This is a genomic window from Patescibacteria group bacterium (assembly GCA_041665585.1).
In the GTDB taxonomy this organism is placed as follows: domain Bacteria; phylum Patescibacteriota; class Gracilibacteria; order JAHISY01; family JAHISY01; genus JAHISY01.
Window position 1 is genome coordinate 1 of sequence record JBAYIN010000001.1, and the last position, 56155, is coordinate 56155.

59 protein-coding genes, 5 tRNA genes and 1 other RNA gene (1 of these 65 cut by a window edge) are annotated in these 56155 nt (G+C 49.6%); 33 read left to right on the forward strand and 32 right to left on the reverse strand.

Annotated features, from left to right (window positions below; genetic code table 11):
- Positions 1 to 132: 132 nt before the first annotated feature.
- Positions 133 to 590, reverse strand: a transfer-messenger RNA (tmRNA) gene (gene ssrA, locus WCV72_00005).
- 285 nt (positions 591 to 875) lie between these two features.
- Here ssrA and WCV72_00010 point away from each other — a divergent pair.
- Positions 876 to 2084, forward strand: coding sequence for an aminotransferase class III-fold pyridoxal phosphate-dependent enzyme (locus WCV72_00010; GenBank protein MFA6457761.1), 1209 nt, complete (start codon positions 876 to 878; stop codon positions 2082 to 2084).
- A 16-nt stretch (positions 2085 to 2100) separates the two neighbouring features.
- Here WCV72_00010 and WCV72_00015 read toward each other — a convergent pair whose 3' ends face one another.
- A complete protein-coding gene (locus WCV72_00015) occupies positions 2101 to 2340 on the reverse strand; it encodes a hypothetical protein (GenBank protein ID MFA6457762.1) in 240 nt (79 codons plus the stop codon).
- Between the two features lie 22 nt (positions 2341 to 2362).
- Positions 2363 to 2902: a hypothetical protein gene (locus tag WCV72_00020; GenBank protein MFA6457763.1), complete on the reverse strand. Its 540-nt coding sequence runs from the start codon at positions 2900 to 2902 to the stop codon at positions 2363 to 2365.
- Positions 2903 to 2975: 73 nt separating this feature from the next.
- Here WCV72_00020 and WCV72_00025 point away from each other — a divergent pair, with 73 nt between their 5' ends.
- The 10 genes from WCV72_00025 to WCV72_00070 all read left to right on the forward strand — a co-directional run bounded on the left by WCV72_00025 (position 2976) and on the right by WCV72_00070 (position 11356).
- Positions 2976 to 4046, forward strand: coding sequence for a M20/M25/M40 family metallo-hydrolase (locus WCV72_00025; GenBank protein MFA6457764.1), 1071 nt, complete (start codon positions 2976 to 2978; stop codon positions 4044 to 4046).
- Between the two features lie 366 nt (positions 4047 to 4412).
- Positions 4413 to 5276, forward strand: a complete 864-nt coding sequence (hisG, locus tag WCV72_00030; GenBank protein MFA6457765.1) for an ATP phosphoribosyltransferase — start codon at positions 4413 to 4415, stop codon at positions 5274 to 5276.
- Positions 5277 to 5286: 10 nt separating this feature from the next.
- Positions 5287 to 5496 carry a hypothetical protein gene (locus WCV72_00035; GenBank protein MFA6457766.1) on the forward strand — a complete coding sequence of 70 codons (210 nt, stop codon included), beginning with the start codon at positions 5287 to 5289 and terminating at the stop codon, positions 5494 to 5496.
- A gap of 6 nt (positions 5497 to 5502) precedes the next feature.
- Positions 5503 to 6783, forward strand: coding sequence for a histidinol dehydrogenase (hisD, locus tag WCV72_00040; protein MFA6457767.1), 1281 nt, complete (start codon positions 5503 to 5505; stop codon positions 6781 to 6783).
- Complete coding sequence (gene hisC, locus WCV72_00045; GenBank protein ID MFA6457768.1) at positions 6770 to 7846, forward strand: histidinol-phosphate transaminase; 1077 nt, start codon at positions 6770 to 6772, stop codon at positions 7844 to 7846. The genes hisD and hisC overlap by 14 nt, the downstream gene beginning before the upstream one ends.
- Positions 7843 to 8253, forward strand: coding sequence for a four helix bundle protein (locus WCV72_00050; protein ID MFA6457769.1), 411 nt, complete (start codon positions 7843 to 7845; stop codon positions 8251 to 8253). Before hisC ends, WCV72_00050 begins: the two co-directional genes overlap by 4 nt.
- Complete coding sequence (locus WCV72_00055) at positions 8250 to 9080, forward strand: histidinol-phosphatase (GenBank protein MFA6457770.1); 831 nt, start codon at positions 8250 to 8252, stop codon at positions 9078 to 9080. Before WCV72_00050 ends, WCV72_00055 begins: the two co-directional genes overlap by 4 nt.
- A 100-nt stretch (positions 9081 to 9180) precedes the next feature.
- Positions 9181 to 9768 carry a riboflavin synthase gene (locus WCV72_00060; protein ID MFA6457771.1) on the forward strand — a complete coding sequence of 196 codons (588 nt, stop codon included), beginning with the start codon at positions 9181 to 9183 and terminating at the stop codon, positions 9766 to 9768.
- Entirely contained in the window at positions 9765 to 10181 is a 417-nt protein-coding gene (gene ribH / locus WCV72_00065; GenBank protein ID MFA6457772.1) for a 6,7-dimethyl-8-ribityllumazine synthase, read from the forward strand. Before WCV72_00060 ends, ribH begins: the two co-directional genes overlap by 4 nt.
- On the forward strand, positions 10178 to 11356 hold the full coding sequence (locus WCV72_00070) for a phosphoglycerate kinase (GenBank protein ID MFA6457773.1): 1179 nt from the start codon (positions 10178 to 10180) through the stop codon (positions 11354 to 11356). The genes ribH and WCV72_00070 overlap by 4 nt, the downstream gene beginning before the upstream one ends.
- A gap of 8 nt (positions 11357 to 11364) precedes the next feature.
- Here the strand turns inward: WCV72_00070 and WCV72_00075 are convergent, their stop codons facing one another.
- From WCV72_00075 to WCV72_00085, 3 genes are read right to left on the reverse strand one after another with little or no spacing between them, the layout of a single operon-like run.
- Complete coding sequence (locus tag WCV72_00075) at positions 11365 to 11640, reverse strand: HU family DNA-binding protein (protein ID MFA6457774.1); 276 nt, start codon at positions 11638 to 11640, stop codon at positions 11365 to 11367.
- Positions 11641 to 11691: 51 nt separating this feature from the next.
- On the reverse strand, positions 11692 to 12444 hold the full coding sequence (locus WCV72_00080) for a hypothetical protein (GenBank protein ID MFA6457775.1): 753 nt from the start codon (positions 12442 to 12444) through the stop codon (positions 11692 to 11694).
- A 46-nt stretch (positions 12445 to 12490) separates the two neighbouring features.
- Positions 12491 to 14194, reverse strand: coding sequence for an S-layer homology domain-containing protein (locus WCV72_00085; GenBank protein ID MFA6457776.1), 1704 nt, complete (start codon positions 14192 to 14194; stop codon positions 12491 to 12493).
- A gap of 61 nt (positions 14195 to 14255) precedes the next feature.
- On the opposite strand from WCV72_00085, the gene tsaE reads away from it, so the two are divergent.
- Positions 14256 to 14684, forward strand: coding sequence for a tRNA (adenosine(37)-N6)-threonylcarbamoyltransferase complex ATPase subunit type 1 TsaE (gene tsaE / locus WCV72_00090; protein ID MFA6457777.1), 429 nt, complete (start codon positions 14256 to 14258; stop codon positions 14682 to 14684).
- A 14-nt stretch (positions 14685 to 14698) separates the two neighbouring features.
- Here the strand turns inward: tsaE and WCV72_00095 are convergent, their stop codons facing one another.
- The gene (locus tag WCV72_00095; GenBank protein MFA6457778.1) at positions 14699 to 15697 is read right to left on the reverse strand and encodes a nucleotidyl transferase AbiEii/AbiGii toxin family protein; all 999 of its coding nucleotides are present in this window, start codon (positions 15695 to 15697) and stop codon (positions 14699 to 14701) included.
- 129 nt (positions 15698 to 15826) lie between these two features.
- On the reverse strand, positions 15827 to 18100 hold the full coding sequence (purL, locus tag WCV72_00100; protein ID MFA6457779.1) for a phosphoribosylformylglycinamidine synthase subunit PurL: 2274 nt from the start codon (positions 18098 to 18100) through the stop codon (positions 15827 to 15829).
- Between the two features lie 32 nt (positions 18101 to 18132).
- Here purL and WCV72_00105 point away from each other — a divergent pair, with 32 nt between their 5' ends.
- From WCV72_00105 to WCV72_00120, 4 genes are all read left to right on the forward strand, one after another.
- Positions 18133 to 18696, forward strand: a complete 564-nt coding sequence (locus tag WCV72_00105; GenBank protein MFA6457780.1) for a DUF4112 domain-containing protein — start codon at positions 18133 to 18135, stop codon at positions 18694 to 18696.
- A gap of 73 nt (positions 18697 to 18769) precedes the next feature.
- On the forward strand, positions 18770 to 19381 hold the full coding sequence (locus WCV72_00110) for a hypothetical protein (protein MFA6457781.1): 612 nt from the start codon (positions 18770 to 18772) through the stop codon (positions 19379 to 19381).
- Complete coding sequence (locus tag WCV72_00115) at positions 19374 to 20639, forward strand: replication-associated recombination protein A (GenBank protein MFA6457782.1); 1266 nt, start codon at positions 19374 to 19376, stop codon at positions 20637 to 20639. Before WCV72_00110 ends, WCV72_00115 begins: the two co-directional genes overlap by 8 nt.
- Before the next feature lie 25 nt (positions 20640 to 20664).
- Positions 20665 to 21192 carry a hypothetical protein gene (locus tag WCV72_00120; GenBank protein MFA6457783.1) on the forward strand — a complete coding sequence of 176 codons (528 nt, stop codon included), beginning with the start codon at positions 20665 to 20667 and terminating at the stop codon, positions 21190 to 21192.
- A 126-nt stretch (positions 21193 to 21318) separates the two neighbouring features.
- On the opposite strand, the gene WCV72_00125 is transcribed toward WCV72_00120, so the two are convergent.
- Positions 21319 to 21786, reverse strand: coding sequence for a hypothetical protein (locus WCV72_00125; protein ID MFA6457784.1), 468 nt, complete (start codon positions 21784 to 21786; stop codon positions 21319 to 21321).
- 188 nt (positions 21787 to 21974) lie between these two features.
- Here WCV72_00125 and efp point away from each other — a divergent pair, with 188 nt between their 5' ends.
- The 5 genes from efp (at position 21975) to WCV72_00150 (ending at position 26481) form a co-directional block, all read left to right on the forward strand.
- Positions 21975 to 22535, forward strand: a complete 561-nt coding sequence (gene efp / locus WCV72_00130) for an elongation factor P (protein MFA6457785.1) — start codon at positions 21975 to 21977, stop codon at positions 22533 to 22535.
- A 49-nt stretch (positions 22536 to 22584) separates the two neighbouring features.
- Complete coding sequence (locus WCV72_00135) at positions 22585 to 23436, forward strand: lysophospholipid acyltransferase family protein (protein MFA6457786.1); 852 nt, start codon at positions 22585 to 22587, stop codon at positions 23434 to 23436.
- A gap of 33 nt (positions 23437 to 23469) precedes the next feature.
- On the forward strand, positions 23470 to 24066 hold the full coding sequence (locus tag WCV72_00140; protein ID MFA6457787.1) for a transposase: 597 nt from the start codon (positions 23470 to 23472) through the stop codon (positions 24064 to 24066).
- Positions 24063 to 26057 (forward strand): excinuclease ABC subunit UvrB, encoded by a 1995-nt coding sequence (gene uvrB, locus WCV72_00145; protein MFA6457788.1) that lies wholly within the window; start codon positions 24063 to 24065, stop codon positions 26055 to 26057. The genes WCV72_00140 and uvrB overlap by 4 nt, the downstream gene beginning before the upstream one ends.
- A gap of 64 nt (positions 26058 to 26121) precedes the next feature.
- A complete protein-coding gene (locus tag WCV72_00150; protein MFA6457789.1) occupies positions 26122 to 26481 on the forward strand; it encodes a hypothetical protein in 360 nt (119 codons plus the stop codon).
- A gap of 152 nt (positions 26482 to 26633) precedes the next feature.
- Here WCV72_00150 and WCV72_00155 read toward each other — a convergent pair.
- Positions 26634 to 26710, reverse strand: a tRNA-Ile gene (locus WCV72_00155).
- Positions 26711 to 26920: 210 nt separating this feature from the next.
- Between WCV72_00155 and queA the strand changes: the two genes are divergently transcribed.
- The 5 genes from queA to WCV72_00180 all read left to right on the forward strand — a co-directional run bounded on the left by queA (position 26921) and on the right by WCV72_00180 (position 28901).
- Positions 26921 to 27958: a tRNA preQ1(34) S-adenosylmethionine ribosyltransferase-isomerase QueA gene (gene queA / locus WCV72_00160; protein ID MFA6457790.1), complete on the forward strand. Its 1038-nt coding sequence runs from the start codon at positions 26921 to 26923 to the stop codon at positions 27956 to 27958.
- 93 nt (positions 27959 to 28051) lie between these two features.
- Positions 28052 to 28141 (forward strand) — tRNA-Ser (locus WCV72_00165).
- Between the two features lie 58 nt (positions 28142 to 28199).
- Complete coding sequence (locus WCV72_00170; GenBank protein MFA6457791.1) at positions 28200 to 28700, forward strand: Gmad2 immunoglobulin-like domain-containing protein; 501 nt, start codon at positions 28200 to 28202, stop codon at positions 28698 to 28700.
- Positions 28701 to 28725: 25 nt separating this feature from the next.
- Positions 28726 to 28801: transfer RNA gene (locus WCV72_00175), tRNA-Thr, on the forward strand.
- 15 nt (positions 28802 to 28816) lie between these two features.
- Positions 28817 to 28901 (forward strand) — tRNA-Tyr (locus WCV72_00180).
- Here WCV72_00180 and WCV72_00185 read toward each other — a convergent pair.
- From WCV72_00185 to WCV72_00225, 9 genes are all read right to left on the reverse strand, one after another.
- Positions 28902 to 29048 (reverse strand): hypothetical protein, encoded by a 147-nt coding sequence (locus WCV72_00185; protein ID MFA6457792.1) that lies wholly within the window; start codon positions 29046 to 29048, stop codon positions 28902 to 28904.
- Complete coding sequence (locus WCV72_00190; protein ID MFA6457793.1) at positions 29048 to 30133, reverse strand: DNA replication/repair protein RecF; 1086 nt, start codon at positions 30131 to 30133, stop codon at positions 29048 to 29050. The genes WCV72_00185 and WCV72_00190 overlap by 1 nt, the downstream gene beginning before the upstream one ends.
- Positions 30134 to 30142: 9 nt before the next feature.
- Positions 30143 to 30355 (reverse strand): hypothetical protein, encoded by a 213-nt coding sequence (locus WCV72_00195; GenBank protein ID MFA6457794.1) that lies wholly within the window; start codon positions 30353 to 30355, stop codon positions 30143 to 30145.
- On the reverse strand, positions 30345 to 30776 hold the full coding sequence (locus tag WCV72_00200; protein MFA6457795.1) for an NUDIX domain-containing protein: 432 nt from the start codon (positions 30774 to 30776) through the stop codon (positions 30345 to 30347). The genes WCV72_00195 and WCV72_00200 overlap by 11 nt, the downstream gene beginning before the upstream one ends.
- Positions 30773 to 31108 (reverse strand): hypothetical protein, encoded by a 336-nt coding sequence (locus WCV72_00205; protein MFA6457796.1) that lies wholly within the window; start codon positions 31106 to 31108, stop codon positions 30773 to 30775. The genes WCV72_00200 and WCV72_00205 overlap by 4 nt, the downstream gene beginning before the upstream one ends.
- Complete coding sequence (locus WCV72_00210) at positions 31105 to 32631, reverse strand: glycosyltransferase family 39 protein (protein MFA6457797.1); 1527 nt, start codon at positions 32629 to 32631, stop codon at positions 31105 to 31107. Before WCV72_00210 ends, WCV72_00205 begins: the two co-directional genes overlap by 4 nt.
- Positions 32628 to 33473, reverse strand: a complete 846-nt coding sequence (locus tag WCV72_00215; GenBank protein MFA6457798.1) for a decaprenyl-phosphate phosphoribosyltransferase — start codon at positions 33471 to 33473, stop codon at positions 32628 to 32630. The genes WCV72_00210 and WCV72_00215 overlap by 4 nt, the downstream gene beginning before the upstream one ends.
- A gap of 10 nt (positions 33474 to 33483) precedes the next feature.
- Positions 33484 to 33735 carry a GIY-YIG nuclease family protein gene (locus WCV72_00220; GenBank protein ID MFA6457799.1) on the reverse strand — a complete coding sequence of 84 codons (252 nt, stop codon included), beginning with the start codon at positions 33733 to 33735 and terminating at the stop codon, positions 33484 to 33486.
- A gap of 111 nt (positions 33736 to 33846) precedes the next feature.
- Positions 33847 to 33923, reverse strand: a tRNA-Met gene (locus tag WCV72_00225).
- 174 nt (positions 33924 to 34097) lie between these two features.
- On the opposite strand from WCV72_00225, the gene WCV72_00230 reads away from it, so the two are divergent.
- A complete protein-coding gene (locus WCV72_00230) occupies positions 34098 to 35597 on the forward strand; it encodes a ComEC/Rec2 family competence protein (protein ID MFA6457800.1) in 1500 nt (499 codons plus the stop codon).
- A gap of 45 nt (positions 35598 to 35642) precedes the next feature.
- Entirely contained in the window at positions 35643 to 36227 is a 585-nt protein-coding gene (locus WCV72_00235) for a hypothetical protein (GenBank protein MFA6457801.1), read from the forward strand.
- Positions 36228 to 36308: 81 nt separating this feature from the next.
- Here WCV72_00235 and WCV72_00240 read toward each other — a convergent pair whose 3' ends face one another.
- The 8 genes from WCV72_00240 to WCV72_00275 form a co-directional block, all read right to left on the reverse strand.
- A complete protein-coding gene (locus tag WCV72_00240; protein ID MFA6457802.1) occupies positions 36309 to 37466 on the reverse strand; it encodes an NADP-dependent malic enzyme in 1158 nt (385 codons plus the stop codon).
- 34 nt (positions 37467 to 37500) lie between these two features.
- Positions 37501 to 38391 (reverse strand): FAD-dependent oxidoreductase, encoded by an 891-nt coding sequence (locus WCV72_00245; GenBank protein MFA6457803.1) that lies wholly within the window; start codon positions 38389 to 38391, stop codon positions 37501 to 37503.
- Positions 38392 to 38404: 13 nt separating this feature from the next.
- Positions 38405 to 39511, reverse strand: coding sequence for a site-2 protease family protein (locus WCV72_00250; GenBank protein ID MFA6457804.1), 1107 nt, complete (start codon positions 39509 to 39511; stop codon positions 38405 to 38407).
- A 174-nt stretch (positions 39512 to 39685) separates the two neighbouring features.
- Positions 39686 to 40246 (reverse strand): ribosome recycling factor, encoded by a 561-nt coding sequence (gene frr, locus WCV72_00255; GenBank protein MFA6457805.1) that lies wholly within the window; start codon positions 40244 to 40246, stop codon positions 39686 to 39688.
- A gap of 31 nt (positions 40247 to 40277) precedes the next feature.
- Positions 40278 to 40976, reverse strand: a complete 699-nt coding sequence (locus tag WCV72_00260) for a UMP kinase (GenBank protein MFA6457806.1) — start codon at positions 40974 to 40976, stop codon at positions 40278 to 40280.
- Positions 40973 to 42274, reverse strand: coding sequence for a diaminopimelate decarboxylase (gene lysA / locus WCV72_00265; GenBank protein MFA6457807.1), 1302 nt, complete (start codon positions 42272 to 42274; stop codon positions 40973 to 40975). The genes WCV72_00260 and lysA overlap by 4 nt, the downstream gene beginning before the upstream one ends.
- Positions 42258 to 43745 carry a tetratricopeptide repeat protein gene (locus WCV72_00270; GenBank protein MFA6457808.1) on the reverse strand — a complete coding sequence of 496 codons (1488 nt, stop codon included), beginning with the start codon at positions 43743 to 43745 and terminating at the stop codon, positions 42258 to 42260. Before WCV72_00270 ends, lysA begins: the two co-directional genes overlap by 17 nt.
- 17 nt (positions 43746 to 43762) lie before the next feature.
- Positions 43763 to 45709, reverse strand: a complete 1947-nt coding sequence (locus WCV72_00275) for a hypothetical protein (protein ID MFA6457809.1) — start codon at positions 45707 to 45709, stop codon at positions 43763 to 43765.
- A 351-nt stretch (positions 45710 to 46060) separates the two neighbouring features.
- Between WCV72_00275 and WCV72_00280 the strand changes: the two genes are divergently transcribed.
- Positions 46061 to 46648 carry an aminodeoxychorismate/anthranilate synthase component II gene (locus WCV72_00280; GenBank protein ID MFA6457810.1) on the forward strand — a complete coding sequence of 196 codons (588 nt, stop codon included), beginning with the start codon at positions 46061 to 46063 and terminating at the stop codon, positions 46646 to 46648.
- 281 nt (positions 46649 to 46929) lie between these two features.
- Here WCV72_00280 and WCV72_00285 read toward each other — a convergent pair whose 3' ends face one another.
- Positions 46930 to 49773, reverse strand: a complete 2844-nt coding sequence (locus WCV72_00285) for a hypothetical protein (GenBank protein ID MFA6457811.1) — start codon at positions 49771 to 49773, stop codon at positions 46930 to 46932.
- The gene (locus WCV72_00290) at positions 49757 to 50356 is read right to left on the reverse strand and encodes a hypothetical protein (protein ID MFA6457812.1); all 600 of its coding nucleotides are present in this window, start codon (positions 50354 to 50356) and stop codon (positions 49757 to 49759) included. The genes WCV72_00285 and WCV72_00290 overlap by 17 nt, the downstream gene beginning before the upstream one ends.
- 121 nt (positions 50357 to 50477) lie before the next feature.
- On the opposite strand from WCV72_00290, the gene serA reads away from it, so the two are divergent.
- Together serA and WCV72_00300 are read left to right on the forward strand one after the other, a co-directional pair.
- Positions 50478 to 52073, forward strand: a complete 1596-nt coding sequence (serA, locus tag WCV72_00295) for a phosphoglycerate dehydrogenase (GenBank protein ID MFA6457813.1) — start codon at positions 50478 to 50480, stop codon at positions 52071 to 52073.
- 15 nt (positions 52074 to 52088) lie between these two features.
- Positions 52089 to 52292: a hypothetical protein gene (locus WCV72_00300; protein MFA6457814.1), complete on the forward strand. Its 204-nt coding sequence runs from the start codon at positions 52089 to 52091 to the stop codon at positions 52290 to 52292.
- A gap of 5 nt (positions 52293 to 52297) precedes the next feature.
- Here the strand turns inward: WCV72_00300 and WCV72_00305 are convergent, their stop codons facing one another.
- Both WCV72_00305 and WCV72_00310 read right to left on the reverse strand, forming a co-directional pair.
- Positions 52298 to 53167: a hypothetical protein gene (locus tag WCV72_00305; GenBank protein MFA6457815.1), complete on the reverse strand. Its 870-nt coding sequence runs from the start codon at positions 53165 to 53167 to the stop codon at positions 52298 to 52300.
- An 18-nt stretch (positions 53168 to 53185) separates the two neighbouring features.
- Positions 53186 to 53320, reverse strand: a complete 135-nt coding sequence (locus WCV72_00310; protein ID MFA6457816.1) for a hypothetical protein — start codon at positions 53318 to 53320, stop codon at positions 53186 to 53188.
- 72 nt (positions 53321 to 53392) lie between these two features.
- Here WCV72_00310 and dnaG point away from each other — a divergent pair, with 72 nt between their 5' ends.
- The gene (gene dnaG / locus WCV72_00315) at positions 53393 to 55030 is read left to right on the forward strand and encodes a DNA primase (GenBank protein MFA6457817.1); all 1638 of its coding nucleotides are present in this window, start codon (positions 53393 to 53395) and stop codon (positions 55028 to 55030) included.
- A 90-nt stretch (positions 55031 to 55120) separates the two neighbouring features.
- Positions 55121 to 55678 carry a transposase gene (locus tag WCV72_00320; protein ID MFA6457818.1) on the forward strand — a complete coding sequence of 186 codons (558 nt, stop codon included), beginning with the start codon at positions 55121 to 55123 and terminating at the stop codon, positions 55676 to 55678.
- Between the two features lie 2 nt (positions 55679 to 55680).
- Here WCV72_00320 and WCV72_00325 read toward each other — a convergent pair whose 3' ends face one another.
- Positions 55681 to 56155: the 3' portion of a YebC/PmpR family DNA-binding transcriptional regulator gene (locus WCV72_00325; GenBank protein MFA6457819.1), read on the reverse strand. Its footprint extends 260 nt past the window's final position; the window shows 475 of its 735 coding nt (coding positions 261-735); the start codon falls outside the window, past its right edge — the gene reads right to left on this strand; its stop codon occupies positions 55681 to 55683.

Below are 56155 nucleotides of genomic sequence, written 5' to 3' on the forward strand. Positions count from 1 at the left end.
ATAGTTCAAATTTTACTTTGCTAAAACTGGCGAAGCCAGCCGAAGCTTGCGAACGAATTTTCAGCAGGCAATTGCGCGGGAACGAGTCCGCCTTCGCTGAAGCTACGGCGGACAGCCTTCGCAAGCGAAGGCTGGTGGAGGTGGCGAGAATTGAACTCGCGTCCAAAAAGTTGTCAGCGAAACATCTACAAACTTAGTACGCTTTAATTAAAATTTGAGAATAGAAAGCGAACGAAAAGCCCCGAAGGGGACCCATTGGGTCTCTCAAATTTTTTGCCCTAAATTTTCGCTAGTCCGACGGGCGGACGGATTCGCTATCCCGCTGAAGACGCTTGGCGAAACTCGCAGGAGAAATTTCGTAAGCGACGGCGAGCCGAAGCTCAAGCCGATTTACGCATAAGCTGGAATTCTGACCGGAGCAGCAAAAGCTGTTCGGACGGTTTTCGCGGCTGTGCGGACGCTGCGTTGAAAGCGGCGTGCAAGAAGATTATCTTTGGCAGATAAAGTTTGCGTCCCGGATATGACGGGAGAAACGCATCCCGTGATTGCAGTTTCGGCAACAAAGCCTTTTGTCGAAGCCTGGCACCCCCGATTCAGTTTTTAGTTCATAGCCCCGAAGGGGTCCCTTTGGGATTGATAGTTTTTAGACTACGAATTTAGAACTGAGCTTTCAAAGAGCAGATGCTTAGTTTAAGATATTTTTATCTAATTTTCAACCATATTTTTGGTGTCTCGGCTTGTTTGTTTTTGCTCGCGCGTTGCGGCTAAAGAATGATTGTAAAATTATTAAGAGCCGAAAGACTAATCAAGATTTAATTTTCAGCAGTTAGTCCTTATAATCCTTAAAGCTCCTTATAAACCTTATTTTCCTTCCCATGACAGAATCGGATTTCACAGCTGGCTTTTATGCCGACGACGCGCTTGCGATCATCGGCGGCGAAGGCGCGTTCGTTTTCGACACGACTGGCAAAAAATACATCGACTGCGTGGGCGGACACGGTGTCGCGAATCTCGGTCACGCGAATAAAAAAATCGCGACCGCAGTTCAGGCCGCCTGGGAAAATTTCGCCTTCACGACGGCGCGGCACCCGCACCCGCTTCGCGCCAAGTTTTTCGCAGCGCTCGCGGCCAAGATGCCTTTCAAGAAATCGAAATTTTTTCTCTGCAATTCCGGTGCGGAATCAGTCGAGGCGGCGCTCAAGATGGCGCGACTCGCGACTGGTCGTTCCAAAATTCTCGCCGCGAAACGCTCATTCCACGGGCGGACTTTCGGCGCGCTGTCCGCGACTTGGCGCCCCGAATTTCGCCAGCCTTTCGAGCCGCTCGTGCCAGACTTTGACTTCTTCGCTTTCAATAAAATCGAAACCCTGAAAGAGAAAATTGATGCCAAGACGGCGGCGGTGATTCTCGAAGTCGTGCAGGGTGAGGGTGGGATTTACCCAATCGATTCAGAATTTCTCGCGGGCGTGCGCAAGCTCTGTGATGAAAATGGCGCGCTGCTGATTCTCGACGAAGTGCAATCAGGCATTTGTCGTACGGGTAAATTTCTCGCGCTCGAAAACTTCGGCGGTCAGCCGGACATCGTTTGTATGGCGAAATCTTTGGGCGGTGGTTATCCGCTTGGTGCGACAGCTTTTCGTGCGGATCTCTTCGGCGATCAGAGCGTGCGCGGTCGTCACAATTCCACTTTCGGCGGATCGGTGCCGGCGTGTGCGGCTGGACTCGCGGCACTCGAATTTTGCGATGAGGAAAATTTGTGCGAGCAGGCGGCAGAGAAGGGCGCGTTTTTCAAAACTGAATTAGAAAAGCTTGTCCCCGCGAAGGCGGGGAACAATCCAGCAGTTAACCCCCGAGTTAACTCGGGGGTTAACGCCACCTCGAAGATCGCCGAAGTGCGGGGCATCGGTCTGATGCTCGCCGTCGAATTCAAAATTCCAGCGGGCGAAATTGTCGCGCAGATGGAGGAGGCGGGAGTTTTGGTGCTGCCGACTGGTCCGAAAGTAATTCGTTTTTTACCGCCGCTCGTTATTTCGAAAGAAGAGATTTCTGAAGTGGTCGCGGCACTGGCGAAAGTTTTGGCGTAAAAAATTTACGCAGAGGTTATTCGAGGGTGTTGCCGAATTTACCTGACAAGATTGAATGAATTTCGACTCTGCTTTCGTTAAAAATGCCCAATTTCCCAGGCTCGATTTCGAAAACCTGCCAGTCGTCAAGAGGATCATTGAGCACGGTTCCAATTTTTTCTCCGTCGAAATAAACATCAACAAGATTGAGCGTCTCGCCGCCAGTTTCTTTTTGATAGATGTAACCGAGAACTAGACTTGAGGTTTTTTTGTTCACAATTGCAGGTTAAAAATTCAACCTAAAAATTCTCAGCGATTGCCAAATAGTCTTTTAGTGCTTCTAGGCTGAGTTTTACCATGGTTGGAAATTGTTGGTTGAACTTGATGCCCATTGTTCCAAGCTGAAGATGTATTAGGGCATGATGTTCTTTTGCTGAGACAGATCCGTTGTGGTCACCATGCGAAGGAACAGCATTTGCGGTGAAGCGGCTAAGTCCTTCTATTTTTTCGTTGACCTTGACCATGTCGGGCTCGACACCTTCTTTGGGCTCAACAAGTGCGATAATCTCTTTCACAAGTGGAACAATCTGCGTGTGAACAGAGAGCGCTCTTTCGACACTCGTCTTTATTTCTCCGGCTAAAATTTCGGCATCCATGTTTTTGCAAAGGAGCGCGCTATCCAGACCCTCAACCACTTTTAGGTTTTCTTCTTTTTCTGCTAAAGCAATTGCGTCATCACAAAACTTAAGCCATTTTCCCAAAGCAGTCCTATCTCTTTGAATTATTTTTCGCTCGGGGAGTTGTTCGTCGGGGAGGTTTTTACTTGCGTCGGCGTTCATTAGTTCAGGGTTAAATTTTTTGAGTTGAGACTTTATCGTGGTAAAATTGTTTTGTCAACCCTACTGCATTCCCATGAATCCTGCCGAATTTCTCGAAAAAATCGTCTCGATTTACTCGCCCTCTGAGCGCGAGGATGAGCTCGCGAAATTTATCGCCGCGACCGCGCAAGACTTGGGTTTCGCGAAAACTTCAGTCGATCACTTCAGCAATGTCGTGCTCGAGATCGGTGCGCCGACTGCGCAGAAAACCATTCTTCTGCTCGGGCACATCGACACGGTGCGACCATTTTTGTCAGTCAAAATTAAAGACGGAAAATTATTCGGTCGTGGTGCGGTCGATGCGAAAGGTCCCTTCGCGACTTTCGTTTTCGCGGCGCTGGCGGCTGCTCCGCAACTCAAAAATACGAAAATTATCGTCGCGGGTGCGAGCCAGGAAGAGCAGCACGGCACGGGCGCGCGCGTGCTTGCCGAGAAATTTACCGCTCCTGATTTCATCGTGGTTGGCGAGCCGTCAGGCTTCACGGGCATCACGCTCGGCTACAAGGGCACTTTTTCGATGGAATTTTTCAAGCGCAAAAATTCAGCGCACTCCGCCAACGATTCCGAAAAAAACGCGATTGAGGAGGCGATTGATTTCACCCAAAAAATTAAAAAGTTTTGCGACGAATTCAATTCCGGCAAATCGATCTGGGAAGGCCTGCAACAGCGTGTCGTCAAATTCGTCTTTGACGAAGTGAATGGTGTTGAGCAGGTGAAGGTGCGTGTGAAATTTCGCACGCCAATCGGCTTCGACATCGCCGCGCTGAAAAAAGTCGTCGGCAAAAATTCGAAAGGTGGCGAGATTTCCTACCTGCAGAGCTGGGGCAGCGAGGAGGCTTGTCTCTCGCCCAAAAATTCGCCACTCGTCAAAGCTTTTCTCGCGGCGATTCGGGCGGAGGGCGGCGAGCCGGTTTTCAAAGTCAAAACCGGAACGGCGGATATGAATACACTGGTCAAAGCTTTTCCGGGCGTGCCGATTGTTTCCTATGGTCCGGGTGACAGCAATCTCGATCACACGCCGCAGGAACATATCGAGCTCGCCGAATTCGAAAAGGCGATTAAGATTTTGGAAAAAGTTTTGCTGAGGCTTGATGAGCGAGCATGAAAGGAGTTGAGTCTTAGCTAGCGAGATGAAAAAACGAACCTTTGGTTTTTTTAGACCAACTATTTTTTAGCAGCGAAAAATTTGGGGCGTAGGGAACGGACATGTCCGTTCCCTACAAACAGGATGGAGCCAAAATATATAGTTTGCCTTCAGGTTCTCGTGGGAATTTTAGTTGCGGGCTGGTAGAGATGTTGCATGCAATGTCTATACGACCACGACCTACGGTCGCGAAATTCGATTCCATATGACCAGCCCTTTTGACCTTTTACCTAAAAAATGCCAAAATTAAAGCCTCTCGCTTAGTTATATAATTAACAAGCGGGATTGCTTCTTCCGACATTTTCCGGAATCGCAATGACAAATACCATGACCACTCGTCTCAAAATCGCGCTCCAAAAAAAAGGTCGCCTCGCCGATGAGTCTTTCGCTCTGCTGCGCAAAATCGGACTCACTTTCGTCGCGAACGGACACTATTTAGTTTTGAAATGCACCGATTTTCCGGCGGATATTTTGCTTTTGCGTGATGACGACATTCCGGCTTTCGTCGCGCGCGGCTCGGCGGATCTCGGCATCGTCGGTCAAAATGTCGTGCGGGAGTCCGGCAAAAAAGTCCGCGAGATTGCGCCGCTCGGTTTCGGCGCGTGTCGGCTCGCCATCGCTGTTCCGAGAAATTCAAAATTCAAAAAAATCGCCGACCTCAAAAATTCCACGATCGCGACGGAATATCCCAACTCCACAAAAAAGTTTTTCCGCGAGCTCAAAATTCCGGTCAGTCTCGCTGAGCTTTCCGGCTCGGCTGAAATCGCGCCGGAGATGGGCGTCGCCGATGCGATTGCCGACATCGTCGATACGGGCACGACGCTCGAAGCGCACAATCTGATTCCGCTGGAGCCGCCGATTTTTCGCAGTGAAGCGATTCTCGTCGCCGATCCGAAACTCTCGTCTGCCAAAAAGAAATTGCTCGAAGACTTGATTGCGCGCATCGAAGCCGTCCAAAAAGCCAGCGACAAAAAATATGTCGTGCTGAATTGTTCCGAAAAAAACTTGGCGAAAATCGAAAAACTTTTGCCGGCACTCGAAGCGCCGACCATTCTCCCGCTCGCGAAAAAAGGCGAGTTCGCGCTCCAATCAGTCGCGACCGAAAAAGAATTTTGGGCGGCGCTGCCGCGGCTCAAAGCCGCTGGTGCGAAAGACATTCTGCTGCTCAATGTCGAGAAAATTGTTCTTTAATTTTTTTCCAATGCCAGCCAAAAAGTCTTCCGCCGAAAAAAGAGTCGCCGTCATCTTCAGCCTCTCGACCAAAATCCGGAATGAGCTGAACAAGAAAATTCCGACGGGCTATCGCAGCCAATTCGTCGAAAAATTACTCGAACGAGAATTCAGCAAAGTTTCGACTGAGAAAAAAGCGGTCACGAAAAAAACTCTGCTCGCCCGACTTTTCCAAAAATAATTCGCGATGCAAATCCAAAAACTGGCTTCGCTCTCGACCAAGGAGCGCGCCGCGATTCTCGCGCGCGGCGGCGCGGCTGCGCCTGCAATCAAAAAAACAGTTGGCGCGATTTTGCAAAAAATTCGGCAAGACGGGGAAGCGGCAGTACTCGCTTTCACCAAAAAATTTGATGGCATCGAATTAAAAGGCCTCGCAGTTTCGGCGAAAGAATTAAAGGCAGTTGACGAGAAGTCCGCCAAGTTCGATTTTCTGCGCGCGGCTGCGGTGAACATTCAGAAGTTCCACGAGAATCAGCTCGCCAATATTCGCGCTGAAAAAAAAGTTCAAACGGCGCCAGGAGTCCAAATTTGGCGCGAGTGGCGACCGATTGCGCGAGTCGGGATTTATGCGCCGGGCGGACTCGCGACTTATCCGAGCTCGGTTTTGATGCAGGCGATTCCAGCGCGGATCGCGGGCTGTACGGAAATTATTCTCGCGACTCCTCCGCGGAAAGACGGTTCGATTTCCGAAGTGGTCATCGCGGCGGCGAAGCTAGCGGGTGTGACGAAAATTCTCAAGGTCGGCGGAGCGCAGGCAATCGGCGCACTCGCTTTCCTCGAGAAGGTTGAGAAAATTACCGGACCAGGTAATCCCTGGGTGACCGAGGCGAAGTCCCAAATTTCATCCGAGATTCCGATCGACATGCCGGCGGGTCCGAGCGAGATTCTCATCTTGGCGGACGACTCGGCGGTGCCGCGATTTGTCGCGGCAGATTTGTTGAGTCAGGCGGAGCACGCCAGCGACTCGACCGCGTTACTCGTGACGACTTCCACCAAGCTTGCCAAGGCAGTTGCCCGCGAGCTTGTCTTACAAATTAAAAAATTGTCGCGTCGAGCAATCGCGCAAAAGAGTCTCGATTCGCGCGGTCGGATTCTCGTCGCGAAAAATCTGCCCAGCGCGCTCACTTTCGTGAACGAGTTCGCCGCAGAGCACCTCGAAATTTGTCTCACCGATTCAGAAAAAATTCTGCCGCAAATTCAAAACGCCGGTTCGATTTTTCTCGGCAATTTTTCCTCCGAGCCGGCGGGAGATTTTGCCACCGGCACGAATCATGTCTTGCCGACGGCCGGCTTCGCCCGCAATTTCGCGCCGCTGTCGGTCGAATCGTTTGGCAAAAAAATTCAGATTCAGAAAATTTCCAAGACCGGACTCGCCGCGATTCGCGCGACCTGCGAAAAATTCGGTGCAGTCGAAGGTCTCGACGCGCACGCGCGTTCAATTTCAATTCGTTTCGATGCCAAAAATTAATTTCACCAAGCTCGCCAAAAAATCCGTGCGCAGCAGCGCGGCTTATTCTTCAGCGCGTTCGCTCGTGCGCGAGGCTTCGATTTTTCTTGACGCGAATGAAAACGCTTTCGGTTCGGTTCTGCCCAAAATTTCGAATGTTGAGCTGTCGCGCTATCCGGATCCACTGGCAAAAAAATTGCGTGAGCAATTTGGCAAATTTGTCGGCGTTTCCGCAGACCAAGTTTTGGTCGGCAATGGTTCGGATGAAATTATTTGGCTTCTGCTTTTGGCTTTCGTCGAGGCAGGCCAAGAAATTCTGACTTTCGCGCCGACTTTCTCGATGTACCGCGTTTTCGCCGAGCTGCTCGGACTGCGCGTGCGTGAGGTCGCGCTCGAAGCGGATTACTCGCTTGATACCGCGAAACTCTTGAGGCAGATTTCCGCGAAGACCAAACTCATTTTTCTCTGCTCGCCTAATAATCCAACCGGGCAAGTTTTGCCGCGGGCGCAGCTGGAGCAAATTATCCGGACGGGTAAATTGGTGGTGCTCGATGAAGCGTACATCGAATTCGCGCCGGAGAAGTCAGCGGTCGCTTTGCTCCGCAAATTTCCGAATTTAATTATCCTGCGGACTTTCTCGAAAGCCTGGGGTTTGGCGGGACTCCGCGTCGGCTGCGGCTTGATGGATGCGGCGGCGATTGCCATTCTCCAAAAAGTTCGCGCGCCTTATTCAGTCGACGCGCTTTCCCAAAAACTCGCGCTTGACGCTTTGGCGAATTCTAAAAAAATGCAGGCAATGGTTAAAAAGATTTTGGCAGAGAAAGAAAAACTTGCCGCCAAACTTTGGGAACTGGGCTTGATTGTTTTCCCGAGTGATGCGAATTTTCTACTCGTGCGTTTTCCGGCGGAAGTCTCTGCTTCGCGCGTCCAGAAAAACTTGCTCGAAAAATTCGGCATCGTCGTACGAGATTTCTCACACAAAAAATTCCTCGAAAATTGTGTTCGCATTACAGTCGGCAATCCTAATGAGAATGAAGAGTTGTTAAGAGCCTTGAGGAGCTTTAAGGATTTGAGTTCAAAGTGAAATATGAGAATTCTTTTCGCAAGCTTATTGTTTGGCAGAGTGCCAAAAAATTGGTCATGCTTGTTTACCAAATCACTAAAAAATTTCCACGCGAAGAAATTTTTGGCATGACGAATCAAATAAGGAGAGCCGCAGTTTCAGTTTGCGCAAATATTGCGGAAGGAAATGCGCGCTCTGGCGAAAAAGAGAGAATTCAGTTTTTCAATTTTGCCAAAGCTTCTTTAGTAGAAGTGGACTGTTTGGGAGAATTGGCGTTCGAACAAAATTATTTTAGCCAAAAAGATTTTGATGAATTGCTTGAACTAATTAACAAGACTGCTTATCTATTGATAAGATTAAAAAACTCAAAGATCAATAATCTTGATAATCCTAAAAGCTCACAATTATCTTTAAAATCACACGAATGATCTTTGACTTTCACACACACACTCGACAACAAGACGGCGCGAATTCTGCGCGCGAAATGATTGAGACGGCGATTGCACAGGGAGTCGCGATTCTCGGAATTTCCGAGCACTCGCCGCGCTTGCCGGGATTCCGCTACGCCGATGATCCAGTCGGCGAAGTGCGCGGACTGGAAGGGTGGTCAGAATTTCTCGCGGAAATCGATCAGCTCAAAATCGAATACACCGACCGAATCGAAATTCTGAAGGGCTGTGAGGTGGACTGGCTCGGCGAGGAGAATTTGGACTGGGTGAAAAAACTACTCGCCGCTGGTAGCTTCGACTACACGATTGGTTCGGTGCATTTCCTCGGTCGCTGGGGTTTCGATTATTTGAAAGACTGGGAAAGTGGCTACAAAAAATTCGAAAACATTGAGGCAATTTACCGCGAGTATTTTCTCGAATACGCGCGCATGGTGCGCTCGGGCTTGTTCGACATCGCGGGTCATCTCGACCTTATTAAAAAATTTAACGACCAATTTCCGCTGTCCGAAAATTCCAACATTTTAGAATTGGCTGAGCCAGCTTTCGCCGCTTTAGAAAATTCTAAAATGGTGCTCGAAATTTCTTCCGCTGGTCTGACGAAGCCTTGCCAGGAATGGTATCCGTCGCTCGAATTGTTGCAGGCGGCAAACAGTCGCGGAATTCCAATTACCTTTAATTCCGACGCGCACTCTGTGAATCGGATTGCCGAAAACTTCGCGGCTGCTAAGGAGTTCGCGAAGTCAGCAGGGTATTCTGAAGTTGTGATTTTTCACGCGAGTGGTCGGCGCGAGGAGCTTAAAATTTAGATTGTCTAGAAGAAGATAAGCCTTTTAGGATGTTTGACGGTGTTAAAATAAAACTCCTTAATAATCCCTCAAGCTCTTAATTATCCTCATAGTCTCACCAATGTTCACAGGCATTATTACCGAACTCGGCGAAGTCAAAAAAATTTTTCGTGATGGCGAAAACACAGCCTTCACGATTGCTGCGCCGAAGACAGCGCGCACTTTGAAAATAGGTGATTCCATCGCGATCAATGGCGCGTGCCACACGGTCGTTCAGAAAATTAAAAATACTTTTGTCGTCGAGTCGATGCCGGAGACTTTGCGCCGGACGAATTTCGGCGATTTCGAAATTGGCTCGCAGGTAAATTTGGAGCGACCGGTCGGCGTGTCTGGTAGTTTCGACGGTCACTTCGTCTCGGGTCACATCGACGGTGTCGCGAAGATTCTCACAATTAAAAAGGACAAGAATTCCAAAATTTTCACGCTCGCGTTGCCGAAAAATCTGACGAAGTTCGTGGTCGAAAAGGGTTCCATTTCGCTCGACGGCATTTCGCTCACAGTCATCTCGATTCATGGCAATAAAATTGAGGTTGGGATTATTCCGCACACTTTGCAGGAAACCAATTTGGGAATCAGAAAAGTTGGTGAGCGGGTGAATGTTGAGGCGGACTTACTTGCGAAGCATGTCGCGAAATTAATTCGAAAATGAAATTTGCCATCATCACATCGCGATTCGCCGAGAAGGCCGGTGATGCGCTCGATATTTTGAACGCGAGCTGCGCGCAGAAATTGCGCGAACTGAAAGTTGATTTCGAAAAGTTCACCGTCCCGGGTGCGTTCGAGATTCCCACACTCGCTAAGCAAATTTTGCTTACCAAAAAGTTCGACGGCGTCATCGCGCTCGGCGTCGTCGTGCGTGGCGAGACAGCACACTTCGATTTCGTCGCGGGGAATTGCGCTCGCAAATTAGCTGACCTCGGAGTCGAATTCGCGCAGCCGGTAATCTTCGGTGTGCTGACGACCGAGACGACCGCACAGGCTTCAGCGCGCGCGGCGCGCGGCGCGGAGTTTGCGACGGCAGCTTTTGAGCTCGCACACGAACTTGCTAAAATCCGCGCGTGAACCTGAGAACACTGCGCGACGCCGAAAATTTGTCCGGAAAAAGAGTTTTGGTGCGCGCTGATTTCGATGTTCCGATTGAAAATGGTGTGGTCACAAATGCTTCACGCATTCAGGCGGCGCTGCCGACGCTCGAATTTCTCCGTTCTGTCAGCGCAAAAATAATTCTCCTTGCACATCTCGGTCGTCCCAAAAGCGCTACTGATGAAAACTTACGACTTGATCCGATCGCAGTGAGCTTGTCCGAGCTGCTCGGAATTCCAGTCAAAAAACTAGACGACTGCGTTGGTGTTTCAGTCGAGGCTGAAATTGCAAAAATGCAGCCAGGCGAAATAATCTTGCTTGAGAATACGCGCTTCCATGCAGGCGAAGAAGAAAATAGCTCTGAGTTTGTTGCTGAACTTGCGCGTCTCGGCGAAGTCTTCGTGAATGACGCTTTTGCCACCGCGCATCGTGCGCACGCTTCCAATTTTGGCATCGCGCAAATTTTGCCGAGTTACGCCGGTCTCTCGCTCGAAAAAGAAATTCAAAGCTTGTCGTCAGTTTTATTAAGTCCGAAAAAACCGCTCGTCTTGATTTTGGGTGGTGCGAAGATTGACACGAAGATTGGCGTCCTGCGCCAATTCGTCACGCTCGCCGATACGATTCTCCTCGGCGGTGGTCTCGCGAATACTTTTCTCGCGGCACAAAATTTCGCAGTCGGTGCGAGTCTGTACGAGCCGGAAAAATTAGAAACGGCGCGCGAGATTCTGGCGCTGGCTGCTAAATTTAACTGTGCAATCGTGCTGCCGAGTGACGCCGTTTGTGCGCCGGACTTCGACTCGCCGAGCCAAACATTCGAGACGACGGCAATTCCCGCAGAGCAAAAAATGCTCGACCTCGGGGCGGAGTCGATTGGTCAATTTTCCGAAATTATTCAAAACGCTGGAACGGTCGTCTGGAATGGACCGGTCGGAGTTTTCGAACAGGCGGCTTTCGCTGCGGGCACGCACGCGATTATTACCGCCTGTGCCGCGACCTCGGCGGACACGATTTTGGGTGGCGGCGACACGCTCGCTGCGCTCGCGCAATTCGCAATCCCGCTCACCAAATTCACGCATGTCTCGACGGGCGGGGGAGCGATGCTCGAATTACTCGAAAACAAAAAACTGCCTGCACTCGCAATTCTCGAAAAATAATTCGAAAACTAACGGATGGAATCTTTCAAAGTTTTGCCAGCGCGAAAGGCGGGCACTTTGAGTGCCGGGATTTCGATCCGCTGAGTCGGATCGCGCGGACTGACTCCGGAACGCGCGGCGCGTTTGCTCACGCGAAAAGTTCCGAAACCGGTGACAGTCACATTGTTGCCCTTCTTGAGCTCGACGGTAATCGTCGCGACGAGACCTTCCAAAACTTCGGCGACGAGCCGTTTACTCAAACCGAGCCGCTCGGCGAGCGCGTCGATGAGTTCTTGACGATTCATCGAAGGAGGTTAATTGTCCCAATTTTGGGCGACAAAAATTCAAAATGCAAATTAGGCGACCTGCCAATTCGTGATTGTGTCACCGCCGCGGATTTCCGTGTCCGGGAAGAGTGGCGCGACTTTTCCCCAGATCGCGCTCGCGACTTCTTTGATGGGCTGATTGGCGTTCACTTTTTCCCAGTCATATTTTTTCGCTAATTTCAAAAAACTGGCGCGCGCTTTCGCAATCAGTCGGTCGCTGGATTCGTGCAAGTGGACTTTTTCTTTGCCAATCAAGAAACGCTCGCCGTCAATCAAAACTTCGAGGTCGGGTTTTTGCAAAAATTTATTCACGCTTTCGAGCCAGTCGAGATCGGCACCTTTGGCAGCGCCCCAGGCGAGTCCGGTGCCGGTGTAGTCTTCGGCGACAATCGAAATTCCGCTCGCGAGCTTGCGACGAATCTGCGGGTCGAATTGGTAGCGATTCAGCGAATACCACATTTGCAGCTCTTCCTCGCTGACTTTTTGCCTGAGCTCCGGAGTCGAGATGGGTTGCCGCCGAAAGGAAATCGCGGGTTTGCGTTTCGGATTCGGTCGGCGCACTTTCGTACCCTCGAAAAACTCAATCATCGATTGGACGCTGTGCCGTTGTTTGCCGCGCAGAATTTCATTCAGCATTTTGCCGGTCGGATCGAGGTCGTAGAGCGGATATTTGAAATACTCGACGCGCACGCCGCGCCCAATCAGTCGCTGTACCAAGAGCGAAGTTTGGGTGCTTTTGCCAATGTTATTAATTCCGTAAACGGCGATAAATTTTCCACGCATCGGACACCCATTTTACTCGAAAAATTTGGTGCGCGGAAAATTAAATTTAAAGACTATCCGAATAGGCACTTGCTCCCGTCACGCGCAACATGAGCACACGGTAAATCGTCTCGGCGACTTCAGCGCGCGTCACGCCACTCGTTCCTTCAAACAAGTTCGAAGGGAGCGGGAAGATATTTTTGAGCTTCGAATAATTCGCGAAAGCTGAATACCAGTCATCCGCCGGGACATCCGGGTAGGGATTTTCGCTCACGCTATCGGGCGAGATGCCAGCCGCGAAGAGCAGAATTTTCAAATACTCGGCGCGATTGATCGTGTTGCTCGGGCGGAAAGTGCTGTCAGGATAGCCATTCGCGATTCCGTGCATGACGGCTGTTCCGACAAAGTCGGCGTACCACTGCTCGTTGCTGGTATCTTTGAAGCCGAGTGCCGGGTTTTGGTCCATGGCAATTCCAAATCCCAGAATCAACATTTTGAGCGCCTCGACACGATTCACAGTTTTCGCCGGTTTGAAGCTGCCGTCATCGTATCCGCCGACGATTCCATTTTCTTTTAGATATTTGATGGCTTTGGCGTTCTCGTGGTTTGAGTCGACATCGCTGAAAATTTCCTCAGCACTAATTGTCTCGACAACTTCTGGTGTCTCGACGACCTCCGGAGTTTCTGTGGTTAAGTTAGTGTTAGTGATAGTGTTAGTGTTAGTTTCAGTGATAGTGTTGGTTGTGTCCGTGGTCGGAGTTTCAGTTGGTGTCGTGACAGTGGCGGAAGCATCAGCGACAGTCGTGGTCGTGACGGTTTCCGTGCTTGTGTTCGCCCCCGCATCGGTCGTCGTGGTTGTGGTCGTCGTTGTTTCGCTCGCGTGGAGATCACTCGGAGTTGTATTGCCGGAAGTGTCCGTGACGAGATAACGCTGCACCCAGAGCATCGGATTGATGGTATTCGCGATGGCGCCCGCCTGACCGATGCCAGCCGATACGCCGTCGAAGAAGCTCACACCGGCGGCGGCGCAGTCTGCGCTCGTGAACGGCCACCAGGGATGCCACGGCGCACTGTCTTTGTCGATTTGAAAATGCAAATGCGGCGTGGTCGAGGTACCGCTGCTGCCGGACTGACCGACGACTTGACCGCGTGTCACGATGTCGCCGACATTCACACCTGTCGCGGAGAGATGCGCGTAAGCGGAATAAAGCGTGACCGTTTCATTCGCATCGAGACTTGGCACATTGGGGTGTTTGACGACGATGTGCATGCCGAAGCCGCTCGAAGCTGCCGCGACTTTCACGACCTTGCCATTCGCGACGGCATGGACGGGCGTACCCGTCGGCGCGCGGATGTCGATGGCGAGATGGCTGCCCTGATATTCTTTGCTGCCGGATTCGTAGCTGCCCATGTACGGTACGGCGAAAGTCACCAATTTGTTGGCGAGATTTTTGTCAGCTCTCCAATTCAAATCCGCGACCATCACACCGAAAGCCGCCGGATCATAATTCGGCAGAGGTAGCATTTTTTCGAGTGGAATCTGCGCGGCGAGCAGCGTCGAGCGACCGCCGATGTCCGTCCAGTCGGGAACTTCCGTAATCGGCAGGCTCGTTCCGTCGAATGGTGCGGGTTGCTCGAGGTCGAGAACCGAAGCCATGAAATTCCCGGTCGATTCACCGAAGACGCCGACGACTGCGGTGATTACGAGCGTCACCGCGAGCGCATTGAGGGCGTGCTTATGTGCGCGGTAAAAGTTCCAAAAGTTTTGCATTTTTTTGTATTAAAATTTGTTTTGGTTTTTCTAAATCTGTTCATTTTACCATTTTTCCCCTGTGAAATCAATCTACCAAACCAGCGATGCGGAGGCGACGGAGGCACTCGGTGAGTCGCTCGCGCCGGAGCTGCGTGGGCAAAAAGTTTTTCTCTTCGGCGATCTCGGTCTCGGCAAGACGACTCTGCTCCGTGGGCTCGCGCGTGGTCTCGGGCTGAAGTCCAAAATCAAATCTCCGACTTTCGTCGGCGAGCATGTCCACCAAATTTCCACCGACGAGAAATTAATTCACCTCGACCTGTACCGCGCCGAATCTTTGGAGGTCGAGAAAGTTGAGAGACTGCAGGAATTATTCGCTTCGCGAGATACAGTCGTCGTCGAGTGGAGCGAGCGTCTGCCGAAAAAACTTCTCCCAAAAAAAAGAATCGAGCTGCGATTCAGTGAGCTGAAGAGCGGGGAGAGGAAGATTGGGGTAATGAAAATTTTATGAGTTTTTTGTCTTTTTCATGCCTCTAATTTTCCTATGGTTTTTGTAAAGCTTGCGACCAGTTCATCAGCCGCTGGAAACTTGTAGGATTCTGTAATGCCCTTAGTCATGCGTTTTATTTTTTCAGTGTCAGAAGAGTTCGCCATGCTTTTAATATTAGAAGTAATAATTCTAAATATTTTTTCAAAAAATTCATTTTTGTTGGCAAGTATTTTGGTTTTTGCCCATAGAGTCTGGTTTTTGTCAGAAGGACTTTCTTCCAGCAACCTTAATTTAAAAAGCCGTGTTAATTCTGAACCTGAAATACCCAGAATTGGTTCTATAAACCAAACATCAAAAATATCTTTTAACCTAGAAATTCTACTTTGCTCGTCCGGGCTTCCTAACCTATTGAGTGATGAGTAAACTTTATTGGCAAGATTATTTGATAGTTGAGGTACAGTGATGGGGCCCAGTTTCAATTCTCCTTGGTCCACAAAATTATGATATACAGGTAAATCAATCGGGTTCAAAAAGGTTGTTTTTTTTGCAGTTGATACTTCGGTTTTTATTGTGACGTCTTCCCAATTTATAAATTTCGGGATAGTAATGCTTCCTTTCACGCTCCCAAGTCTTTCTCCTGACAAATCTGTCGGCTCTCTTAGTCTGGAAATTTTTGGTTCGAAACCATAATCCGACCCATAAACAGAAACAATTTTTTCGCGGACACCGTTAGCAGCTTCTTTCAGTATCAATTCGTAGTTTCTAAGTGGCGTTAGTCCATTCTTTTTGTAAAATCGACTATCTGCTTCGAAATCAATATCGGGAGTATATCTTGGAAAATTTGGTATATGTCCTTTCCTGATGGATATCCCTCCGATAATCACTGGTTTTTTTATTTCACCTGCCTCCATAGATGTATGAACTTCATTAATAACGGAGGCTATTATGCCTATAAAATAGTCTCGGACTACTCTTAACTCATCAATTTTTTCGGACTTACTTATAGCGGTGATGTTTGAAGACAGGTCTATCATCGATGATGGCAAAATTAATGCTTGTGTATGATACAACATAATTAAAAATTGTAAATGCTGATTCTACACAAGCGGAATAGCGACCTTAAAGTAAAATGGCGAGTAGTTTTAATTTGCCACAAGAGATAATTATTCTCTCCACATTTTCCTAAAACTCTCCTCCCAGATTTTTTCCCAATCGTGCCGCGGCGCAGAATTCACCGCGCCGACTTTCGCAATCCTCACGCCAAATTTCGTTGCGAGCGTTTTTAGTTTCGCGAGATTGGCGGGCGTGATTTCGAGTAAAAAGCCTGGATTTTCCGAGAACAATTCGGCGTTCGAAAGTCCCGAGAGCTCGAAGCCGAAATTTGTGCCGAAGCTGGATTCCGCTGCTGCGACTGCGACGCCGCCGCGATGCAGGTCGCGATTCGAGACCAGGAATTTGCGCGCCGCCAAAACAAACTTAATTTCTTTGGCGAACATTTTCGCGTCGAATTCAAAGGCGGAACCAAAATTATCGCCAAGTGCTTTCTCCAGTTCGCTGCCGCCGAGATTTTCGCTGCGCTTGCCGATGAGGATTAGGAGATTGCCTGCGGCTTGGAATTTTTGCGGGACGAATTTCGCGGCGTCGTTTAATTTCCCGACACACGCCACGAGTGCGCTCGGATTGATCGAGTCGCGACCATTTTCATTGTAGAGGCTGACATTGCCGCTGACGAAAGGTGTGCCAAAAAGTTCGGCTGTGTTTCGCAAGCCTTCGATCGCAGCGACGAATTCACCCATTTGCGCAGGTTTCTCGGGATTGCCGAAATTCAAGCAGTCGGTGAGGGCGAGCGGCTGCGCGCCGAGCGCGACGACATTCGCGACTGATTCAGCGACGGCGTGCTCCGCTTGCAGTTTGGCGGAGTATTTGCCGAGGCTGGCATCGCCGCCTGTGCCGATCGTGATGCCGATTTTTTTCAATTCGTCCGGCGCAGTCGTATTCACAAGCGGACGAATGATCGCGCTGCCGCCACAGCCCGCGTCACGCAGCGTTCCACCTTGGACTTGCTTGTCGTATTTTTCGTAGATCGGTTTGCGCGAAGAGATATTTTCGCTCGCGAGTAATTTCCGCAGAGCTTCCTCGATGTTTATTCTCGTGAAATCAAAACTTACCGCAGGAAACACTTTATTTTCAGGCACGAACGCGCGGTCGTAGAGCAGACCCTCGGTCAGGACTCTCGCGGGGGCGTCGATGACTTTCGTGCCGCCGAATTTCAAAACGAAATTGCCGCGCGTCACTTTGCCGACGACACTCGCGCGGGCTCCATTTGAGACAGTCGGCAGTGCCCATTTTTCATTGTAGTTGGCGAGAATCAGCGGTGTGATTTTCGGATCGCAAACCCAGCAAAAGCGTTCCTGCGTCTCGGCAGCGGCGATGATTTGCGGAGGGAGATTTTTTTCGCCGACATGAATTTTTTCCAGGTCGATTTCCGCGCCGAAATTATTGCGGTCGAGTTGCTCGACGCTCGCGCAGACATTGCCGCCCGCGCCCATGTCTTTGAAGCTCACTTTGCCCAAAAGTTTCCGGCGCTTCAATTCACCGAATAAATCGTAAGTCGAGGCGAGCAACATTCGCTCCAAAAACGGATTCGGTTCTTGCACCGCGCCTTTATTCGTCTCAGCATCTTCTTCTCTTAGCTCGCCGCTCGCGAAGCTCGCACCACCGAAGCCACTGCGGTCGGTCGCTTTGCCGATGATGATGATGTCGTATTTTTTGTCAGCTGCTTCAGCGGGCGCGAAGGAATGAATAATTTCATCGTCACTCAGGACGCCGAGCGCAATCACATTCACGAGACAGTTGGAATCAAAACTTTTTTCGAATTCGATGTCGCCGCCGAGATTCGGCACGCCGAGCGGATTGCCGTAACCCGCGATGCCCGCGACGACTTCGCGCGCGAGCCAGCGATTCGTGGGCTTCTCGATTGCGCCAAAACGCAGCACATCGAGACAGCCAATCACACGCGCGCCCATACAGAGAATGTCGCGGACGATGCCGCCGACACCAGTCGCCGCGCCTTCGAAAGGCACGATTTGGCTCGGGTGGTTGTGGCTCTCGTGACCGATGACGAGTCCCCATTTTTTGCCTGTTTTCTCTTTGGCAATTTCGACAATGCCCGCATCTTCGCCCGGTCCGAGAATTACAGATTTTCCGCGCGTCGGCAGTTTTTTCAAATAATTGCGACTAGAACGGTAGCTGCAGTGTTCGCTGCCCTGAATGCCCAAAATCGTCAGCTCGGTGAGCGTGAGTGGTCGCCCGATTTTCTTTTGAAAATATCTTGCCTCGTCGATTTTGAGCGCGATGCGATTTTGCACTAAAAATTTTTCCGCCTCTTTTTCGGGCGAATTCTCGAAATCGAAAACGGGCTCAACATGTTTTTTCACGCAAGAGATTTTATCACGCTAAAATTATCTCGATGACTAGCCCAAGCACCCCCGAAAAAAATTTCCCGGAGAATCTGCCACCAGCCGAGCTCCTGCGCCGCGACTTCGAAAATCAAAAACTCGCGGTGCACCAGCGGACGATTGAGCAGCTCCAAAAAATCGCGGGCGCGGAGGCGCGCGTGCGGACTTTCGCGAAATTGATGGATAAATACGGCGTGGATGTACTCGTCGGACTTTTTCCCGAAATCGGCGACGCCGCGAGCTCGACGATTGCCGGAATCTATCTGCTCTTCGAAGCGCAAAAAGCCGAGCTCTCGAAATTCGCTTGTCTCAAAATCATCGGGCTGCAGACCGCGGATTTTTTCGTCGGGGCAGTGCCAATCGCGGGCGATGTTTTGGATTATCTTTTCAAGGCGAATAAATGGTCGGCGGAACTTTTCGCCCAGAAAAAAGCGGAGGTGATTGCGAAGGCCCGCGCGGCGGGAATTCCGGAAAACGAAATCGCTATGATTGATCAATCAGCGGAAAAATTGCCGCAACTCGCGCAAAGAATTGTCTCGGCGGTGATGGAGCAGAATGCGGAAAAATTGATTTGAATTTTGGGTTTTAACCTAGCTGTAAAAAAGCTCAGTGAAGATTTTTTAGCTTTGCTAAAATCTGCCGCTCCCCATGGATCAAGCTGAAAAAATTTCGATTTTGATTTCCCACTGCAGCTTTCCCCAAAAGTTGGCCCAGGAAACGCGTCGTGCAGTTGCGGCGGCACTTGGTCGCGACTGTGCAGTCAAAGTCCTTTGCCCCTCTCAGCACGAAAGATTTATCACCAAGCAAGAAAGACAGCAGGGGCTGAATTGGCCGAGGCAAAAAACAGCTGAAGTTTTGCTGAAAATAATTCAACGGCGCCAAGTGTCAATTTTGCTCGCTTCGGACCCAGTGATCGATTCGGTCAGGGGCTGTTTGCCGGCCGAGCTGAAAGTTGGAAAACTTGGGAGCAGCCCTTACGCCCAGCTAGATTTATTGCCAAAACAAATTGAGAGAATATTCACTGAAAAAGGCACGGCCTTTAATCAGAAACGATTCGATCTTGAATTTGTGGTTTTGAAAACAGAAATACTAAAATGGATGTCGATTAAGGTCGCGAAGCTACGCGCCAGCCTTTTACAGTGTCATTTGGGCACAGGACTACCGCTAAAGAATTTTAATTTGCAGTTGGCTCACTTACTTGCGGAGGAGGAGAAGATTCAGCGCTTGCTCGACGAGCTAGAGACTAAAAAAAATGCCTAAAAAAATTCCTCAGACCGACGATCTTTTCGAGCAGGGTTTTCGCGCGGAACTCGAAAAATCCGCACCGCTCGCTGACCGCATGCGCCCGCGGGATTTCGCTGATTTCGTCGGGCAGCAAAAAATCGTCGGCACGGGTTCACCGCTGCGCAAGCAGATCGAGTCCGACTCGCTCGCTTCGCTCGTTTTCTGGGGACCGCCGGGCAGCGGCAAGACGACGCTCGCGAAAATTATTTCCGTCAAAACCAACTCCTACTTTCAGCCGATGTCGGCGATTGGTTTCGCGACGGCGGAATTTCGCAAAACGATTCAGCAAATTCTCGAGCGGCGGAAAATGCAAAAGCAAAAAACGATTCTCTTCATCGACGAAATTCACCGCCTCAACCGCGCCCAGCAGGATCAGCTTTTGCCCTATCTCGAGAAAGGCGTGATTACTCTGATTGGCGCGACGACGGAGAATCCGAGCTTCGAGCTGAATTCGGCGATTCTTTCGCGCTCGCAAGTTTATGTTTTGAATTCGCTTGCGCTGGCTGACCTCAAAATCCTCGCGCAAAATGCGCTCCAAAATTCCGAACGCGGACTCGGAAAATTCGCCCTGGAATTCGCGGACGACGCGCTCGACCGGATTTGCGAACTCGCGAATGGCGACGCGCGCATTCTTTTCAACATTCTCGAGCGCGCGGCTTTCTCCGTCGATGGGCAAAAAATCGACCTCGCCTTCGTCGAAAAATTAGTCGCGAATCTCGTCCTGTTCTACGATAAAAAAGGTGAGGAACATTACAATCTGATTTCTGCGCTGCACAAATCGATGCGCGACGGCGATGAGGACGCGGCGCTTTATTGGCTCGTCAGAATGCTCGAGGGCGGCGAGGATCCGCTCTACATCGCGCGACGCGTCGTGCGTTTCGCGTCGGAAGATGTCGGACTCGCCGATCCGGTCGCTCTCCAGATTGCTTTGGCAGCGAAGCAAACTGTCGAATTCCTCGGACTGCCGGAAGCCGACACTGCGCTCGGGCAGGCGGTGGTTTACTGCGCGCGGGCGCAGAAGTCGAATTCAGTTTATGTCGCACTCAGACAGGTACGCGCCGACATTCAAAAATTCGGCAATCTGCCCGTGCCACTCGACCTGCGCAATGCGCCGACCAAGCTGATGCAGGAATTAGATTACGGCAAAAATTATAAATATTTTCACAACGACCCGAGTGCCGCGCAGCAACAACACTTACCCGACGAGCTCAAAGGTCGGAAATATTTGAAATAAAATTAACTCTTTTGATCTCAGCAAAATGGAATCGCGCGAAAAATTTGCAGAAATCACGGCTGAAATAGAAAATCATCCAAAAGTGATTGAAGTAGTTTGGGCAGACAATCCACTCTCTTTTTTTATTGATCCGACTTGTTTTAAAGAAGAATTTCGTGAATTTATTCCTGGCTCACAGAAAGTGATCGATATGTTTTTGAGGGGATATTATATCCGCGACAAATTTGTAAACGAATGGGAAAGACGAGAATATTTAAAGTTTTTTTATCAAAAATTTCCTGATGATTATCACTTTTACCAGCAACATCACATTTTAAGGAAGGCAAATGTTCTGATGCTAACAGTGAGGGTGGTCCGTAAACTTGTCGAATATTATCTCGGTAAAAACAGGCAGGAATTGGAAAAACTTGTCAACGAAATACCACCTATGCCGGAAAATATTCGGATGAAAGAAGAAGAAAATGTTTGTGATTTGGAAATTGAGTACGCGCTTTCCGTGCGTGTGGCAATTACAAACATAATGGAGTGTCTTCCAGCAGCATCGAAAAAATAAAAAAAGTTAACCCACCACTTAAGTGGTGGGTTAACGACGCGGTGCGCATCAAGGCTTAATGCTCAAAAAAATTAAAACACTGGAAATTCGCGCAGCTCAAACCTCGGATTAGCTTCGAAATTCGCGTTACGAAATCTGCTGTGGCGTGCCAGTCGTTTTGTCCGAGTCTTTGAACAGGGCGGCGACGAAATTTGCGAGCGCGATTCCGCCGAGCGCGACGAATCCGCCGATGATCACATTCGGGACATAATGCAAGACGCTGTCGAGGAAGCTGGCGATTTTGGGCAGACCAAACATATTTACTGCTGTCACGAAAATGACGGTCAGGACCAATAATTTAAAAATAATTCCTCGGTGACTTTGTTTAAAAAAATTCGCCACGCCGGTTTTTGTGAGCCAGCGTTTCAGTCGTATGACGGGTGCGGTTTTGCCGGTGAGCCAGACAAAAATTTTTCCGGCGAGCCAACCAAGAGTTAAAACAAAAAATCCTTCGACGATATTGGGGAAAGTATCGACGAGGGCGAGCCAGAGCTGACCGAGTGATTCCCGGACATTTTCGACGAGGCTCTGGAAAAAAGAAGGGGCGGGAAGCATCTTGGGATTTAAGAACCGAACAAAAAATTAGTTCAGGGGAATTTTAAAGCTCTTGGCGGATTTGTCAAAATAGGGCGTTTGCGCGCGGCTCGGCAAAAGAACAGCACGGCGTTTTGTTGACGAAAGCACTTAAAAATTGTGCTAAAATCCCGCGGCTCGCATTTCAGCAGCAATCTTAATTTTCTAAAATGTACGAAATCGCTGACCTCAAAATCGGCACGAATATCGCCATCGACGGCGAACCGTTTCGCATCGTCTGGAATCAATTCAGCAAAACTGGTCGGCAGGGTGGCGTGATGGCGGTCAAAATGAAGAATTTGCTGAACGGTAAAGTCATTCCCAAGACCTTCCAGGGCGCGGACAAAATCACGCCGGCGGAGATCATGATGAAAACGGCGCAGTTTCTCTACAAAGATGCGATGGGTTTCAACTTCATGAATCTGGAAGACTTCGAGCAATTCGCACTTTCGGAGGATGCGGTCGGCGCTGCCGGACAATTTCTCCAAGACGGCGAGGAATATGATTTGATGTATTTCGACGGCACGCCGATCAATGTCAACTTGCCAATCAAAATGGAATTCACAGTCAAAGAGACGATGCCGGGCGTGAAAGGCGACACCGCTTCGGGCGGCAGCAAACCAGCCTTGCTCGACTGCGGTATCACGGTCGCCGTGCCACTCTTCATTTCCGAAGGTGAAAAAATCCGCATCAATACGGACACCTTGGATTATGTCGAGCGCGCGAATTAAATTTCCAAAATAGGAGAATTTGTTAGAATGACGACTTCTATTTTTTAAAATGACAGAAAAGGAACCACAACGGATTTCACTGCGAGAGCAATTACTCTTCTATCGCAAATTTATTTGGAGCGTTTTTGTGCACTCCGCCAAGGCGAGCTTGGTTGGATCTTGCAATAAAAATATTGCGCCGGAAGAAGTCGTGCATAAATCTTCTAACTACGGACTTCAGTCTTCGGAAGAAATTAATCGCTATTTGGAGCAAAAAATGGGACTTCAAATAAAAGTTGAAGGGGCAGAGAATCTTCCTCCTGAGCCAGTGATTTTTCTTTTGCGACATATAACTTGGTGGGATTCGATTGGCTTACCTGATGTTTTGCAAAACCGATTTGGTCGTGAACAAGCTTTTAGTTTTTTAACAAAACAAGAATATTTCAAATATCCACTGTTTGGCTCAGCACTTAGCAAGTCTGGCCAGATTCCGATTGACCGTAAAGAAAAGGGCGGTGAAGCTTTGCGTGAAAAAATGCGTGAAGCTATAGAGAAGATTCAGCACGATGTTTTGGTTTTTGTTGAGTCGACACGAATGCCTCCAGGTTATTGGGCTCCAGGAGAATGGTATACCAGCAAGCCGGTCTCGCTTGGGAAAATCGGAGCGCCACTTGTTCCGGTCTATATTTATGCCACCGGAGTTGGTCGTAAAGAGTTTCAAGATCCTCGCAAACCGCGGAATAGAATTGTCCGAAATTCGACCAATACGATTATTTTTGGGAAGCCCTTGGAAGCCGCTCAAATTCAGGACGGTGCTCTTTCTGATTTTATATTCACGAACATTAAAAAATATGAACTATCAGCGGGTCAGGAGCTAGGCGTATTCGATCCAAAAAAGAGAAAATATCTCAATCGATCTTAATTTAAGCTAAAATTAAGCGAATCTAAATTTTTTGTGAACAAGCTTTTTCAGAAAAAATATCGCATCGCGTCTGCGCGCCTAAGTGGTTTCGATTATTCCCAGGATGGATATTATTTCGTGACGATTTGTACGAGCAGTCGAAAAAATTTTTTTGGTGAAATTAAAAATCAACAAATGTTTTTATCGCCAATCGGCAGAATCGCCAGACAGTGCTGGCAGGAAATTCCACAACATTTTCCATTTGTGCAATTGGATCAATTTGTCGTGATGCCAGATCATGTCCATGGAATTGTGGTTATTGATAATTGGAGCGGCGGCAATGAAAACATTGGCACGGATAGAGACGCGAATATTGGCACAGATAGAGACGCAAAATTTTGCGTCTCTACGAGTACGGGAAACAAATTCGGACCTCAGTCCAAAAATCTCGCCTCAGTTATTCGAGGTTTCAAAGTCGGCGTAAAAAAATACGCGACATTGAATAAGATTCCTTTTGCCTGGCAGCCGCGTTTTTTCGATAGAATCATTCGCGACGATGCCGAATTTAATCGTGTCCAGGATTACATCAGCACGAATGTGGCAAACTGGGAAAAAGATGCAGATAAAGAAGCGGTTAATCTTTACGAATGAATAAATTTAAACTCGTCTCGAAATTCGCCCCGGCGGGCGATCAACCGAAAGTTATCAAACAGCTTTCGGAGAATATTAAAAAAGGCGTGCAGGACCAGACGCTGCTTGGCGTGACGGGCTCGGGTAAGACTTTCGCGATTGCGAATGTCATTCAAAATCTGCAAAAGCCCGCGCTGATTATTTCCCAAAACAAAACGCTGACGGCGCAGCTCTGCTCTGAATTCCGCGAATTTTTCCCGGACAACGCGGTTCACTATTTCGTGAGTTATTACGATTATTACCAGCCGGAGGCCTACATGCCCGCGACGGACACCTACATCGAGAAAGACGCTTCGATCAATGAGGAAATTGCGAAGTTTCGCCATGCCGCGACGCAATCTTTGGTGACACGCAAAGATGTCATCATCGTCGCCTCGGTTTCCTGCATTTATGGACTTGGTGATGTCGAGTCTTACCGCAATCTCAAATTCGACATCAAGCTTGGCGAAAAAATCGCGCGCGATAAATTGCTGCGTCGGCTTGTCGATCTCCAATTCACCCGCGCGCAGTTCGACTTCAAGCGCGGTCAGTTCAATGTCCTCGGCGATGTGGTCGAGATTTATCCGCCCGACTCGGACATGGAAATCATCCGGCTCGATTTCTTCGGCGATGAGGTCGAGCGCATCACCCGCGCGGATCACTTCACGGGTGAGATTCTCGCCGAGATGGAGGTGGTGACAATTTTCCCTGCGAAGCATGATGTGACGACACCGGAAAAAATTCAGTCGGCTGTCGCGCAAATCAAAATTGACCTCAACCAAAGATTGGCGGAGCTCAAGCAACTTGGCAAAAATCTGGAAGCAGAAAGATTGAAAACGAAAACAGAATACGACATCGAGATGCTGCTCGAAGTCGGCTATGTCTCGGGCATTGAAAATTACACGCGCTATCTCTCCGGCAAAGCGCCGGGCGAGCCGCCTTCGACCTTGCTCGACTATTTCCCGAAGGATTATCTTTTGTTTGTCGATGAATCGCATGTGACGGTACCGCAAATCGGCGGTATGTATTCCGGCAATCTCTCGCGCAAGCAAACTTTGATCGAACACGGTTTTCGTCTGCAGTCCGCGCTCGACAACCGTCCGCTGAATTTCACCGAATTCGAAGCGCGCATGGGTCCGACGGTTTATATTTCCGCGACACCCGCTGACCACGAATTACAAAAATCCGGCAAAAAAATTGCCGAGATGATTGTCCGTCCGACGGGACTCCTCGATCCGCCAATCGAAATCAAACCGACTGCTGGGCAGATGGATGTCGTGTTCGACGAAATCGAGAAGACCATCGCGCGCGGCGAGCGCGTGCTCATCACGACGCTGACCAAGAAATCGTCCGAGAGTCTGACTGAGTTCCTGACGGAAAACGGCATTCGCGTGCGCTACCTCCATTCCGATGTGGTGACGATGGAGCGCATCGAAATCCTGCGCGATCTGCGCCTCGGCAAATTCGATGTCCTAGTCGGTATCAACTTACTGCGCGAAGGTCTCGATTTGCCGGAAGTTTCGACGATTCTCATTCTCGATGCGGACAAAGAAGGCTTCCTGCGTTCGACGCGTTCGCTCATCCAAACGATTGGTCGCTGCGCGCGCAATGTCCACGGTCATGTCATCATGTTCGCCGACCGGATTACGAAATCAATGCAGGGCGCGCTCGACGAGACCGACCGCCGTCGCAAAATTCAAAAGGCCTACAACAAGCAGCACGGCATCACGCCGAAGACGATTGAAAAAGCTGTCCTCGATATCGCGGGCGAGAAGCACGATTTCGGTTTGCGCAAAATCGATCCGAACAAAATCCCGACCGAGGCACTCGATGGCGTCATCGGCGAGCTGGAAGTCGAGATGGACATGGCTTCGCAGAATCTCGAATTCGAAAAAGCCGCCGACCTGCGCGATCAGATTGATGAATTGGTGCGCCTGAAGAATGCGGGGAAGACGAGGGTGAGGAAAAAGTAAAACATGCTTTTTATTGACGCAACAACACGACATAGCTAATATCGTCAACCTTTTAAATGATTCTATGACGGAGATTGACTCAGAACTATGGCGCAGTGGTGAACCCATTCCTCCACCATTCCCAAAAAAGGCTACAGATGTTGTATGTATTGAGAGCTGGGTTCCGGCTGATGATAAAGGCGAGTTTTCAAAAAGATGCCCGGAAAACGAAGGTAAGACTTTAGCGGCGCTTTATCCAAATTGTCCGCGAATTAATAGCATAGAAGCTGACGCATCGCCTCAGCCCTTGTGGGAAAACGACAAGGATCCACTGGTTTTCGATTGTCCTGAGGTTATTGTGCGGCGCAATATAGAATTAGCAAAGTTTGAATTTTTTTGTCGCAAGTTATCAGAAGGTCAGAGAGAGAGAGCGTTCGTTGTGTGATCGAGAAAGGAAGTGATTATCAAAAAAACCATAAGTCCTTTGCGGTGCCCGACCCAAACGGACGAGGTGGAGTGTGTTGTAATCTCATGGTGGGTGTTCGATTTTGAGATCGAACGACGAAAAGGCTCCCCGACAGGCGGGGAGAACCTTCGTGGTGGGCCCTCCTGGACTTGAACCAGGGACCAACAGATTATGAGTCCGCTGCTCTAACCAACTGAGCTAAGGGCCCGAGATGAAAAGATTTTAACTTAATTTGAAAAAGTGGATTGCTCTAACCACTGAGGGCCGAAGGCCAGCCTTTGGCTCTAAGGGCCCGAGATATTTGGAATTTTATCATCTAAATCCCCCTGCTCGTCGCAAAGCGACCTCTTCGAGGCTTCGCTTACTTCCCCCTTTGCAAAGGGGGACTGAGGGGGATTTTTCGATTAAAATTCGCGAAATGCAGACTGCGGATTTCGATTACGAATTGCCGAAAAAATTTATCGCGCAGCGACCAGCGAGTCCGCGCGATTCGTCGAAGCTACTCGTCTACGAGCGCGCGACGGGCGCGATTCAGCACAAAAAATTCTCGGATTTGCCGGACTTGCTCGAGCCCGGCGATGTTTTGGTTTTGAATGAATCGAAGGTGATTCCGGCGCGGCTCACGACGGTCGAGGGTCGGGAGGTTTTCCTCGCGAAAGAACTCAAATCTCCCCCAACCCCTCTTCACAAAAGAGGGGAGCAGAATGTTTGGGAATGTCTCGTGCGTGGCGGGAAGCATTTTCAAGTTGGCGATAAGTTTGAAATCAGTAAAAGCTTCACGGGTGAAGTTTTGGAAATTTTGCCAGACGGCGAGCGCGTGATTCGCTTCCATTCCCGGCATTTTCAAAAAGATTTAGAAAAATATGGGGCGAGTCCGCTGCCGCCCTACATCGAGCAGACGGCGAAGAAAGTGCCGCAGTACCAGACGGTTTATGCGAAGCGCGCTGGTTCGGTCGCGGCGCCGACTGCAGGGCTGCACTTCACGCCGCGGATTTTCCAGAAGCTCAAAGCCAAAAAAATTCAGATTGAAAAAGTCACGCTGCATGTCGGACTCGGGACTTTCGCGCCGGTCAAAGTCGATCAAATTGAAAAACACCCGATGCACGCCGAATTTTTCACTTTGCCCGAATCGGTCGCATCGCGCCTGAATGCTGCGAAAAAAGCAGGACGACGAATTATCGCGGTCGGCTCGACGAGCTGCCGCGTGCTTGAAAGTTGCGCGAACTCCAAAGGTGTTTTGAAAGCGCAAACAGGGGAGACGGATATTTTCATTTTCCCGGGCAAGAAATTCAAATTCATCGACGCGCTGCTGACGAATTTCCATTTGCCGAAGTCGACGCTGATTATGCTCGTCGCGGCTTTGGTCGGGCGGGAAAAAATCCTCGAGCTTTATGAGCTGGCGAAACGGAAAAATTACCGCTTCTTTTCGTTCGGCGATGCGACACTTTTACTGTAAAATATCGCCCTCGCGGAGAGATGGCCGAGTTGGTTGCCCGCCGGGCGCAGGGTTCGTGAGTTGGCAGAAAGCTGCTGAAAGAAAAATTTAAATGGAGAGATGGCCGAGTGGTTGAAGGCGCACGACTCGAAATCGTGTAGGCGGGAAACCGTCTCGAGGGTTCGAATCCCTCTCTCTCCGCCAGTTTAAAACGCTAAATTCTTAAAGCCGGAAATCATTTGTTTCCATTAATAAAATTTTTATGTCCAAAATGTTCTTACGCACGGCGACAGTCTTACTCGCGGCGCTCCTGCTCGCTGGCTGTGAAAAGCCTGCGCCGGCTGTCACCGAACCAGTTGTCACCGATCCAACCGTCGATTCGCCCAGCGTGGATGTGCCAGTTGTCGATGAACCAATCGGCCAACCAGCCACGGAAGACGACCTGATTCGCCTCGACCAGCCGCTGCCCGAGCAGACTGTCAGTAGTCCGCTTGTCATTAAGGGTGCGGCACGCGGCAATTGGTTTTTCGAAGGCAGCTTCCCCGTTGTTCTGGCTGATTGGGATGGGCTGATTATTGCTCAGGGTACTGCGACAGCTGAGAGTGACTGGATGACGACAGATTGGGTCGATTTCTCAGCTGAGCTGTCTTTTCCTGAACCGAGCCCTGTTTCGAATCGAGGCGCATTAATTCTCAAGAAAGACAATCCTTCCGGCCTGCCCGAGAATGACAACGCGCTCGAAATCACGGTCTTCTTTGAATAAGAATTTTTGTTAAAATCCAGCAAACGCCACCTTAGCTCAGTTGGTAGAGCGCCCGCCTTGTAAGCGGATTGTCGTCGGTTCAATTCCGACAGGTGGCTCCATTTCTTTCAAATCATGGGCAGGTTCCCGAGCGGTCAAAGGGGACAGACTGTAAATCTGTTGGCTCCGCCTTCGGAGGTTCAAATCCTCCCCTGCCCACCACTATAAAAAATAGCTTCTTTTTAATAAAAGAATAAATCTGTTGGCTCCGTCCGCCTCGGCGGATTCAAATCCCTGCCTGCCGGCAGGCAGGCTTCCCTGCCCACCAATCTTCGTCTCGCTAGGCGGGACTTCGACTGGCTTTGCCATTATATTTTCCTCGCTGCGCCGTTTTCGATTTGCCAAACGGTTTTTTCGTCCAGCACATCGAGGTGTTCGAGTTTGGTCGTCGTGAGGAAAGTTTGGTGGGAGCGAATCATTTGCATCAGGCTTTTTTGGCGGCTGGCATCGAGCTCGCTGAAAACATCGTCGAGTAGCAAGACTGGTTTTTCACCCAGGATTTTTTCAAGAAATTCGAGCTCGACAAATTTCAGCGCGAGCACGCTCGAGCGAATTTCGCCGCGGCTGCCATTTTCACTCAGGAGTTCTCCGTCGATTTCGAAAACCAAATCGGCGCGGTGCACGCCGTAATTCGTCACGCCAAAACGCAAATCTTTGGCGCGCATTTTCGTCAGATTGGCGAGATATTTTTCGACCGAGATTTCCTCGCCGTGAAAATTCACGAGGCGGGTAGTCAGCTGCTTCGGCGCATTCGCGATTCGGCCGAAATTTTCCGTGAGCGGCTTAGCGGCGAACGCCAAAAACTCTGTACGCATTTGACCAATCAGCGTGCCATGCACTGCGAGTTCCTGATCCCAAAATTCCAGCTCGTCGGCTTGCGCTAAATTTTCAATGATGCGGGTGAGTAGGGCGTTGCGATTTTTCAGCGCTTTATTATAGGCATTGAGCGCGCGGAGATATTTCCGCGAAGTTTGCGCGAGCAGGATGTCGAGGTAGCGCCGCCGCAGGCTTGGCGTGAGCAGGAGCAGATTCAAATCTTCCGGCGCGAAACTTACAATCGGAAAATTCCCGACCAGTTCGCTCGCGGTAATCTTTTTGCCATTTAGCTTCAAACTCTTGGCAGCCGTCGTCACGGCGATTTCGATTTTCAGCCTCTCCGCTTGTGAATTCTCCGCTTGACCCTCGACGCGAAAAAAATCCGTTCCGATTTTACGCAAACTTTTTTCCGTATTCGTGCGGAAGCTTCGGCCGAAGGCGAGGAGCGCGATTGCCTCGAGGATGTTAGTTTTGCCTTGAGCATTTTTGCCGACGAAGGCATTCACGCGCGGCTCGAAAACGAGATCGAGTTGCTCGAAATTCCGAAAATTTTGCGCGTGCAGCGAAAGCAGTTTCACGCCAGTATTTTAATTGATAATTTGCTCCAGGCGCTGGCGGGCTGCTTCGTCGGGATCAGGTTCTGATTCAGAAAGCTCCAAATTCAATTTCTTCTCAGGTCTGATTTCAGGCGGTAAATCCGCGCAGGGCAAAACAAATTCGGTCGAACCATCGACCGTCACCAAAGTCGCTTTGCCGCGTGTGATTTTTTTGACGAAAAGTTCGAGTAATTTATAAGGCATCGAGAATCGCCAGAATTTTAGCAAGATATTCCGGCGACTCAATTAAATCTGGCAGCTCGGGACGGTCGACCCACTTCCATTCCACGACTTCAGCGTGATCCAGCTGGATGGCAGTATCGTCTGCGAGGAAGTCGGCGAGAAAAATATGGACTTCTTGCCCGCGAAATTTTTCCAAGCGTGGATCAATTTCAATGTTGTCCGGCCAGTCGTAAAAATAAATGCCGCGCTCGCCGAGAATTTTGATTTGATCCGTCCCGACTTCTTCCCGAAACTCGCGCAGACCGGCTTCCAAAAAACTTTCATCGCCTTCGACGCCGCCTTGCGGTAGCTGCCAGGCGTGATGTTCACGCGGTTTGCGCACGAGCAAAAATTTCCCATTTCTGCGTGCGAGAATCGAAGCGTTGAGACGAAACGGTTTCATCGGACTGCCAAAATTATGCCGCCGAAAATTAGCGCAATGCCGAAAATCTGCGGGAAGCTGAGTGTCTCGCGCAGGATGAAAAAAGAAAGCGCGAGGACGATGGCGAAAGTTCCGCCGACGAAAGCCGGGTAGCCGATTGCGAGATTCGTGCGTTGCAAAAAGAGCGCGTAAAAAACGACATTCATGCCGAAGAGGAAAATCGCGAGCCAAAACAGCGGCTCGCGCAGTGTCGCGAGGGAAGCGAGGTGAGCGGTTCTCTCGCCGAGGAGTTTCAGCGCGAAGCTGGCGAAGCCATTAAACGCGATGCCGACGATAAAAATCAGGTAACTCATGGCGTGAATTTTACTGCAAAAACCCACCAGAAATATTCACTCGAAAATTGCGGGCAACTTCTCGCATCACCGGATTTAAATTTGGCTTGTAGTGTGAAGCTGACTCCGTCCAAAATTTTCGTGTCTCCAATTTTCAAACTCGTGTCGGCGAGCGGCAGGACATTCGATTTTCGCCAGTCAGGATATTCGCGGTACATTTCTTCCTCCAGCACGAAAAAATTTGGTTGTTCGTTTTTCAAAAATTGCAGTTGGTCACCGGATTGCACGAAAGGAATTGCGCGGGCATCAAGTGTGCCGTCGAGCGAAAGCATTCGGCGTTCACCAAAAAAAGCGGACTGGTCGACTTCTTTCAGCGCGATCAGGCTGTCGGCGGGCGTATTGTCGCGCAGCCATAGTCCGACGCCACGGCGCGTTTGGTCAAGGAAAGGCTGCTCGCAGCTCGTGATTGACGCGCGGCGTTCCAAAAATTGTTGACCGGAAATCAGGAGACTTCCCAAAACTACCAAAACTAAAATGGGTGTTTGCCACTTTTTGGGTAAGCGAAAAACTCCGAGAATTGAAATCAGATAAAAAAACGGCAGAGCCGCGAGAATGTAGCGGTAGCCTTCCGTCGTCGGGAAAATCACCGAGAAGAAAATCGCGTGAAAAGCGAGCCACGCGAAGATTGGCCACCAGACTACACGGTCAGATTTTCCGCGGTGCCAAAAGAATAACAGGAAAAAAGGCGTAAGCGGTAATAACTTCGTCACGAGAATTTTCGGAATTTCGAGTGTGAAGAAAATGCCGCCAAGTTCCTGCGCCCACTGTCGCGCGCGCAGAATCCGTGCAATCGTCGAGGGAAAAATCGAGCCGGTGTTCGCGAAAAGCCAAAAGTAGTAAGGCGCGAAAATTAACGCGGCAGGCAGGCCGACTGTCAGCAGCGCGCGCCATTTTTTCTGCGCGAGTAGTCCGAGTCCGAGGAAAGCCGTGAGAAACCAGGCCTCCGGGCGTGTCAAAATCGCGACTCCCAAAATCAAGCCGAGGAAAATTTCCCACCAGAGTGTGCGTGCGCGTTTCAAAATTTCCAAGTAAACCAAAAAACTTCCGAGCACGAGACAGACGAAGAGCGGCGTTTCCATACCTTTCGCCGCCCAAAAGGGCAGCACGAAATTGGTCGCGAGGAGTGCGGCAGCCGTGAGCGAGGCGACGCGATTCTGGGAAATTTTGTGCGCAAACTTAAACGCCAAGACAATCGCGAGCGCGACGAAGAAGCTAGCTAAAATTTTGACTGCCCAGATTATTTGTATGCCAAAAATTTTCCAAACGGGTGCGAGCAGCAGACTCCAAAAGGGCGAAGTCGAACCAGCGGAAAATTGTCCGTTGTAAAAAAAGAACTGACCGTCGGCGATACCGCGTGCGAAAACGAAGTGGATGAAGGCGTCGCCCATGACGACATTCCGTAAAAAATAAACTTGGGCAAACGCCAGCAAAATCAAAAGCGCGAGCCACGCGGAATTCGGAATTCGAGCTAAGAATTTTTTCACGCGAAATACAAAATGGCGAAGACGGCGAACATCCACGCGACGACGCTCGCGAGGAGCGGGAGATCATGAAAAAGTAAATCGGTCGGATTTTCGTGCGCGGACTTGCGTTCAATCAGTAGTAAGTAGCGCAGTAAACCGAAGACGACGATGGGTGCCGTCCAAAAAAAGTTGGCGGATTCGCTCGCCTGAAAGGAGTAAAAAAGATAACTCACCAGAATCGCCGGCAGTAAAATTTTGATCGTTGATTGCAGAAAAGCGGGCGGATATTTCGCGAGGACTTTGCGCGAGACATGTCCGGCTGTCTCGATTTCGCGCAATCTTTTGCCGGCGGCGAGCAGGAGGGCGAGGAGAAAAGTAATCGCGAGCAGCCAACCGGAGAGCGTGACATTGGCAGCGATGCCACCGGCGAAGATTCGCAGAATAAACCCGAGCGAAATGCTGAGCAGGTCGATGATCGCCAAATGCTTCAGCAATAACGAGTAGGCGATTTGTAAAAGAATGTAGCTGCCGACAACCACGATCAATGTTCCAAATTTCGTTGCGAGAAAAAGTGCCGCGAGGAGGAGCGCGCCGCTCAAGACGCTGGCGACTCTTTTCGGCAGTCGCCCGCTGGCGATGGGACGCGTTTTTTTGGTGTGGTGGCGGCGGTCGGATTCACAGTCCAGGATGTCATTCAAAACATAGACGCCACTCGACGCGAGACAGAAAATCCCGAAAGTCGCAGCGACTTTGGCAATCGAATCAAGATTCAAAAACTCGCGCGCGAAAACTAGCGGAACGAAAATTAACAGATTTTTGATCCACTGTTTTGGTCGGAGCGTTTCCAAAATCGCGAAAAACATTGCCGTGATTTTAGCAATTTTTGGCGAGAATTAATCTCAGCTTCTGAGCGCGTGAGAGTTTTTTCACAGCCGCTTCGCGCCGCAACGCTTCCGATTTAGTTAAAAATTTTTCCGTATAAACAATTTTCACTGGTCGGCGTCCGGCAGTATATTTCGCACCTTTGCCCGAATTATGCGCTTTTTCCCGTTCGACGACATCAAGCGTGTAGCCCGCATAAAGCGAGCCGTCGCAGCAGCGCGCGAGATAAAAGAAGTGAGACAAGGAAGGAGTAAGGACTAAGAAGTAAGAACTAAGGACTAAGTTAGTAAGAAGTAAGATTTTTCAAAATCTTTTGATAACTCAAAATATCATTATTGAGTCGAATGATGTGTTTGGTGGCACGGGGTGGAATTGAACCACCGACCTTGGGTTTATGAGTCCCACGCTCTAACCATCTGAGCTACCGTGCCATTTTTTAAGAATTCGTATTTGATGAGTCCCACGCTCTAACCATCTGAGCTACCGTGCCATTTCTTCAAAATTTTTTGCGGACAGATTGAGATTTTCTCACACACGGGCTCATAAGTCTCGTGTGCACCGCGACGACCGTGCCGAGGTTCGCTTATTTTATTAAAATGCTACCCGTGCGACAACCCAAAAAGTCGGCGCTCACAGTTATCTTTTTTGGTGCGTTTTTGGTTGGCAGTGGTCTTGCGGAATTCATCCGGCTTGATTTTCGGATTTTAATTTTCGCTTTAGTTGTCGCGCTGATTCTTAGCTTGTTGCGCGAAAGACTGCCGCTGATTTTATTCGCGACCTGCGCACTTATTGGATTGGTTTTGGGTTTTACGCGTTTTCAGTTTTCTGTGAGTGAGTCACCTGACGCACTGGCACACTTCAATGACCGCGACCATAAAATTGAGCTTGTCGGGACTGTCGCCGAGGAACCGGATCGACGGAGCGACCATGCGAAATACACTATTGAAGCTTCCTCGGTGCGCGATGGTGAGATTGCAGAAAGCGCGAGCGGGCGAGTCTTGATCAAGACGGACTTACTGCCCGAATATTTTTACGGCGACGAACTACGACTGACGGGCAAACTCGAAACACCTTTCGAAACGGACGAATTCAGCTACCGCGATTACCTCGATCGCTTCGGCATCGGCTCAGTGCTTTATCGTCCGAAGATTGAAAAAATTTCCGCCAACAACCGAAATCCGATTTTCACTTGGCTGTTCGCTTTCAAAAAAAGTTTCGAAGATAAGATCAATCAAATTTTTCCTGAGCCGACGGCGAGTCTCGAGGCGGGGCTTTTGATTGGGTCGCGCCGCGGGATTCCGGACGCTGTGCTGGCGGACTTCAATGTCGCCGGACTTACGCACATCATCGCCATCAGCGGTTACAACATTGCGCTCGTGATTGCTTTCATCACTGCGCTCTTCGGTTCATTCGTGCCGCGGAAATTTCAATTTCCACTCGCGGTTGTTTTGGTCACCGCATTCACTCTGCTCGTCGGGGCGGGACCGGCAGTCGTGCGCGCAGCCATCATGGGCTTGCTCGCTTTCTTCGCGCTGACGAGCGGGCGGCAGTATCATGTCGGTCTCGCTTTCGTGCTTACGGCAGCAGCGATGGTTTTTTGGAATCCGAAAATTTTGCTGCACGATGTTTCTTTCCAGCTCTCTTTCGCCGCGGTCGCCGGCTTAATCTTCGTCGGTCCAATCCTGGAAAAATATTTCGCCAAAGTCCCGAATAAGTTTGCGATTCGCGACAGTCTTCTTCTCACACTGTCCGCGCAAATTACGGCTGTGCCACTCATCGTCTTTTACTTCGCGCGGCTGTCGCTCGTCGCGCCACTCGCGAATCTGCTCGTCGCGCCGGCAATCCCACTCGCGATGTTGACGGGATTCATCGCGGTCGGACTCGGCGCGATTTTTCTCCCGGCAGGCATGCTCGTCGGTTTCGTCGCCTACGGTTTGCTTGAATATATTCTTTTCGTCGCGCGAGAATTGGCAGCGCTGCCGCTCGCGAGCGTCGAGGTGGGGAATTTCGGAATTGCAGCAGTGGTGCTTTATTATCTCGCGCTGATTGGTTTTTTGGCTTGGAGGAATAAGAAAGTTGCTCAACAGGAAAAGGTTATAATTTGACGAAACAGCAAATAGACTTAAAATACAAGCTTATAATTTTAAAAAATGAATAATGCGAATACGCTAAAGACCGATGTCGAAGTTCTGCCAGCAGAAGACAAGGAAATTTTCAAGGGTCACCGGGTTAATGAGGGGTCACGCGCTGCTGCGAGGATTGATCAAGTCTTGAAATTTCTTTCTAAACGCAAAGTAAATATCAGCCGGGAAGATCTTCATGAATTAAGTACTAAGATCGGAAAAGACTTTTTCGCCGCCCATGAAAGCGACTCTGATTGGTACGAGGGTCCGGATAACTATTATCAGAAAGGACGAGGATTTGAGGCGATTGAAATCGAAGAAAATTCTGTTGATGTGCCCGGGATTCAAGTGCTCGGAGTGTCTGCTAAAAATCGTGACACTGGTCGTAGTTTTTGCGCCAATCCGCGTGTTGTTTGCAAATCAGACAATGATAAATTATTGTGGATGCTGCTTGAATTATTGGGACGAGAATACTTAAATTTTCTCGACGATGGTCATTCCTTGGAGTTTGGTAGTTTTAAGTTGCTACTAGAAGAAGAACAACTTGTAGAAAAGCTCCAAGAGATGTTGGCTAGATTGAGAGGCAGAGAGCAAGTAGCAAAAATTATTTAGTCTGCTTTTTCTTGAAATTAGCACCGATGTTTTTGAGGGACTAAACAAAAGAGCCGAATAATAGCTAGTTTACAAAATTTCTCAGCACTTCACCGCTACACGGCGGACAGCGGCGGCGACTTTTTTCGCGACGGTTTTGTCGAGCGCGCTCGGCACGATTTTATTCGCCGAGGGATTTGGCACGCAACGCGCGATGGCGAGCGCGACTTCCATTTTCACTTTCTCGGTAATCCAGCAGCGGCAGTCGAGCGCCCCGCGGAAAATTCCGGGGAAGGCGAGGACATTATTAATCTGATTCGGGAAGTCGGAACGACCAGTCGCGATGACAGCGGCACCAGCTTTCTTCGCAGCGTCGGGGAGAATTTCTGGATCGGGATTCGCCATCGCGAAGATGATTGCCTTGTCCGCCATCGACTGCACCATTTTCGGCGTGACGGCGTCTTTCGCGCTCACACCGATGAAGACATCGGCGCCTTTGAGCGCGTCGGCGAGCGAGCCTTTTGTCATCGAGCGATTCGTCACTTTCGCGAGCTCAACTTTGAAATGATTCATGTTGTCCTGGCGACCTTCGTAAATCGCACCCGCGCGGTCGCACATCACGACATCCTTCACGCCGTATTTCAAAAGCAATTTCGCGCACGCCGTGCCGGCTGCACCGGCGCCATTAAACACGACATGCAGGTCGGCGATTTTTTTGCCGACGACTTTCGCGGCGTTGATGAGTCCGGCGAGCACGACGATGGCAGTGCCGTGTTGGTCATCGTGAAAAATTGGAATTTTGGGCAGGCGTTTTTTCAGTTCATTTTCAATCTCGAAACAGCGCGGCGCAGAGATGTCTTCCAAATTTATTCCACCGTAAGCTGGTGCGATTTTCGTCACGATTTCGATGATTTCTTTGGGATCTTTCGTCGAGAGACAGATGGGCACGCAGTCCACGCCGCCGAACATTTTGAACAAAACCGATTTACCTTCCATCACTGGCAGCGCGGCTTCCGGTCCGATGTCGCCGAGTCCGAGCACGGCTGTGCCATCTGTGACGATCATGATCGTGTTGCCCTTCCAGCAATAATCGTAAGCCTTTTCGATGTCTTGCGCGATTTCGAGACAAGGTTTCGCGACGCCGGGCGTGTAGGCGAGACCGAGCTCTTCTTTGCTGCGGATTTTTTTCTTCAGACTAATTTCGATCTTGCCACGCAGCTTGCGATGGTAGTCGAGCGCGAGTTTTTTGAGGTCAGACATAATAAGGAGTAAGGATTAAGGATTAAGAAGTAAGCTATTTTTGTAAAAATTCAAAAGCCTGGTTGGCGGCGTGCGCGCCTTCGGCGACACCGGTGATGGCCTGTTTCCAATCAGCATCGGTGACATCGCCTGCTGCGAAAACCCCGGCGATATTCGTACGGGCGAAACGATCAATTTTGATTTCACCTTTTTCGTTCAAGGTGATGCCTAATTTTTTCGCGAGCTCATTGCGCGGGAGTCGTCCGATCTCGATGAAAATGCCGTCAAGTTTTATTTTTTCGCCTGAGTCCAATTTCACCCCTTCGACTTTTTCTTGCCCGAAAATTTCAACAACATTCACACAACACTTGGTTTCGATATTTTTTTTCGAATCGAGTCGGCGCAAATTAATCGGTTCGGCGCCTAGATTTTTTCCGCGGTACAAGATCCAAACTTTTGCTGCGTGTTCTGCGGCAATCAAACTTTCCTTCACCGCTGAGTCGCTTCCGCCGACGAGGGCGACGGTTTTGCCTTTGTAAAAAGGTGCATCGCAGGTCGCGCAATAGCTCACGCCTTTGTGTTCGAATTCCGCCGAGCCGGGGACTTCCAGCTTGCGATGCTCGGTGCCGGTCGCGAGAATAATTGTTTTTGCTTCGAACACTTCCTGTTTAGTTTTGACGCGAAAACCCTGCGGGATTTTTTCGACTGATTCGACGCGCGTACTGCGAAAATCCGCCCCTAAACCTTTGGCGTGGTCGAGCAGATTTTGGGCGAGCTGAAATCCGCTTAAACTTTTGGACCCGGGATAATTCTCAACGAGATGCGTGAGCGTGATGGTCCCGCCCTCGGCGTCGCCGATGACCAGAGTCTGCATCTCAAAACGGCGCGCATAAATCGCCGCGCCGCAACCAGCGACTCCACTGCCGATGATGATCAAGTCGTACATGTTGCTGCTGATTTTACCGGAAAATATCTTGCCATGAAATCACGACGAGCAGTGTGAGCAAGAGAATATAGCCCGCCGCATGGATTTTGGCTTCTAATTTCACACTCGGTTTTTTGCGGAAAATTCCCTCGAAAATCAGAAACAAAAGTCGGCCGCCGTCGAGCGCAGGAATGGGCAGGATATTGAAAATGGCGAGCGTGATCGAGAGCAGCGCGGCGAAATTGAGCAGCGCGAGTAGGCTGCTCGCCCGGTAATAAGTTTCTTTCGCGATGGCGACCGGTCCGCCGATACCCTCGGGCATCTGTCCGTGAATCAGTCCGCCGAAAAGTCCGCCGATTGATTGGACGATTAGGACCGTGAGTCGTCCGGTCTCCTTGCCGGCTTCGATGATTGAAATTGGGAAAGGATAACGCAGCTCGATAGCCGTGAGCGGTCCGGAAATTTCCACGCCGATTTCGCCAGCAGCATTCGGTGTGAGTGTTGTCTCGAGGGTCGCTTTGCGACGAATGATGGAAATCAGAGTGGGTTCATTCGCATGTTTCCGCAGCAGACTTTTGAATCCGTCAGCATCGGCAAAATTTTCACCATTTACAGCTGAGATGAAATCGTAAGGTTTCAGCTCGCTTTGCGCTGCTGCACTGTCTGGCAGCACTTTACTCACGAGCATGCCGAGCGGTTCTGAGCTGACGAATTCCGCCTGGGGATTCCCCGTGAGTGTCGCGTCGATCTGGTCGCTCGGAGTGAGCACAGTCATCCCGACCGAAAAAACAATCGCGAGCAGGACGAAGCCAGTCAATAAATTCATCGTCACGCCGGCGCAGACGATCACGATGCGCTGCCAAACTTTTTTCGTCGCGAAAGAATCTTTCCCTTGCAAAAATTTCCGCTCGCTCGCGTCCTCGCCTTTCATCCTGACGAAGCCGCCGAGCGGCAACCAATTCAAAGTGTATTCGGTTTTCTTCTTGTCGCGCCAAAGTTTCTTCGCTTGTGGCGGGAGACCGAGTCCGAATTCTTCAACCTTCACACTGAAAAATCGCGCCATCGTAAAGTGACCGAATTCGTGCACCAAGATCAGCAAAGAAAAAATAACGATAAAAGCGATGATGGCAGCGAAAAGCATAAGGTGATTTTATCAGATTTTAGGATTGCGCTTTTGTTTTCGAATCAGCCTTTGTTTTTCCTGCGCATTAGTTTTGCGAGCTTGGTTTTCTGCGACAAAGACTATCACCGAAAAAACAACGATAAACATGGCACCAATCGCAATAATTAAGACCAGCAGCACAGAGCAAGCTTATCAAATTTTCAGCATCTCGTCGGTCTTTTGCTTGGCGGTTGCTTCGATTTGTTCGTTGGTCACATTGATTTTTTCCTGCAGTTTCTTATCGAAGAGTTTTTCTTCGTCTTCGCCGATTTCCTCAGTCTCTGTCGCCGCCTTGGCTTTTTTCCGTAAATCCTCGCGGATGCGGCGCACCGCAATTTTCGCGTTTTCGGCGAACTCGCTGACGAGCTTCGTGAGAGTTTTGCGGCGTTCCTCCGTGAGCGGCGGGATATTCAGAATAATTCGCAAGCCGTCATTATTCGGATTCAATCCGAGCGCGGAATCGCGCAGACCTTTTTCGACAGCCGCGAGATTTGATTTGTCCCAGGGTTCGATGAAAATGGTTTTCGGATCGGGGATGCCAATGTTCGCGATATTGCGGATTGGCTGCGAGGCGCCGTAAATCTCCACTTGTAAATTTTCCACTAGTGTTGCGCTCGCACGACCGATTTGCAATCCGCTGAGCTCAGTCTTGAGCCGTTCCAGCGCTTTCGCGAGATGGTCGTCGGCGAGGTCGAGAAGTTCAGAAATACTCATTGTTGGGTAGTGTTAGTGGGTAGTGTTAGTGTTAGTTTTTACCGTAAATTAGGCTGCCGATATTCTCGCCCGCCACGGCTTTTTTTAAAAGTCCCGTTTTGGCGAAATTGAAAACGCGGATGGGAACATTTTTCTGCGCCAAAATTTCAAAAGCCTCGCGATCCATTACGCCGAGATTTTGCGCGAGGACTTCGGCGAAGCTGACTTTTTTCAAAAGCTTGGCCGACTTCGCTTGGCGCGGGTCGCGGTCGAAGACCCCGGCGACATTCGTCGCCTTCACGACCAGCTCACAACCGAGCTCCACCGCGCGCAGTGCCGCGGCGGTGTCCGTCGTCACGCCGGACTTCCCGGTGCCACCCGCGAGAATGGCGACGCCTTTTCGCTCCAAAAATTTACGCGCTGCTCGGGCGGAATATTTTTCCGCGAGCTCATCCGCGATTTTCACCGCGGAAAATACTTTCACGCGCAGTCCGAGTGCCGCGAGCGTGTTTTTCAAAACCACGGCATTAAACACCGTCGCCGTCATGCCAAGGAAATCCGACTCGACGCGCCCGATTGCCAAATTTTTCTTGTCGCGGAAACGCCAAATATTTCCACCGCCGATGACGATGGCGAGTGAACATTTTTCCGCGGCGGCGGCGATTTCACGCATAGTTCTTTGTAAAATTTTCGCCTCGACACCACCACTGCCTAGCGCTTCACCCGATAATTTCAGCAGGATTTTCTTCATTTCAGACGAGTAGGAATTTTTTGTTTGCCAATAATTTCTGCGCTGCCTTCGCGCGCACGAATGATTTCAGCATGTTTTCCATTCACCAAAATTTCCGCTGGGCGCGCGCGAGTGTTGTAATTGCTCGCCATGCCAAAACCGTAGGCACCAGCATCGAGCAGCACGAGTAAATCTTTTTCCTCTAATCTCGGCAGCAGGCGGTCACGCGCGAGCTGATCCGTGTTTTCACAAATCGGTCCAACGACCGAGACAGTTTGCGAATTCTTCTTTTCCAATTTTCCATCGACCAAAATCTCGTGCCAGGCATCGTAGAGCATTGGTCTTAAAAGCGTCTGCATGCCAGCATCCACACCGACAAAAATTTTCGCCGCTGGCTTGATCGTGTTCACGCGCGTCAATAAAATTCCGGCGTCGCCGACGAGATAACGACCGGGCTCGAGCATCAGCTTCGGCTTGCCGAGTCCAAATTTTTTCACACCGGCGCTGAAGACCTCAGCGGTTTTTTTAATTGCTTGTTCGAGGTCGAGAATTTTTTCATTCGTGCGATAGGGAATGCCGAGTCCGCCGCCCAAGTCAATGAATTCAAATTCGATGCCAACTTTTTGGCGAATCACGCCGGCGAATTCCAAAAGCTTCTGCGTCGCGCTTGGAAAGTAATTCTCATCGAGCACGCAGCTGCCCGTCATCATGTGTAGTCCGAACTTTTTCACCCCGGCTTTTTTCGCGATTTGAAAAGCTTTAGCTGCGTTTGCCAAACTTTCGCCAAATTTCGCGTCTTTGCCCGCGAAGACCAGCTTCTTAATTTTGCCGCCGGAAATTCCCGGGTTCACGCGCATTGAAAAGAGCGGCGGTTTTCCAAATTTCAAAAGTCGCGTCGCGGCGGAAAGTGAATCGACATTGATGGCGATGCCTGCTTTCAGTCCGAATTTCAGTTCCTCGTCAGAGTGGAAAACGCCGGAGTACAAAATTTTATCTTTGGCGAAGCCGACTTTTCGCGCGAGCTCGATTTCAAACGGTCCCGCCGCATCGGCTCCCAAATTTTCACTGCGCAAAATGGAAAGCACCGAAAGATTGTTGTTCGCCTTCACGGCGTAATAAAGCGCAGAGTGTGGCATGAATTTCGCGAGCGCAGTTTTGACGCGGCGCGCATTCGCGCGAATTCGACTTTCGGAATAAACATAAAGCGGCGTGTCGAACTTCTCCGCCAAACTCTTCGTGCTCACTTGCTCAACAAAAATTTTGCCAGTCCGCGCTGACAAAAAATCGCGGTTGCGAAAAAATTTATTGTTGCTCAGCATCGGTCGGAGGATTAGCAGTGCTCTTGTCAGGATTCGTCGCACTGAGTAGGCGATTGTAATTTCGCGCGGCGAGTACGCCCGCCGGTCCATTCGAATCAAGCTCGAAAGCATCATGGTAGGCAGTGAGCGCCGCAGCCGTCTTGCCACTTTTTTCAAAAACTTGTCCGAGGTTGTAATACGGCCACGGTGATTTCGGATCAAGCTGGATGGCGTGTTCGAGCTGCGTGCGCGCCTTCGCGAGCTGATTATTTTTCAGACTGACCCAGCCGGCGAGATTCCACGCCGGGCTTGATTCGGGTAGGCGCGTGACGGCGAGACTCGCGACAGCCCAAGCTTTCTGTCCGTCATTGAGCTTCTCGAGGTACAGTGAAATCGCGCGCGTGAAGTCGTCAATCGAGGCGGACTCGTCAGCATTAATTTTCTCCGACAGTAGATCGGCGGCGGCGCGGTACTTGCCACTCGTCAAATAAATTTCAATCAGCTTCTCGTCGAGGTCGTCCGGCTCGAAGTGATTGCCCCGGGCGAGCAGGAAAAATTTTTCCGCGTCGTCCCAATTTTTCAGCTCGAAACTCACGAGCCCGAGGAAATACTGCGTCTCCGGTTTGCCCGAGTCGAGCGCGTAGGCCGTCTGCCACGACTCGCGGGCGAGCTCGAATTTTTGTTCGGCGAATTGGGCGTAGCCAGTCAAAATCCAGGCATCGCGATAATTCGCGTCGTCTTCCAGCACGGGACCGATTTTCGCCAGGGCGAGCTGGTACTCACCAATTGCGACGAAAGCGCGCGTGAGCAGTGCGTCGAGATGTGTTTTGGGCGAGTCGGTGTACTTGCTGTACTCGTCGAAGGCAGCGAGAATCTCCGGCGCGCGGGCGTCCGTCGTCGCCTGCAAAAGCTTCACGGCTTCATCGCGTCGGTCGAAGAATGCTGCCATTGCGCCGCTCCAAAAACCAGCTTTGTCGCCAGCTTGAGAGAAGGCTCTTTCTGCCTCTAGGAAATTATTTTCGCGCAAAAATATAATTCCCCGCAATATAGAAATATCCGGATTGTTGGCATCGAGCTGTTCGGCAGCAAGGAGATTGGCGCGTGCCTTCTCGAAATCTTGTAGCTGGACCTCAGCCTCGGCGAGATTCAGCAGTGGTCCAATCGCGCTTGGTTCGAGTGTCACAGCTGCCGCGAATTCACTTGCGGCTTGCTCGTAATTTTCGAGTGCCAAAAACTCCGCGCCGAAGCGCATGTGTTCAGTAAAATTTTTACCACGCGCCACTGGTGCGGCGATAGCGGTAGTTGTTCCCGCCGTTTTTGTCGTCGTCGGAGCGACTGTCGTATCGTTATTCACCGAAGTCGTGGCGACGGGCGGAATCGCTGTATCTGCCGGAGCTCCAGTTTTCTGAAAACTACTGACGACAATCCACACGGAAATCGAGACGATCAGAACCGCAAGCGCGATAGCGAGGCCAAGGAGATGTTTTCGCACCCACGCAGTTTAACTTATTAAATCGTGACTTCGTAAATTTTTTGTGAGTCGACGACATAAATCTTTTGCTCTGCTGGATCTACCCAGAAATCACGCACTTCCTTGAGGTCTTGGAAGAGATACTGCATGTTATAGGTCAGTGCACGATTTTCGCTGCCAGCTTCCGGTGGGTCTTTGTAGAAGCGCAGGATGCGTTTGTTGATCGGATCCAACACATAGACAAATTTGAGTGCGTCATTCGTGAAAATTTTGGTCGGGTTGGTCCATTTGTCTGCTGGCAAATCCGAAATAGTGAGTGGCATGCGTTGACCTTTGCGGACACGAATGATGTCGTTCGACATGTCGTTGTCCAGATCATTCGCAAGCAGCCAAATATCGCCGTCAATCGAGATCGAGACCGCTTTCGTGAGGTCGGCATTTTCATTGTAGGTCGTTGCCGGACCATAGTTGTCACGGTTGCGTTGGTATTTCCAAATTTGATTATTAATCGGATCAAGCATGTAGAGATACTGAGAATAAGTCGCGAAATCAACACCGGATTTCCAAGTCTCGTCGGTAGTATCTGCGCTAGTTGCCGTACCGTCACGCCACTCGATGATTTTCGAGTCGGCGGTGAGGAAGGTGATGGCGTCGCGGTCGGCAAAATAATTGGCAGCGCGAATCGTGCTGGTCGCGTCGATAGTCTGCGGCGCGGAAATCACATCGAGTGTGGTGTCAAAAATAGCATGTGCGTCGAAGGCAATTTTGCGACCGTGGTAATCCTCAAGTCCGGCGAGTGAAGCTTCCGGAACGGCTTTCGAGATATCAGCGAGCGGAGTCAGCTTCGAGTAGCGGCGGATATTGTCGAGCTCGTCGCGCATGGCCTGAATTTCCAAAATCTTGGTGTTGGCTTCATCGATCGCGAGTCCGGATTTCACGAGGTCGGTCGCTGTCGTTTCGGCGGTTTTCAAAAGGTCATAGGCTTGGGCTTTGTCACCGATGTTGCGGCGAGTCTTCGCCATGTCGATATTCGTTTGCACATTTTCGAGTGCGGTCTGAACCTCTTCCATCTTCACACTCGAGCGTTTGCCAGCGAGCGTCCACGACACTGACAGCAAAATCAAAATTGAAACGACAAGGAAGCCGAGAATCACATAATTTTTATCGATATTCAAATTTTTGGCGTTCGGCACGCGCGTGCCCTCCGGCAGTCTGTCGCGCAACCAATTCACACCGTGATTGACATGCTTAGTCACGCGGACGAGCAAATCTTTTTTACCGTCAGCAGTGACCGGGACGGCGCTTGCCCGCGCTGCGATTGCCTCAGTCACGGTGTCGAGTGCGAGAATTCCGGTCGTCTGCGCACCTTCCAGTACGATGATTTCATCAAGCTCCTCGAGCGCACTCGCGATTTCTTTGTGTGGCGAGAAAATTTTTGTGAGTTCGTTTTTCGTCGCGTAACGCAGCAAGCGTTCCGTCGCGAGTAAAACCTTGTCACGGTTCTCCGTGCGTCCGCTCGCGATATTTACAAACGCGTCGACCGCAGTCGCATCGCCCGAGAGCCCTTCGGTCACAGTCGTGAGTGCGCCTTTACGAATCAGATACGCCTCGGCTTCGCCGGCTTGAGTGACATGTAATTCGCGTCCGCTCAAGAATCCAATCACTGCGTTCAGCCGACCGAGATTTTTATTCGACAGACTTTCGCGGAATTCTGCGACGACGGCATTCACCTCCTTGAGCGCGGTTTCGAATCTTTCGTAGGCGTCTTGATCGGGACCGACAAAACAAATTTCCTGCAGTGTCTGGAAAATTGTGCGAATCAAATCTTCGCCACCGCTCGGACGATCCGCGAGCTCGATAATCGCAAAGACTTCTTCGCGGGGCATTTCGCCGCTGCCATCTCGTGCGTAAGAAAAACTCCGAATGAGTGTTTGCGAATCGGTACCGAGACGCAGCTCTTCGGAAATTGTGTGGAGGGAAGCCATTTTTTTGAGAGCGATTAAATGCTTTGCTGAATTTTAAAGCGGGGCACAAGCTAAAGCAAACTTCGACTCCTGGGACACATAGCATGGAACATGGAAGGTCATTGGGTCATGGGTCATTTGGTTCGGAGGGTCACTAAGTCGTTAAGTCATTGGTCGTTTGGTTCGGAGGGTCATTGGTCAGTTGGTCTCTAAACTGAATTTAGAAACATTGGAGCATGGAACACGAAGTATTGAGCATTGAGCATGTAAATTCCGTAAATTGGAAAATTTCCTAAACCGTCAGGGTTTCAATGTTTTTGAGTTTCGAGAAAAGTCATAGAGACTTGCTCGATTTCCGGTAAAATTACTTTCGTGGCGACAAAAAAAACCCTAATTATCGACAACTACGACTCCTTCACCTTTAATTTGTTCCAACTTATCGGCGAGCTGAAGGGCTGTCCGGTTGTTTTTCGCAATGACGAACTTTCACTCGAAAAGATTCGCGCGCTCTCTCCGAGTCACATCGTGATTTCCCCCGGCCCCGGACGACCCGACGATTCCGCGTACTTTGGCGTCAATTCCGCCGTGATTCGGGAAATGACTGACACGCCGATTCTTGGGGTTTGCCTCGGGCATCAGGGGATTTGCCACACTCTCGGTGGCAAAGTCGTGCGCGCGCCGCAGGTCATGCACGGCAAAACTTCCGCAATCAGCCACAACCAAAAAGGTTTGTTCCGCGGGATTCCTTCACCACTCACGGGGATGCGTTACCATTCCTTAATCGTCGAGCGCGCCAGTCTGCCGCCGGAACTCACAATCACTGCCTACGAAGAAAAATCCAAAATTGTGATGGCAGTCGAGCATGTCACGCGTCCACTTTTTGGTATTCAATTTCATCCCGAATCAGTCGGGACGCCAGCGGGTAAAAAAATTCTCGCGAATTTTTTGGCGGTCTGTTAAGTCATTAAGTCGTTAAGTTTTGTGCCGGTTCGAATTTGTAATTTGAACTAACAGAAAAACGAACGGTTCATTTATAAACTTGAACTTGCGGGAGTCTGCCAATTTTTACAATTTTTAATTTTATAAATAAATCCAAAATCCAAATTTTTAAAAATTAGAAAATTAAAAATTACCCCCCAGAGCTTGCTCCGGTTCGAATTTGTAATTCGAAAATTACGAGATTTGAAAATTTAAAATTCGGCGCAATTCGAATCGCTAGTCCGGGGAAACCCAGTGCGTTTTCAAATCTCGCTACTGCTGCCTGTGCCAATCGACCCGAAGAGTGGCGGAGTGTTGTTTTGAACTCGCGCATCGTATTCCACTACGAAGGAAGCGTTGCTGGTTGTGGCCGGATTATTCGCACGCACACCACTCGAGCTCGGATAAAAAGTACGCAGATAAGCAAAATCATAAATGCGGGCTATTTCGCGGGAGCTGCAAGTTATCCCGTGTGGGCACTCGTAGGTTGGAACTTTGTCTGATCCGCCAATTGTATTGGCAGTTGCCAGCAATCCCTTCCAATAAAGCTGATTACGCAATTCATAGCTGCGGTCGCAGAAACCCGCGCTGCCGTCGCAGGACGGACTTGGATCTTCGACAAACTGACCCTGGGAGTTGACTGAAATCACGCTGCCTTCAGCATAAACCGCGCCGACGAGATTCGTCACGCTTGGATCAATGTAAATATTTCCGCCTTCACCTGTGCCGTTTTTCAAAATAATAACTCCGAAAGAGCTTGCATTGGATGGATACTTCAAATTTGACTTGATGTAGAGATTGCCGCCTTCGACCAAGAGCGTGCGTGCGTTGTTTGGTAATTCACCGCTCGTCAGATTGAGTGTGACATCGCTGCCTTTGAAGTAGAGCACGCCGTTGTCACTGAATCTGCAGCTCAGTGAATCAAATTGACTTGCACTTGTAATCAGGGCGTCGCTGGCGCTGCAGGCCCTGCTGGAGTTGGCACGAATTGGGGCGAGGGTACGGTTCATTGCTTCGCGGAATTCGCTTTGGAAGAAGTTTCCGATGGACTGATTGACATCAGCAGAGGTGCCACTATTTGAGTGCAGCGAACCGATAATTTCAACGCTGGCGTTGCGCTCAGCCGGGTCGTTTGTCAGCAGCCCGCTGTTGTGGCAAATCTCTTGTCCTGCAATGTTGTAGCACAAGAAAGTTCTGAGAGTTGTAATCAAACTTGCCGGAGCGGTCGGCACCATTAAATCAGGAGTTGCGTGAAAAATTAGCGAGTCATCGGTGTAGTCCGCCACGATTCCGCCAATCCAGCTACTTAAATTTTTCAAAGTTGCATCGAAAACAGAATCACCGTTTGTATCCAAAGTTATCCCCTCGGTGAGACCAGTGCTGCTGCCTGCGGCTACAATTTCACCATTATCCCACAGCACGATAGCTGGGTCGCCGCTGTCGAGCGCGATGCCAATTTCCGGACTTGTGACGCCGATGTTGACACTTTGATTTTGGAGACTTGCACGAAAGTTTTTTTCCGTATTGACGGCAATACTATTTACGCCGTCCGGATCAGGGGCGAAATTAGATCCATCCCAGATAAGCGCGATGGGTTCGGCAATAAGAGTTGGGCTGAAAGCAAAAATACGCAGCGGGTCGGAGTTCGGCACATCACTAGAATATTCTCCCACGCCAGAGTAGCCATTGAGCGCTTCGACGGTCAAATTTATTTTGTCGAAATTAAGATTGATGCCGTTGCTCGAGATCGGATCGTAACCGACGCTTGTCGGAGCGAGCGAGGCGACATCGATTTGGAAAATACCATCGCCATTGTTAGCTTCCGTAAAAACAGGAGTGGTGTTGCCGCCAGCTTGATTTAGTGCAAATTCACTTGATCTAAAAATTGCCGAATCACCAGTGCCAGCGAGCTGGTTAAGTTTGGTTGTGTTTATGAAGTCAAACCGTGTATTTACGCGTTTGATTCCGTCGACCGAGATGACAGGATTGCCGAATCGATCGGCGAGTGTGACACCTACGGTGTGATTTTCTACACCATCGGAAATTTTTCTGTCAGAGGTAAATCCAAACCTAGAAGGACAGTTGCTGCTCGGGTGAGCATTCGAACAATCTGAGCTGTTCCACACGGGAGCATTCGCGACTACTTGAAAGAAAGCATTGAAAGGAACATTGTTTGCGCAGTTGTTGTTTGTGTCGCAGGCGGTGTAGGTCACAATGTAATCAGCAGGAGCGTGCAGATCGAGATTGCTGATGGTGACACCTGCAGTTTTCGCAGCATCGTCAAAATCGGTAGCAGAATAAGTTTGCGGGTTACCGCTGGCATCAGTGATGCTTACTGTAGCAGAGGCAATCGGGAAATCATCATCTTGGAATGATAAATAATCACTGTGACCATCTGTCGTAGCGATTATTCGATTAGGAGTTGTGAGCACGGGAGAAATACTGGCTGGTTGCTGTGGCGTTAAATCCTCATCCGTTCCCATGTAGACAGCGTAACCGTAGCCGTCAAAACCAGGGACAGAGCTTGGAGAGAGCTCTTTTGATAATGGGTCACAAAAACTGATGTAACCGACTTGGTCGCTGTAGGCGAAACCGCAGAAATAGGCTCTGTCGTTGTAATAGCGTACGCCAGGATTGAAAGAGTTGGGCGTAGCCTCCGCGAAATAAGTCGTGCCAAAATTATAAGGCGAAATGCCGCTGCCATTGGAAGATCCAAGCATTTCTGTGACACTCAGGGTGTCCACTGGGGCGTCCATTTGGAGCCCGTTCATACTGAGCCAACCATAATTGCTCGAATAAGCTTCGCCGGAAAAATTGCCCGTGATTGGATTGTATTCCGTTTGGTAAGCTGTCGTGCCACACGCATCGCTCATGGTTGTCACGCCGCCAGATTTACCGACTGGTTGAGTATTGCCGGCGCCATCGCAATAAAAATTAATCCAGCCGATGTTTGGGCTGTAGGCCTGTCCCCACATGACCTCGGTGCCGATGGGCTGGTTTAGATAGGCTTTTAGGTTGGCAAAATTCAGCTGCGGTACAAACGCAATCACCAATAGGAGTGCGAGCAGCGCGAATTGCAAAACCCGTTTTTTAGTTGGCGACTTCATGTTTTGGAATTAAATCAACATAATTTTGGCAGCGCGATTTGAGTCTCTCGTTAACAATTTGCGGGCAAATTTCGATGTTTCTGGTGACAATCGCCGTTTGAAAATAAACTTCGTCACGACAATTTTGAGCCGAAACTTCGTTTTCGATTGCGGCGCAGCGGTCTGTATCTTTCGTCTGTAGGGCAGATTTGTAAGCTACGAGCTCTTCGTCACTAGCTTGCATAGTCTTACTACTTTGATAATTTTGGCTTTTGGCGATAGTGACAAACTCCTCCGGACTGGGAGTTAGCTCGACAGGCGCACTATCTACAGCTTGATTTGTTTGAGAATTTGTAATTTTTGGGTTGGACTGCTGCTTAGCACCGCTCTGGTCAGCATTGACCTGTAGTAAATCAAAAACATTTTCTTCGACAGGTGTCTCGATTGGCTTATTTTCTAAGCTATACTCAAGTCGGAAATCATCACCGTTTTTGATTTTGGCGTTTTCACGATTGACTGGCAAAAAAGCAGCGACAATTGCGACCACGATTGTAATCGTCACAAAAGTGAAGATTGTGGTGGGAAGAGAGGAAGAATCAGCCATTTGATTGTGGTGAGTGCTTGGCGAATTTTAACAAGTCTTTATTTGAAATGCACAATTTTTTATTCGACTTCCATCGTTAGAAAATTCACGCTAAAATCCCATTCCAAAATAACCCCATCAAATGTTCAAAATTTTTATCGCCGACGGACTTTCCGCTAAAACAGTCGATTTTTTCCGCGCCCAAAAAGACTGCGAAGTCGAAGTCGAGACTGGGCTTTCCGAGGAAAAATTAGTCGCCAAGATTCCGGCGTTCGATGCTTTGGTCGTACGCAGCGCGACGACAGTGACGCCGGCGATTATTGCCGCGGGCAAAAATTTGAAAATCATCGGTCGCGCCGGTGCGGGCACAGATAATATCGACAAGAAAGCGGCGACGGCGGCTGGTGTGCTCGTCGTGAATGCGCCGACGGGGAATTTGACTAGTGTTGCTGAGCTCGTTTTCGGTCAAATTTTTTGCGCATTCCGCCGTTTGCCGGAAGCAAACATCTCCACCAAAAATGGCGAATGGAAAAAAGACGCACTCGGTAAAGTCGGTCGTGAGCTCGACGGCAAGACACTCGGCATCGTCGGCCTCGGCAAGATCGGTCAGCTCGTCGCAGAACGCGCGAAAGGCTTCAATCTCAAAGTCCTCGCTTACGATCCGGTTGTGACGGCGGAGATTGCCGATGCGGTTGGCGCGGAGCTCGTCGAGCTCGAAACCCTGCTCAAAAATTCCGATGTGATTACTTTGCATGTTCCGCTGATTCCTCAAACTAAAAATTTAATTTCGACCAAACAGTTCGCCATGCTGAAATCCGACGCGATGATTTTGAATCTCGCGCGCGGTGGAGTCATCGACGAAGAGGCGCTGCTCGCCTGGCTGCAAAAAAATCCTAAAGCTTTCGCCGCACTCGACACTTTCGTCGTCGAGCCGGTCGCGGCGGAAAATCCGCTGCTCGCACTGCCCAACTTTTTCGTCACGCCGCACCTCGGCGCTTCGACGATTGAAGCGCAGGAAAAAGTCGGACTCCAGCTCGCCGATCAAGTTGTCCGCGCACTGCGCGGTGAGGTCGTCGAATACATCGTTAATTTGCCGGCGCGGGATGGCGGGAGTCTCAAAGATCAAAAAATCTGGAATGAATTGGCCGAAAAAATCGCGCGGCTCACAGCGCAGATGCTCGGCGGTGCGAAATTGAAAAAAGCGACGCTGACTTTCACGGGCGAGATTGCCGCGGCTGATGCCAAGATGCCAGAGGCTTCGATTTTGAAAGGTCTGCTCGAGACGCTCACCGATGCGACGAATGTTAATTTCACCAATGCGAGCGAACTGGCTGAGAAGCAGGGACTCAAGTTGACGATTGAAAAAGAAAAAAATTCGGAAAATTACAAAAGCCAAATCGGACTCAAATTGGCAGCGGAAAAATTAACGGTCGAAGTGCGTGGCACAATCGTCGAAGGTGAGCCGCGAATTACTTTGGTTCAGAATTTCAAAGTCAATTTCCGGCCAAATGAACACTTGCTCCTGACTCGCCACCATGACCAACCCGGCATCATCGGACGCGTCGGCACACTGCTCGGCGAAAATTCCATCAATATCGCCAATATGGATCTTGGTCGCAATGAAGTCGGTGGCGAAGCACTCATGATTCTCGATGTCGATGATGCGATTCCCGAGAGCCTGCTCGCCGAGCTCAAAAGCTGGGATGATTTCGACGAGGTGATTTGCGCCGATTTGTAATTTAAATTTTCCACTATGCACTGCAAAACTCCGCCGCAAAAATGTTTCGGCATCGCGACCATCGTTTTCACGATCACGACCGCACTCATTTTGTTGACCGCGATTTGGGTCGTTCGCCCGGAGGATCATCAAATTCTCGGTCAGCTAATCGCGACCTCGATTACATTCGCCGCTTTTTCGTTTGTGTTTTTCCTGGTGACGACTTTTTGGAAGAAATGAAAAAACTATTCATTTGAATATTTAACCCAATCCGGAAAATAGAAACGCTTGCCTCCTTTAGGGACGGCTTCATTACAATTTCTAGTAAGAGCCTGCAAACTTCGATCCGCCACATAATTTTTTTCTTTAAGTATTTTCATCATAATCGCCGGAAGTTGGTTTTTGTTTTGTTTTAAATAGTCGGGGAGATTCAGTATGTTGAGAACTACACTCTGGTCGGGATCTTCGCCAAGAAGCTTGCTGTTGACATCGCTCCAGTGGGACACCAATTTTATTGTTCCAGGTGCCCGTTTGTCTCCTCTTTTTTCTTTCAATAAGTATATCGCCTGCTGATACATAGTCTCTGTGAGGCTGTCGCTAAAATTCTTATCAAAGCGCTCAGATAGTGTCATTGCCTCCTTGTCTTTTTCTACCTTGGCCTTCATGGTATCGAGAGTAGGTTTTATAGTGTCGAAATTTTCGATGATAAAATTTTCGAAAGACACTGCTAAAACATCGATGATTTTCGTCCCGTCTTCGCAGCTTGTTTCTTGATTTAAAAATTCGCTTAAATCTTTTTCTAATCTTAGCGCGCGTTTTTCTGGTGCTTCTCCTGCCATCAAATTTTCAGCTGTTTTATCTCCATAAATCGAAGATAAAAACTCTTCAGCAGTAAACTGCATTTCGGGATATTTGGCGACGATTTTGTCGGCAGCTACGAGAATAGCTTCTTGGTCTTCTGGTTTTGGTTTATTTGGATCAAAATATTTTTGAATAATCTCTTTCATTTTGCCGATCTCGCGATCAGGATCTTGGAGTTTGTTTATTTCTTCCAAGGCTTGGCTGACCTTTAGGTTTTCAGGAGTTTTTGGGTTTTCAGAAGTAGAAGTGGACACGATAAAAAGATTAATAAATTATTTTTCGAGCTCGGCGAGATTTTTTGCCAGCAAAGCGTCAGCTTGCGCTTCCTCCTTTTGGCGCGAATACGCTTTTGCCATTGCCAAAAATTCTTTTAAGATCTCGAGCTGTTTTTCTTTTGGTATTTGCACTCGTGTATTTTACAACTTTTTAGCTTAAAAGACAAGCCTGGTCTGGCTTAAACTGCTAAAATTATTTTCCTGATGGATCCCGTTATTGAAATCAAATCTCGTCTCTCGATTGTCGATGTGGTCGGCCAGTATTGCCAGCTCAAAAAAGCCGGGCGCAATTTCAAAGCCTGTTGCCCGTTTCATTCTGAGAAAACGCCGAGCTTCATCATCTCGCCCGAGCGACAATTCGCCTGGTGTTATGGTTGTCAGACCGGCGGGGACATTTTCAAAATCGTCGAACTGCTAGAAGGTGTCGATTTCAAAGAAGCGCTCAAGATTCTCGCTGACAAAGCGGGCGTCGAATTGCCGACGAATTTTTCGGGCGGCGTGAAAAAAGAAAAGAAAGATTTACTGATTGAGATTAACGAGAAGACCGCGGATTTTTTTGTCCAAAAATTAAAAGACAATGAGCTCGCGCAAAAATACCTAGCCGGGCGCGGTTTGCGCAGCGAGACGATTGAAGAGTGGCAGATTGGTTTCGCACCGGATTCCTTCGACGCGCTGCATTCTGAACTTGAAAAAGAATTTTCTAAAAAAGACATTGTCGAGGCGAGCGTCGCGGGGCTGAAGGAGCTGGGCGATGACAAGCTTTTCGACAAATTTCGCAATCGCATCATGTTTCCGATTGCCGACCACCGCGGACGGGTAGTCGCATTCACGGGGCGCGTGCTCGACAAGTCCGAACCGAAATATCTGAACTCCTCCGAGTCGCCGATTTTCCAGAAGGGCGCGATTTTATTCGGTTTCGCGAAAGCGCGTGAGGCGATTCGCGCCCAAAAATTCGCAGTCATCGTCGAAGGTCAGCTCGATGTGATTTCCGCTCACGCCGCTGGATTCCAAAATGTCGTCGCGACGAGCGGGACGGCACTGACGGAGATGCATTTGAAGGTACTGCAAAATTTAGTCGAGAGCGTCACTTTTTGTTTCGACGGCGATTCGGCTGGCATCGAGTCGACGCGCCGCGCGCTTGAGATTGCGGCTGCGCTGGATCTCAATGCCAAGGTCGCGTTGTTGCCAAATGAATTCAAAGATCCTGATGAGGCGATTCGCCAGGATCAGCAAATTTTCGCTGACGCAATTGCCTCAGCGGTCGTGCCACTCGATTTTTTCTTCCAGAAAGTTTTCGCCAAAACCGATTTTTTAAATGCCTCAGAAAAGAAAAAAGCGGTGCGAACTTTGCTCGCCTACGCTGCGCAGATTTTTTCCGCGGTTGAGCGGGAGGATTTCATTCGTGCGGTGGCTCTGCGACTCGGCAGCTCGGAAGCCGCGCTGACGGAAGAGTTTGCGAATTTCGCGCCGCGTGATTTCACCGCGACTGGTTCTCAGAACTTGCCTGAGAAAATCGAAAACAAAAATACGCTGGATTCGACGCAAATTTTGCGCGGGCTGGCGCTTGCTTTTCCTGAGCTCGCCGCTGAGTCTGATTTTGCCGCCAAATCTGAAAATGAAGAGGACGAAAAATTAGCCTTGCTCGTGAGTGACAAGTACGCCGAATTTTCCGAAGACAAAATCCGTGAGGAAATTAAAAATTTGAAAAATAAAATTTCCATCAAAAGTTTAACGGCGCAAAAACACGAGCTGAAATTGGCGATGCAAAAAGCGGAGGAGGCTGGCGACGAAGATTTGGCAGCCGAGCTTTTCGAAAAATATCAGAAACTCCTAAAGGAGTAAGTCATAAGTATTAAGTATTAAGTATAGGTTTTGGTTTTATTGCTGTGTAGAAGTGGTCACGCGACCACTTCTGCGTTTGCACGACAGAAAATGCTAAGCAAAAAATCTCCTCGACGAATATATGAAGATGACGCGATTTATTTCGTGACCAGTAAAACGCAAAACAATTTCCCATTTTTTCGTGAGGAAATTCTGGGAGATTTGTGGATTGCAGAATTGAGCTTGGCGAAGCAGCTTAAAAAGTTTGAGCTCTACGCTTTTTGTTTGTTGCCGGATCATTTTCATATTTTGTTACGGCCTACAGCGGAGGAGAATTTATCCCGAGTAATTAAGTTTTTAAAAGAAAACTTTTCGCGAGATGTTAATCGCATTATTAATAACGAAGCGGCGACGGCGCCGTCGCCGCCACTAGAATTGTCTACGGTGATTCAGAATCTGACCAGAAGTTTTATCAGGCAATATGGTGAAGCCAATAACTTTCCCAAATTCTCTTGGCAAAAATCTTTTCACGATCACGGTCTGCGCGGTGAGCGTGATTTTGAAAATCATTTTGTTTACTGTACGCAAAATTTCATCAAACACGGCTTGGCGGCGAACTGGAAATTCACATCGCTTAATTTTCCCGAGCTGATTGATTCGCTCGGCTGAAGCTACTCGGCGAGCAGGCTTTCCTCGATGTCGAAATTCGCAGCGACGGAATCGATGTCATCGTCTTCTTCGAGTGCCTCGATGAGTTTCAAAATTTTGCGTGCGGTTTCGGCATCTTCGATTTTCACTTCGCTCGTCGGTTCGAAATTTAATTCGGCGGATTCGATTTTAAAATTCTGTTCCGCTAATTTACGGCGTACTGCCATCAATTGGGTTGGCTCGGTTTTGACAATTAAAAATTCGCCGGCGGGTTCGAGGTCGGCGGCACCGGCTTCGATTGCCGCCATTTCCACCGCTTCCGAATTTTCGGCGAGCGTGATGATGCCTCTCTTTTCAAATTGGAAAATGACGCTGCCGCTCTCGGCAATTTTTCCACCATTCTTCGCGAGGAGGTGGCGCACATTTGCAATCGTGCGTGTCGGATTGTCGGTGAGTGCGCGGATCAAGAGCGCGACTCCGCCTTGTGCATAACCTTCG

Bases quoted from the DNA above. Each gene is read 5' to 3' on its own strand.
- WCV72_00115 (MFA6457782.1), top strand. From the start codon at position 19,374: ATGCCTAAAAAAATTCCTCAGACCGACGATCTTTTCGAGCAGGGTTTT.
- WCV72_00260 (MFA6457806.1), bottom strand. From the start codon at position 40,976: ATGAAGAAAATCCTGCTGAAATTATCGGGTGAAGCGCTAGGCAGTGGT.
- WCV72_00105 (MFA6457780.1), top strand. From the start codon at position 18,133: ATGACTAGCCCAAGCACCCCCGAAAAAAATTTCCCGGAGAATCTGCCA.
- WCV72_00075 (MFA6457774.1), bottom strand. From the start codon at position 11,640: ATGAATCGTCAAGAACTCATCGACGCGCTCGCCGAGCGGCTCGGTTTG.
- WCV72_00150 (MFA6457789.1), top strand. From the start codon at position 26,122: ATGACGGAGATTGACTCAGAACTATGGCGCAGTGGTGAACCCATTCCT.
- WCV72_00205 (MFA6457796.1), bottom strand. From the start codon at position 31,108: ATGAGTTACCTGATTTTTATCGTCGGCATCGCGTTTAATGGCTTCGCC.
- WCV72_00200 (MFA6457795.1), bottom strand. From the start codon at position 30,776: ATGAAACCGTTTCGTCTCAACGCTTCGATTCTCGCACGCAGAAATGGG.
- WCV72_00135 (MFA6457786.1), top strand. From the start codon at position 22,585: ATGACAGAAAAGGAACCACAACGGATTTCACTGCGAGAGCAATTACTC.
- WCV72_00055 (MFA6457770.1), top strand. From the start codon at position 8,250: ATGATCTTTGACTTTCACACACACACTCGACAACAAGACGGCGCGAAT.
- frr (MFA6457805.1), bottom strand. From the start codon at position 40,246: ATGAGTATTTCTGAACTTCTCGACCTCGCCGACGACCATCTCGCGAAA.
- WCV72_00080 (MFA6457775.1), bottom strand. From the start codon at position 12,444: ATGCGTGGAAAATTTATCGCCGTTTACGGAATTAATAACATTGGCAAA.
- WCV72_00185 (MFA6457792.1), bottom strand. From the start codon at position 29,048: ATGGCAAAGCCAGTCGAAGTCCCGCCTAGCGAGACGAAGATTGGTGGG.
- WCV72_00250 (MFA6457804.1), bottom strand. From the start codon at position 39,511: ATGCTTTTCGCTGCCATCATCGCTTTTATCGTTATTTTTTCTTTGCTG.
- WCV72_00085 (MFA6457776.1), bottom strand. From the start codon at position 14,194: ATGCAAAACTTTTGGAACTTTTACCGCGCACATAAGCACGCCCTCAAT.
- WCV72_00300 (MFA6457814.1), top strand. From the start codon at position 52,089: ATGCACTGCAAAACTCCGCCGCAAAAATGTTTCGGCATCGCGACCATC.
- WCV72_00025 (MFA6457764.1), top strand. From the start codon at position 2,976: ATGAATCCTGCCGAATTTCTCGAAAAAATCGTCTCGATTTACTCGCCC.
- WCV72_00095 (MFA6457778.1), bottom strand. From the start codon at position 15,697: ATGATAGACCTGTCTTCAAACATCACCGCTATAAGTAAGTCCGAAAAA.
- hisC (MFA6457768.1), top strand. From the start codon at position 6,770: ATGCCAAAAATTAATTTCACCAAGCTCGCCAAAAAATCCGTGCGCAGC.
- WCV72_00010 (MFA6457761.1), top strand. From the start codon at position 876: ATGACAGAATCGGATTTCACAGCTGGCTTTTATGCCGACGACGCGCTT.
- WCV72_00120 (MFA6457783.1), top strand. From the start codon at position 20,665: ATGGAATCGCGCGAAAAATTTGCAGAAATCACGGCTGAAATAGAAAAT.
- ribH (MFA6457772.1), top strand. From the start codon at position 9,765: ATGAAATTTGCCATCATCACATCGCGATTCGCCGAGAAGGCCGGTGAT.
- dnaG (MFA6457817.1), top strand. From the start codon at position 53,393: ATGGATCCCGTTATTGAAATCAAATCTCGTCTCTCGATTGTCGATGTG.
- WCV72_00110 (MFA6457781.1), top strand. From the start codon at position 18,770: ATGGATCAAGCTGAAAAAATTTCGATTTTGATTTCCCACTGCAGCTTT.
- uvrB (MFA6457788.1), top strand. From the start codon at position 24,063: ATGAATAAATTTAAACTCGTCTCGAAATTCGCCCCGGCGGGCGATCAA.
- queA (MFA6457790.1), top strand. From the start codon at position 26,921: ATGCAGACTGCGGATTTCGATTACGAATTGCCGAAAAAATTTATCGCG.
- WCV72_00275 (MFA6457809.1), bottom strand. From the start codon at position 45,709: ATGGCTTCCCTCCACACAATTTCCGAAGAGCTGCGTCTCGGTACCGAT.
- efp (MFA6457785.1), top strand. From the start codon at position 21,975: ATGTACGAAATCGCTGACCTCAAAATCGGCACGAATATCGCCATCGAC.
- hisD (MFA6457767.1), top strand. From the start codon at position 5,503: ATGCAAATCCAAAAACTGGCTTCGCTCTCGACCAAGGAGCGCGCCGCG.
- hisG (MFA6457765.1), top strand. From the start codon at position 4,413: ATGACCACTCGTCTCAAAATCGCGCTCCAAAAAAAAGGTCGCCTCGCC.
- WCV72_00170 (MFA6457791.1), top strand. From the start codon at position 28,200: ATGTCCAAAATGTTCTTACGCACGGCGACAGTCTTACTCGCGGCGCTC.
- WCV72_00285 (MFA6457811.1), bottom strand. From the start codon at position 49,773: ATGAAGTCGCCAACTAAAAAACGGGTTTTGCAATTCGCGCTGCTCGCA.
- WCV72_00060 (MFA6457771.1), top strand. From the start codon at position 9,181: ATGTTCACAGGCATTATTACCGAACTCGGCGAAGTCAAAAAAATTTTT.
- WCV72_00195 (MFA6457794.1), bottom strand. From the start codon at position 30,355: ATGCCTTATAAATTACTCGAACTTTTCGTCAAAAAAATCACACGCGGC.
- WCV72_00020 (MFA6457763.1), bottom strand. From the start codon at position 2,902: ATGAACGCCGACGCAAGTAAAAACCTCCCCGACGAACAACTCCCCGAG.
- WCV72_00320 (MFA6457818.1), top strand. From the start codon at position 55,121: ATGCTAAGCAAAAAATCTCCTCGACGAATATATGAAGATGACGCGATT.
- WCV72_00215 (MFA6457798.1), bottom strand. From the start codon at position 33,473: ATGTTTTTCGCGATTTTGGAAACGCTCCGACCAAAACAGTGGATCAAA.
- WCV72_00290 (MFA6457812.1), bottom strand. From the start codon at position 50,356: ATGGCTGATTCTTCCTCTCTTCCCACCACAATCTTCACTTTTGTGACG.
- WCV72_00035 (MFA6457766.1), top strand. From the start codon at position 5,287: ATGCCAGCCAAAAAGTCTTCCGCCGAAAAAAGAGTCGCCGTCATCTTC.
- WCV72_00240 (MFA6457802.1), bottom strand. From the start codon at position 37,466: ATGTCTGACCTCAAAAAACTCGCGCTCGACTACCATCGCAAGCTGCGT.
- serA (MFA6457813.1), top strand. From the start codon at position 50,478: ATGTTCAAAATTTTTATCGCCGACGGACTTTCCGCTAAAACAGTCGAT.
- lysA (MFA6457807.1), bottom strand. From the start codon at position 42,274: ATGCTGAGCAACAATAAATTTTTTCGCAACCGCGATTTTTTGTCAGCG.
- WCV72_00125 (MFA6457784.1), bottom strand. From the start codon at position 21,786: ATGCTTCCCGCCCCTTCTTTTTTCCAGAGCCTCGTCGAAAATGTCCGG.
- WCV72_00245 (MFA6457803.1), bottom strand. From the start codon at position 38,391: ATGTACGACTTGATCATCATCGGCAGTGGAGTCGCTGGTTGCGGCGCG.
- WCV72_00235 (MFA6457801.1), top strand. From the start codon at position 35,643: ATGAATAATGCGAATACGCTAAAGACCGATGTCGAAGTTCTGCCAGCA.